Consider the following 56,730-nt stretch of genomic DNA (forward strand, 5'->3'; position numbering starts at 1 on the left):
CCTCGAACCTGCCGAAGCAGGTCGGGGTATCAACGTATCTGGCGTTGACTTTTGGCACGCTGTTGAGTTCTCAAGGAACGGACGCTTCCTTTGTAATCACCGCAGAACATTTTCTGCGGCTTTCCTCCGGGCGCTTCCCTTCGGTCTTGCGTTTCTGACTCTATCAGACTCTTTCGTGTCCGATTCCCGGTCGAAGCGGGATTGCTTTCCAGGAATTCGCTTCCGCGCTTTCCCTTTCGGCGTGTTCACTACTTTAGCCGATTCCCCCGTTGACTCATAATCGAGTCAATGGACCGGAATTCGGCATGCCGAAATCCGCACCGCTGGGGTGAGTCGTAGGTAGTGGTTGGCCGCTTCGAGTTGCCCGGCATCAGGTCCGATGGACCAATCCGTTCGCTGTACCCGTGTCAAGCGGCTCGGACTACGTTAATCGCCCCGCATGGGCGAGTCAAGTTGACCTACGGCGTGGTGCGTGCGCCCGGTACGGGCTCACGGTGGGATCGCCGTCGACCCAGAAGCGCCACGGGTGAGTGGCTCCGTCACCGCCCACTCCGGTGCGCGGACCGTTGCGTACCTGGTCGGGCGGGGGCGGGGTACCCCGCAGTACCGAGAGGACGGCGCCCGGGTGGGCGATGGCATCGCTGCCGTCGAGCGCGCGGTCGATGTCCAGCGCCGTCGCGAGCCGGGCCGGCCCTTTGGCCAGTTCTCGGTCATTGCGGGCCGAGAGCCGACGTTTGCGGGTGAACTCCGCGCCCGTAAGGATGTCGCCGGCCCGCAGCAGCACACCGCTCGCCATGCCCTCCGGGCCGCACACCAGGTTGAGGCAGTGCCACATCCCGTAGGTGAAGTAGACGTACGCGTGGCCGGGCGGCCCGTACATCACGCCGTTGCGCGCGGTCCGGCCCCGGAAGGCGTGCGAACCGGGATCGATCTCCCCCGCGTACGCCTCCACCTCGGTGAGACGCAGCTCGATGGGGCCTTCCGGTGTGCTGCGGACCAGCGTCCGGCCCAGTAGATCCGGCGCCACGTCCAGCACCGGGCGGTCGAAGAATTCCCGCGTCAGCGGCGTACGTTCCTGGCCTTCGATCATGGAGTCCGAGGCTACCGGGAACCGACTACGGTCATGGCGCGTATGTAGGGGTCAGGATCTAGGAGGAGAAAACATGGGCTTCAAGCGGCTGCTCGCGAGCATGGGTGCCGGTGGCGCCTCGGTGGAGACGGAGCTGACCGAGCTCAACGTCGTACCGGGTGGGGTCGTCCAGGGTGAGGTACGGGTCCAGGGCGGCTCCGTGGACCAGCAGATCGAGGGGCTCTCCGTCGGGCTGCAGGCCCGGGTCGAGGTCGAGGGCCAGGACCAGGAGACCAAGCAGGACATCGAGTTCACCAAGCTGCGGCTCGGCGGCGCGTTCGAGGTCAGGGCGGGGGCGGTGCACGTCGTGCCGTTCGGGCTCGAAATCCCCTGGGAGACGCCGATCACGATGTTCGCGGGCCAGCACCTGCACGGCATGAACATCGGGGTGACCACGGAGCTGGAGATCGCGCGGGCACTGGACTCCGGGGACCTGGACCCCGTCAACGTGCACCCGCTGCCGGCGCAGCAGGCCATCCTGGACGCCTTCGGGCAGCTGGGCTTCGGCTTCCGTAGCGCCGACATGGAGCGCGGCCACATCCGCGGGACGCGTCAGCGGCTGCCCTTCTACCAGGAGATCGAGTTCTTCCCGCCGTCGCAGTACCGGGGGCTGAACCAGGTCGAGCTGACGTTCGTCGCGGACGACCGTGAGATGGACGTCGTGCTGGAGATGGACAAGAAGGCGGGTCTCTTCAGTGAGGGCAGCGACTCCTACCGTGCCTTCAAGGTGGGTCTGAACGACTACCACGGGACCGACTGGGCGGCTTATCTGAACCAGTGGCTCGCCCAGGTCGGCGGTCAGCGCAACTGGCTCTAGGGTCGGTGGGGAGAGTCCTGCCGATACGGAACCGGAACCGCTACAGGAGAGGTGCTGACGTGACCCAGCCGAAGAGGGCGCCGCTGCCGCACGACTTCCATCCCGAGGTCCCCTCGTTCACCGTGGTGAGCGAGGACCTCGCACCGGGGGCCGTGCTTGCGGACGCACAGGTGCAAGCGGCGGGGAACACCTCGCCCCAGCTCCGGTGGGAGGGGTTCCCGGCGGGGACGAAGAGTTTCGCCGTGACGTGCTTCGACCCGGACGCTCCGACCGGCAGCGGGTTCTGGCACTGGGTGCTCTTCGACATCCCCGCGTCCGTCACGGAGCTGCCGGCCGGTGCGGGCGGCGGGAAGTTCGAGGGGCTGCCGCCGGGCGCCGTGCACGTCCGCAACGACTACGGCTCGAAGGACTTCGGCGGCGCGGCGCCGCCGCCCGGCGAGAACCACCGGTACGTGTTCACCGTGTACGCGGTGGACAGCGAGAAGCTCGGACCGGACAGCGACGCGTCGCCCGCTGTGGCCGGTTTCAATCTGCGCTTCCACACGCTGGGCCGCGCCCAGCTGATCGGTGAGTACGCCGCGCCTGCCTGAAGCCCGGAAAGTCGATAGATCCCCCCTGTTTGCCCTGCCCTGGTCCTGGAGAGATCAGGGCAGGGCACTTTTTATTGCGTTGTCCATTGCGGCCTGCCCGGCCAGAGTTGATCCGGGCCTGCCAGGCGGTGGGCGGCACACGGGAGGTGGGCGGGATGCGGGACACGCTGGTGCTGAATGCGAGCTTCGAGCCGCTGTCGACGGTGACGCTGAATCGTGCGGTGGTGCTGATCCTGCAGGACAAGGCCGTCGTCGAGCAGTCCCATCCCGGCCTCCGCATGCGCGGCGCCGCCGTGGATATTCCGGTGCCCAGGGTGATCAGGCTCTGCCGGTACGTGAGGGTGCCGTTCCGAAGACACGCCCCGTGGTCCAGAAGGGGTGTGCTCATCCGGGACCAGCACCGGTGCGCGTACTGCGGGCGGCGGGCGAGCACCGTCGACCACGTGGTGCCGCGCGCCCAGGGGGGTCAGGACACCTGGCTGAACACGGTGGCCTCCTGCGCCGAGGACAACCACCGCAAGGCGGCCCGTACGCCGGAGCAGGCGGGGATGCCGCTGTTGCGGCAGCCGTTCGTGCCGTCCCCGGCGGATGCGATGCTGCTGGCGCTCGGGGCCGGTGACCGGTCGGCGCTGCCGGAGTGGCTGGCGCAGTCCGCTGCGTAGTGGGTCTACGCCGGATGCGGTAGCCGGGGCCCGTCTCCGTACGGCGACGGGCTGCCGCGGTTCAGCGGAGCAGCAGTTGGACGATGGCGACCGTTCCGACCGTGACGATGAGGGCGCGCAGGATGGCGGGGCTCAGCCGGCGGCCGACCTTGGCGCCGATCTGGCCGCCGATCGCGGAGCCGATCGCGATCAGTACGACGGCGGTCCAGTCGAAGTCCGCCACGAAGAGGAAGAACAGCGCGGCGATGCTGTTGACGACGGCGGCCAGGACGTTCTTCACGGCGTTGAGGCGTTGCATGGTGTCGTCGAGCAGCATGCCCATCAGGGAGAGGTAGATGATCCCCTGGGCGGCGGTGAAGTAGCCGCCGTAGACGCTGGCGAGCATCAGGCCGACGAAGAGCAGCGGGCCGCCGTCGGGGCGGGCCGGGACGCCGGTGTGTTCGCGGCGGCGCTGGACGGCTTTGCTGATGCGTGGTTGCAGGATGACCAGGACGAGGGCCATGGCGACCAGGATCGGGACGATGGTCTCGAAGGCCGTGGACGGCAGCGCCAGCAGCAGGGTGGCGCCGGTCAGTCCGCCGACGAGGGCGCCCACGGCGAGCTTCAGGACGCGTGGGCGCTGCCCTTCGAGCTCCTTGCGGTAGCCGATCGCGCCGCTGATGGAGCCGGGGATCAGGCCGAGTGCGTTGGAGACCGTGGCGGTGACCGGGGGCAGACCGGTGGCGAGGAGCACCGGAAAGGTAATCAGCGTTCCCGAACCGACGATCGTGTTGATCGTGCCCGCGCTGATGCCCGCGGCGAAGACCGCGAGCATCTCCCAGATGGTCATCCCGAATCCCCCGTGGCTGATCGGTGCTAGGGCCTGTCGTCGAACTGCCGTCTGCCGTACGACGACAGGCCCTAGGCGCACTGATCATGCCTGAGGGGGTGTACACGTCAGTCGAGCGGGGGCTGCTCGCGGCGGTCCTTGCCGGTGTCGCCGGTGTTGAAGCCGGGCATGCCGCCGGTACCGAGGTTGCCGAAGGCGCCGCTGAGGCCCTTGAGGGCGTCGCCGATCTCGCTGGGCACGATCCAGAGCTTGTTGGCGTCGCCCTCTGCGATCTTCGGCAGCATCTGGAGGTACTGGTAGGAGAGGAGCTTCTGGTCCGGGTCACCGGCGTGGATGGACTCGAAGACCGTGCGGATCGCCTGGGCCTCGCCCTCGGCGCGCAGGGCGGCGGCCTTGGCCTCACCTTCGGCGCGCAGGATCGCGGACTGCTTCTCGCCCTCGGCGGTGAGGATCGCGGACTGCCGCGTTCCCTCGGCCTGGAGGATCGCGGCGCGCTTGTCACGGTCGGCGCGCATCTGCTTCTCCATCGAGTCCTGGATGGAGGTGGGCGGCTCGATCGCTTTCAGCTCGACGCGGTTGACGCGGATGCCCCACTTGCCGGTGGCCTCGTCGAGGACTCCGCGCAGGGCGGCGTTGATCTCCTCGCGGGAGGTGAGCGTCCGCTCCAGGTCCATGCCGCCGATGATGTTGCGGAGCGTGGTGACGGTGAGCTGCTCGATGGCCTGGATGTAGCTGGCGACTTCGTACGTCGCGGCCCTGGCATCGGTGACCTGGTAGTAGATGACCGTGTCGATGTTGACGACCAGGTTGTCCTGGGTGATCACCGGCTGCGGCGGGAAGGGGACGACCTGTTCACGGAGGTCGATCCGGTTCCGGATCGAGTCGATGAACGGGACGACGATGTTCAGGCCCGCGTTGAGGGTGCGGGTGTACCGGCCGAAACGCTCCACGATGGCGGCGCTGGCCTGTGGGATGACCTGGATCGTCTTGATCAGAGCGATGAAGACGAGCACCACCAGAATGATCAGGACGATGATGATCGGTTGCATCGTTTCCTCGTGCCCTTCGGTTGCCGACGGATCGCGATGATCGAGGTCGAGATCGTGTGAGGGGCCGTGGGTCAGGTCGGTTGTCCTGCCGGTCCGGTTCTCATGATGATCGACATCGAGTCTGGCAGAACGGGCTCTGCCGTGTGGGCTGTTCGGTCACATGACGACGGCTGTGGCCCCGTCGATGTCGACGACGTCGACCTGTTGGCCGGGTTCGTAGCTCAGTTCCGCGTCCAGGGCGCGGGCCGACCAGATCTCCCCGGCCAGTTTGATCCTCCCGCCCTCGCCGGTGACCCGTTCCAGGACGACGGCCTGACGGCCTTTCAGGGCGTCGATGCCGGTGGCGTGATGGGGCCGGTCCGAGCGGTGCCGGTTGGCGATCGGCCGGACCACCGCGATGAGTGCCACCGAGACGATGACGAAGACCAGTACCTGGGCCACGACTCCGCCGCCGAGTGCCGCGACCACCGCTGCGGCGACCGCTCCGACGGCGAACATGCCGAACTCGGGCATCGCGGTCAGGACGAGCGGGATGCCCAGTCCCACCGCGCCGATCAGCCACCACACCCATGCGTCGATGATGTCCACCCGGCCATCGTATGACCGGGAGCACCTCCGCCGACAGGGCGCAAGCGGGCGGGTACGCCCCCGTGGACCCGTCAAGTGCCGGGCGGGGGGCCCGGATCTCAGCCGAGCGGGAGGCCGCGGGCGGTGTAGCGGTCGCCCTGGTGCTCGACGACGAGCGGCAGGCCGAAGCAGAGGGAGAGGTTGCGCGAGCTGAGCTCGGTCTCCATGGGGCCGGCGGCGAGCACCTTGCCCTGGCGGATCATCAGGACATGGGTGAAGCCGGGGGCGATCTCCTCGACATGGTGGGTGACCATGATCATGGAGGGGGCGTACGGGTCGCGGGCCAGCCGGCCGAGGCGGCGGACCAGGTCCTCGCGTCCGCCGAGGTCGAGACCGGCGGCGGGCTCGTCGAGGAGCAGCAGTTCGGGGTCGGTCATCATGGCGCGGGCGATCAGGGTGCGCTTGCGCTCGCCCTCGGAGAGGGTGCCGAACTTCCGGTCCAGGTAGTCGGTCATGCCGAGCCGGTCGAGGAAGGCGCGGGCGCGGTCCTCGTCGACCTTGTCGTAGTTCTCGTTCCAGGTGGCGGTCATGCCGTAGGCGGCGGTGAGCACCGTCTGCAGGACGGTCTGGCGCTTGGGCAGCTTCTCCGCCATGGCGACGCCCGCGATCCCGATGCGGGGGCGCAGGTCGAAGACGTCGGTTCCGACGCCGCCGAGCCGTTCGCCGAGGACCGTGGCGCTGCCCTTGCTCGGGAAGAGGTAGCTGGACGCGACGTTGAGGAGGGTGGTCTTGCCGGCGCCGTTGGGGCCGAGGATGACCCAGCGCTCCCCCTCCTTGACCGACCAGGAGACGTCTTCCACCAGAGCGCGTCCGTCGCGGACCACGGATACGTCCACCAGCTCCAGTACATCGCTCATGAGCGCGTTGTCTCCCCATGCAGTTTCGTTTTCGTCGCGTGCCTGTGGGCACAGCTCCCAGGGAAAACCTACGCCACCGGGGGAGAGCTTCGGGCGCTGGGCCCGTCGTCGCACGGTTGTCGTGCGGTCCCCGGCCCGTCCCGGACCGGGTCCGGCCGGGGTGAGACAGGGGCCGGGTCCGTTCCTTAGGGTGTTGCCATGCTTTCGGAACCACGCTCAGGGCTGCTGGCCGCTTGGGGAAACGCGCTGCTGGCCGGACTCGTCTCGCCGGACGACGCGGCCCTCGCCATCGTCGGGGAGGACGCGGTGCACCGCGTCGAGGGACTGCCGGGAGAGGCGGGGCCGGTCGGCCTGACGCTGGCCCTGGGGCGGCTGCGGGGGCTCGGGGTGACCGGTTTCCGGGTCGCTCTGCCGGTCCCCGGGCATCCGCTGGGGCTCAGCGGTCCCCCGGATTTCAACGCGCGGGCGCTGGAGGCCGAGGAGGCGGTGGTGACCTACGGCGCGCCGTACGGGCTGGTGCCAGAGGTGCGCGAGTCGGGGCCCGCCGGGGATCTCCACGTCGCCGTGGCGTGGCACTGCCTGGCCGTACGGGAGGCGCCGCCGGCCGATGTGCCCTCACTGAGCGAGGCGGAGCGGGAGCTCGCGGAGGCGTTGCGGGACGCGACGGCGGCGCTGTCGCGGCTCAATGTGGCGGGGTCCGGGCCGGTGGCCGAGGCGGCGCTGGACGCGTACCGGGCGCGGGCGGAGCAGGGGCGTGAGGTGCTTGCCCCGGGATATCCGCCGCGGGCGGTGCGGGTGCTGGCGCTGGCGCAGCGGGTGGGGCTGCTGGTCGCGCTGGCGTACGAGAACGGGCCCGGCGGGGCGGTGAGTGCCTCGGAGATGGCGGCGCGGGGGGAGGCGCTGCGACCGGTGGAGCGGGTGGCCAGGCGGGCGCAGGTGGCCGCGTACAACGCGTATGTGGAGGAGCGGGCCCGGTAGTGGGGCGGGGGCTCGGGGGTGCGCTCGGTCGCCAGGTGGGCTCGGTGTGACTTGATGCATGGGCCGGGCGGGCCTTCGTGAAGGACCGCCCGGTGGTGACGCGGTGTGCGTGGCGTCAGCCGTTCAGGCCGAAGTTGCCGAAGGCCGGGTTGAGCAGGCCGACCACGTTGACCGTGTTGCCGACCACGTTCACCGGTACGTGGACCGGGACCTGCGCGAGGTTGCCGCTGGCCACGCCCGGGGAGTGGCTCGCGACGCCGTGGGCGTCCGCACCGCTGTGACCGGTGGCGGAGGCCGCGCCGGCACCGGCGGCGATGATGCCACCGGCGATCATGGTGACGGCTGCGGCCTTCTTCAGGTTCTTCACTTCAGGATCCTCCTGGCTTCGCCGCGGCCGACCGCCGCAGCACGCCCTGGAGAACGCCCCGGCGCCGGAGGAGATGCGCCGTTCGAGTGACATACACCCGACAGTATGAATCTCAGCCTGGTCGCGGACGGCCCGCTCGGGCCGCCCGGTCAGCCCGCCGCACCGTGCCGGACCGCCCAGAGCGCGGCCTGGGTGCGGTCGGAGAGGTCCAGCTTCATCAGAATGTTCGAGACGTGCGTCTTGACGGTCTTCTCCGAGAGGACCAGCGCCCGCGCGATCTCCCGGTTGGAGCGGCCGTCGGCGATGAGGCCCAGCACTTCCCGCTCCCGTTCGGTGAGGGTGCTCCCCCGGCCCGTACCGCTGCCCGGGTCGTCCTGGGCGAGCAGTGCTCCCGCCACTTCCGGCTGGAGCAGGACATGGCCCGCGTACACCGAGCGGATGGCGCCCGCCAGCGCGTCCGGGTCGACGTCCTTGTAGACGTACCCCGAGGCTCCGGCTCGCAGGGCGGGGACGACGGTGCGCTGTTCGGTGAAGCTGGTGACGATCAGCACCTTGGCCGGGTTCTCCAGCTCCCTGAGCCTGCGCAGCGCCTCTATGCCGTCGGTGCCGGGCATCTTGATGTCCATGAGCACCACGTCGGGGCGCAGCTCCTCGGTCCTGGCCACTCCCTCGGCTCCGTCGGAGGCCTCTCCGACGACCTCTATGTCGTCCTGGATCTCCAGGAACGTACGCAGACCGCGGCGGACCACCTGGTGGTCGTCGACCAGCAGCACCCTGATGATCCTGTCAGCCACCGGGTACCTCCATCTCGATCGTGGTGCCCCTGCCGGGCGCCGATTCAACGGTGAGCTTCCCGCCGACACCGCTCGCGCGGTCCCGCATCGAGACCAGTCCCAGATGCCGCCCCGCCCGACGGGTGGCCGTCGGCTCGAAGCCGCGGCCGTCGTCGGTGATCCGGAGCACCGTGCCGCCGTCGCCGCCGCGTACGAGGGTGACGCCGACGTGGCCGGCCTCCGAGTGGCGCAGGGCGTTGTGCAGGGCCTCCTGGGCGACCCTGAGCAGCGCTTCCTCCTGTGCGGCGGGCAGTGCCCGCACGCCCAGGCTCTCGAAGGTGACCCGGGCCGTGTGGGCGCGGTCCAGGACCTGGATCTGGGTGCGCAGGGTGGCGATCAGGCCGTCCTCGTCGAGAGCCGCGGGGCGCAGTTCGACGACGGCTGCCCGCAGCTCGTCCACCGCCTCCGCCGCGAGGGCGGCGACCTGCTGGAGTTCGCCCTTGGCGCGGGCCGGGTCGCGGTCGACCAGGGTGGCGGCGGCCTGGGCGGTGAGCCGGAGGGAGAACAGTTTCTGGCTGACCGCGTCGTGCAGCTCGTGGGCGAGGCGGGAGCGCTCCTCCGCGATGGTGAGCTCGCGGCTGCGCTCGTAGAGCCGTGCGTTGGTGAGGGCGATCGCCGCGTGCTGGGCGAGGATGCCGAGCAGTTCCTCGTCGTCGGCGGTGAACCCGCAGCTGCCCTCGGGCTTCGGACAGCGCTTGTTGGCGAGGAAGAGGGCGCCGATGGTCTCGTCGCCGTCCCTGATGGGCAGGCCCAGGAAGTCGGACATGTCGGGGTGGGCGGACGGCCAGCCCTCGAAGCGGGGGTCCTTGCGGACGTCGGCGAGCCGCTCCGGCTTCGCCTCGTGCAGCATCGCGGCGAGGATGCCGTGCTGCCGGGGAAGCGGGCCGATGGCCTTCCACTGTTCGTCGCTGACGCCGTCGACGACGAACTGGGCGAAGCCGCCGTGGTCGTCGGGGACCCCGAGCGCCGCGTACTCCGCGTCGAGCAGCTCGCGGGCCGAGGCGACGATCGTCTTGAGGACGTCCCGCATTTCCAGGTGCCGGCTCATGGCGAGCAGTGCGGCGCTGACTGCCGCGAGGCCGCCCGCCGGTGGGCGATGGGTCATGGGCCTCACCGTACCGGCGGGTCACAGGCCCCGTATCGGCCTGTGGGCGGCCACTGATTAGGGCGCGGGGCCTAGGACCTCACGCTCGAACTGCCGTGCCGGGCAGGGCACGACGGGGACATGGAAGGTCACACTCCGGATTGCTTGAGCAACGGTTGGTGAGATTGATACCCGGCCGATGTGAGGCCGCGCATAGGACCTGGATCACTTACGAAGTCACCTAGTGGACAAAAAAGGGCGATATGGGCGGGAGAAAGTCCGGTTTGCACGGTTCGCACCGGAGCTGGACCCACTACCCGGCTTCGTACGTCACACCTTTGCCACACCATTTTGCGGTCGCTAAGAATTGCACTCGTCCCCGACGGAGATGCGATGCCGCTTCCCGTCTTCGTCCTCCGTGAGGACTTCCGCGATTCGAAGAGGTACCTGCATGTCCGCGTCCCGCATTCCCGGCCGTCTCCGTCGTATGAACAAGACCCAGAAGCTTTCCGTCGCCGGTGTATCCGCCGTCGCCGCCGCTGCGCTCTCGTTGTCGCTGGTGCCCGGTAACGCCGATGCGGAGACCGAGCCGCAGGCCGTCTCCGGCGCCCCCGTCGTCTTCGCCTCCGCCGCCGGCGCCTCGCAGGCCAAGACGATCCAGTCCAGCGTCATCGAGCAGCACTCCACCGCCGAGCAGCTGATCAAGGCGTCCGACGCCGCGAAGGCCAAGAAGGCCAAGTCCGTCTCGAAGGAGAAGGCCAAGAAGGCCAAGGCGAAGGCTCACGCCAAGGCGAAGGCCAAGGCGAAGAAGGCCGCGTCCAAGCGCGGTAAGCAAGGGGCCAGCCGCTCCCACTCCCGTACCCCGGTCTTCTCGAACAACCTGGACGGCTGGATCAAGGAATCCCTGTCCATCATGAAGGCCAAGGGCATCCCGGGCACCTACGACGGCCTGCACCGCAACATCATCCGCGAGTCCAGCGGCAACCCGAAGGCCATCAACGACTGGGACGTCAACGCGGTCAACGGTGTCCCCTCGAAGGGTCTGCTCCAGATCATCAAGCCGACCTTCGACTTCTACCACGTCGGCGGTACCCCCCACGACCAGTACGACCCGGTCGCCAACATCACCGCGTCGGCCAACTACGCCGCCGACAAGTACGGCTCGATCGACAACGTCAACAGCGCGTACTGAGTCCACTCCGGTACGCCGTGACACACGCCGAAGGGCGGCACCCCGTGCGGGGTGCCGCCCTTCGGCACGAGCCGGGGCCCGCTACTTGCGCATCACCTCGGGCTCGTGGCGGCGCAGCAGCCGCGCGACCGCGAAGCCGCAGATCACACCGAGGAAGACCAGCACACCGATGTTGATCCCCCACTGGCTCACCGAGTGCTCCCACAGCGGGTCCAGGTCGGTGGGGTTCTTCTGGTCCCACGGCGGCATGAGGTGGGCGAGGTCGAGGGTCGAGCCCGCGGCCGCGATGGCCCAGCGGGACGGCATCAGCCAGGCGAACTGTTCCAGGCCGAGCGATCCGTAGACCTGGAAGAGGATGCCGGTGAAGACCACCTGGACGATCGCGAACATGACCAGCAGCGGCATGGTCTTCTCTGAGGTCTTCACCAGCGAGGAGATCACCAGGCCGAACATCATCGAGGTGAAGCCGAGCGCGATGATCGTCACGCAGAGCTCGACGGCCGGCGGCATGATCAGGCCCTCCGCCGGCAGATCACGGGTGGCGAAGCCGATGCCGCAGATGATGACGCCCTGCACGGCCGTGATCAGGCCGAGCACGATCACCTTGGACATCAGGTAGGCGGAGCGGGAGAGGCCGGTGGCCCGTTCCCGTTCGTAGATCACCCGTTCCTTGATCAGCTCTCGTACGGAGTTGGCCGCGCCCGAGAAGGTCATGCCGATCACCAGGATCAGCATGATCGTTCCGGCGTCGCTGTTGAACCGGGACGGCGCCTTGGGCGGGCCGAGGCCGAAGTCCGACGGAATGACCACGCTCACCACACCCAGCACCGCGGGCAGGATCACCATCAGGCCCATGAAGCCCTTGTCGGACGCGATCACCGACAGATAGCGGCGCATCAGCGTCCACAGCTGCGCGCCCCAGCCCTGCGGCTTCGGCGGGCGCATCTGCTGCGGCGGCGGCATGTGTACGGACTGCGCGGCGACGGAGTCGATGTCCGCGGCGTACATCTGGTAGTGCTGCGAACCGCGCCAGCGGCCCGCCCAGTCGTAGTCGCGGTAGTTCTCGAACGCCGAGAAGACGTCGGCCCAGGTGCCGTAGCCGAAGAAGTTGAGCGCTTCCTCCGGCGGGCCGAAGTAGGCCACGGCACCGCCGGGCGCCATCACCAGGAGCTTGTCGCAGATGGCCAGCTCGGCAACCGAGTGCGTGACGACCAGGACGGTACGGCCGTCGTCGGCCAGACCGCGCAGCAGCTGCATGACGTCGCGGTCCATGCCCGGGTCGAGGCCGGAGGTCGGCTCGTCCAGGAATATCAGCGAGGGCTTGGTGAGCAGTTCCAGGGCCACCGAGACGCGCTTGCGCTGGCCGCCGGAGAGCGAGGTGACCTTCTTGTCCTTGTGGATGTCGAGCTTGAGCTCGGCGAGGACTTCCAGGATCCGGGACTGCCGCTCGGCCTCTGTGGTGTCGGCGGGGAAGCGGAGCTTGGCCGCGTACTTGAGGGCCTTGGTGACCGTGAGTTCCTTGTGCAGGATGTCGTCCTGCGGAACCAGGCCGATGCGCTGGCGCAGCTCGGCGAACTGCTTGTAGAGGTTCCGGTTGTCGTAGAGGACTTCGCCCTGGTCGGCGGGCCGGTAGCCGGTGAGCGCCTTGAGCAGGGTGGACTTTCCGGAGCCGGACGGGCCGATGACGCCGATCAGCGACTTCTCGGGGACGCCGAACGAGACGTCCTTGAGGATCTGCTTGCCGCCGTCGACCGTCACGGTGAGGTGGCGGGCGGCGAAGGAGACCTCGCCCGTGTCGACGAATTCCTCAAGGCGGTCGCCGACCAGCCGGAACGTCGAGTGACCGACACCGACGATGTCGTTCGCGCCGATGAGCGCGGAGCCGGACTTGGAGAGCGGCTGGCCGTTGACGTACGTGCCGTTGTGGGATCCGAGGTCACGGATCTCGAAGCGGCCGTCGGGCGTCGCGTGGAACTCGGCGTGGTTGCGCGAGACCTGGAGGTCGGAGACGACCAGTTCGTTCTCCAGCGCACGGCCGATGCGCATCACCCGGCCGAGAGCCACCTGGTGGAAGGTGGTCGGGCTGCGGTCGCCGTAGACCGGTGACGCCCCCGCCGCGCCGCCGGCCCCGCCACTTCCGGGGTTGTTCGCCATGCCCTGCTGCGGACCGTGGTGCTGCTGCGGCGCCTGGGGCGCCTGTTGCCAGGCCTGCGGCTGCTGGCCCTGCCCCTGTCCCTGGCCCTGGGCCGGGATCTGCTGGCCCGGAATCTGCTGGCCCGGGATCTGCTGCTGGCCCGGGTGCTGCTGCTGGCCCGGCCAGCCGGGTCCGCCCTGCTGCGGCTGCGGCTGCTGCGGCGGGGTCTGCTGTGGCTGCTGGGCCGGGGCGTGGGCCCCGGCGGCGGCCTGCCCGCTGTACACACCTGCGCCGGCCGCGGCGCCGCTGAGGCTCAGCCGGGGCCCGTCGGTGGCATTGCCCAGGTTCACCGTGGAGCCGGGGCCGATCTCCAGCTGCTGGATTCGCCGGCCCTGGACATAGGTGCCGTTGGTGCTGCCGTGGTCCTCGATGGACCAACCCCGGCCGTTCCAGCTGATCGTGGCGTGCCGCCACGACACCCTGGCGTCATCGATCGTCATGTCGCCCTGCGGATCACGTCCGAGGGTGTACGACCTGGACGGATCGAGCGTCCAGGTCCTGCCATTCAATTCCAGTACGAGTTCCGGCACTCCGCGCCCCACTAGTTGTCCCCCGATTACCCCCGTCGCAGGGAGTCTAGGGATGCTGAACATCGTGGGGAACTATTCCAGGAGCAGTCCCCGATACGAAAGCCGGGCGGGGGTTTGACCCTGCCGAGACCTGCACTGTTATGGCTTTGACGCCAACAAAACGGTCATCTACCGACACAACTGGCCAGGAACGATTGCGGATCGTGCTGAATTATCTGGTTGGGGGTGTCGGGCCGGACTGTCCGGCACTCGGGACGGACCGTCGGGGGCGCGTCGCGGACCGATACGGTGGGTGCACCATGAGCGCATCTCAGCCACCTCAGTCCTCGCCGTCTCCTGAGTCCCCTGAGTCACGTCAGGGCATCGACGCACCGACCCTTCTCGTGAAGATCTTCGGGAAGGACCGTCCCGGTATCACCGCCGGGCTGTTCGACACCCTCGCCGCCTACTCGGTCGATGTCGTCGACATCGAGCAGGTGGTCACCCGTGGCCGCATCGTCCTGTGCGCGCTGGTCACCGCCCCGGTCGCGGGCGGCACCACGGAGGGCGACCTGCGGGCCACCGTGCACAGCTGGGCCGAGTCGCTGAAACTGCAGGCCGAGATCATCTCCGGCACGGGCGACAACCGTCCCCGTGGCGACGGCCGCTCCCATGTGACGGTGCTCGGGCACCCGCTGACCGCGGAGTCGACCGCCGCCATAGCGGCCAGCATCACCTCGACCGGCGGAAACATCGACCGGATCTTCCGGCTGGCGAAATACCCGGTCACAGCCGTCGAGTTCGCGGTGTCCGGCACCGGGACCGAGGAGCTGCGGACCGCGCTGGCCACCGAGGCCGCCGAGATCGGCGTCGACGTGGCCGTGGTCTCGGCCGGGCTGAGCCGCCGGGCGCAGCGGCTCGTCGTGATGGACGTCGACTCGACCCTCATCCAGGACGAGGTCATCGAGCTGTTCGCGGCCCACGCCGGCTGCGAGGCGGAGGTCGCCTCGGTCACCGAGCAGGCGATGCGCGGTGAACTCGACTTCGAGCAGTCGCTGCACGCACGGGTGGCGCTGCTGGCGGGCCTCGACGTGTCCGTGGTGGAGAAGGTCCGCGCCGAGGTACGGCTGACGCCGGGCGCCCGCACCCTGATCCGTACCCTGAAGCGGCTCGGCTACCAAGTAGGCGTCGTCTCAGGCGGGTTCACGCAGGTCACGGACGATCTCAAGGAGCGGCTGGGGCTCGACTTCGCCTCTGCCAACACGCTGGAGATCATCGGTGGCAAGCTCACCGGCCGGGTGACCGGGCCCATCGTCGACCGGGCCGGCAAGGCCCGGCTGCTGCGCAGCTTCGCCGCGGAGGCCGGAGTGCCGCTGGCGCAGACCGTGGCGATCGGTGACGGGGCCAACGACCTGGACATGCTCAACACCGCGGGGCTCGGCGTCGCGTTCAACGCGAAGCCGGTGGTCCGCAGGGCCGCGCACACAGCGGTGAACGTGCCGTTCCTGGACACCGTGCTCTATCTGCTCGGCATCACCCGCGAGGAGGTCGAGGCCGTCGACGGTCTCGTCGAATAGGGAGCCGGCTCCGGGGCCGGTGCGCCCCGGACAGCACGCAGGGCCCCGGTGCGCAAGCGGAAGCTCGCGCACCGGGGCCCTCTTCGTAGCCGGTGGGACGGACCGCCGTCAGCCGGCCGACGGCAGGCGTCAGCTCTCAGTCGTTCGGGGTCCAGTACTCGGTGAGTTTGCCGATGCCGTGCTCCACGCTCTTCCAGGTGCCGGAGAACTCGACCACGGCGAACGCCGCGGTCGGGAAGCCGCCGCGGGTCAGCCGGGCCAGTGCGTCGCCCTCCGAAGCGCCCGAGAGGGCATCGGCGAGCGCGTGCATGCCCGGGTTGTGCCCGATCACCAGCAGGTCGCGTACCTCATCGGGCGTCTCGTTGACCAGGGCGATCAGCTCGCCGAGCGAGGCCTCGTACAACCGCTCCTCGTACACGGTCCTGGGCCGCTCGGGCATCTCGTGCACGGCCAGCTTCCATGTCTCGCGCGTCCTGGCCGCGGTGGAACAGAGAGCCAGGTCGATGGCGATCCCGGAATCGACGAGTTTGCGGCCTGCCACGGGTGCGTCCTTGCGGCCGCGTTCCGCGAGCGGGCGCTCATGGTCGGAGTCCTGCGACCATTCCGCCTTCGCGTGCCTGAGAAGGACAATCCTGCGAGGTGTATCGACGCTCATACACCTCAGCTTCGCACGAATTGTGCCAGCTGGCGCAGGGTGTTGGAGGGCCGGCCCGAGACGGGCGGCCGGCCTCAGCGGGTCAGCAGGTCCACTATTCGCTCAAGCAACTGGCCCACCGCAGAGCCGCCCGTCGCCGCGTGAGCCTGCCCCGGCGCGACGATCAGCAGCAGCAGCGCGCCGAAGGCGACGGCAGGCAGCGCGACGGCCCACCAGGGCAGCCGGATCTCGACACCGCCCGCGTCCGGGCGGGTGGACCGGGTGTGTGTACGGGCCGGCATGTCCGCCTCCGGGGGTCATCGGGTCTGGTACCTGAGAACCTACGGATCCGGCGGCCTGCGGCCCATCCGGTGACCCACCCACTTCACCCTGACCCTGGCCCCCTAGGGGATGGTGGGGCTAGCACCACCATCGTCCCGCCGGGGCCGGGCGGGCGCGAACCGTCAGGGGGAGGCGAGGGTGGCGATGACGGCGATGACGACCGAGATCAGCACCATCGCCCCGAAGACGAGCAGGAGCTTCTTCTGACCGTTCTGGGGATTCGGGTCGAGCACAGGAGACATGGCCCCAGTCTCGCATCTCAGCATTCGTCCTCGATCGTCCGGTCCCGTCCGGCGAGTGTGCCGACCACCATCTGCGGCACCATCAGGGCCGCCATCAGGCCGATCGGCAGCCCCCAGCCGCCGCTGTGCTGGTAGAGCACGCCGACGAGCAGCGGGCCGGGGATGGAGATCAGATAGCCGCAGGACTGGGCGAACGCGGACAGCCGCACCACTCCGGCGCCGCTGCGCGAACGCATGCTGATCATCGTGAGGGCGAGCGGGAAGGCGCAGTTCGAGACGCCCAGGAGCACCGCCCAGGCCCAGGCCCCGCCGGACGGGGCGAGGAAGAGGCCCGCGTAGCCGATGAGGCCGCACGAGCCGAGGAAGACGACGATCGGGCCCTGGTTCCGCATCCGGGCCGCGACCCGGGGGATGACGAAGGCGAGCGGCACGCCCATCGCCATGGTGACGGCGAGCAGGACGCCCGCGGTACCGGCCGAGACCCCGGCGTCCCGGAAGATCTGCGGCATCCAGCCCATGGTGATGTACGCGGCGGTGGCCTGGAGGCCGAAGAAGCAGGCGAGGGCCCAGGCGGTGCGGCTGCGGGTGATCCTGAGCTCCGGTGCCCGCACCTGCTCGGCGGAGGGCTGTCCGGAGGCGGCGCGCCGGTCCCGTACCAGCGGGATCCAGGGCAGGATCGCGACGACGGCGAGCGCGGCCCAGATGCCGAGCCCGGCCTTCCAACTGCCGCCCATCGCCTCGGTCATGGGGACGGTCACGGCGGCGGCCAGCGAGGTGCCCAGGGCCAGCGCCATGGAGTAGAGGCCGGTCATGGAGCCGACCCGGTCCGGGAACCAGCGCTTGACGATCACCGGCATCAGGACGTTGCTCACGGCGATGCCCATCAGGGCGAGCGCGCTCGCGGCGAGGAAGCCCGCCGTGCCGCCGACGAGGGGCCGGATCACCAGCCCCGCGGTGATGGCGGTCATGCCCGCGCAGACGACCGCGCCGGGGCCGAAGCGGCGGGCCAGCCGCGGCGCCATGATGCCGAAGACCGCGAAGCAGAGGGGCGGCACGGAGGTGAGGACCCCCGCGACGCTCCCGCTCATGTGCAGCCCGTCGCGCACCTCTTCGAGGAGGGCGCCGAGGCTCGTGATGGCGGGGCGGAGGTTGAGCGCGGTGAGGACGAGCCCGACGGCGACCAGACGGAGCAGCCACGCCGCGGGACCGGCCTGGGTGGCGGGGGTGTCGGTTCCGGGTGCCGTCGGAGTGGCGGGACTCAGTGTCCCGGTCGGGGTCTGGGGAGGGGTTTCGTCGTCACGCATGAGGCCATCATAGAATCATGGGATGATTGATTGTCCAATCCCCGTCAATCCTCTGAGAACATGCGGACACCCCGGGAACGGCACGACCGCGAGAACAGAGTCCCGGCCCCGGAAACCCGAGCAAGGAGCACCATGGCGCTGACGTCCCCTCGGCGTTCGGCACTCGCCGACCAGGTGATTGCCCAGCTGAGGAACCAGATCACCTCGGGCGAGTGGCCCGTGGGCTCGCGCATCCCCACCGAACCCGAGCTGGTCGAGCAGCTGGGGGTGGCCCGTAACACCGTGCGCGAGGCGGTGCGCGCGCTCGCGCACAACGGCCTGCTCGACATCCGGCAGGGCTCGGGCACCTATGTGGCCGCCACCAGCGAGCTGGCCGGGGTGATGCACCGCCGGTTCGCGTCCGCCGATCCGCGCCATGTCGCCGAGCTGCGCTCGACGCTGGAGTCGTCGGCCGCGCGGCTGGCCGCCGCCCGGCGCACAGAGCGGGACCTGAAGCAGCTGGACGCGCTCATGCGGCGCCGGGAGGAGACCTGGGCCGCCGGAGACGCCGAGGCCTTCGTGGCGGCGGACGCGACCCTGCACCTGGCCGTCGTGGCCGCCGCCCACAACGACGTGCTGACCGGGCTCTACGCCGACCTGGGTGATCTCCTGCGGGAACACGTCCGGGACGACGTCGGTCATGAGCTGCGGCCGGAGAACCACATGGACCACGGGCGGCTGGTCGAGGCGATCCGCGCCGGTGACGCGGAGACGGCGGCGGAGGAGGCCGCGAGCCACGCGCTCAACTGCCTGGCGGACCGGGTCTGAGACCCCGCCCCGGCACCCGTCCACCAGCCCGTTTCACGCGCCGGTCCGCGCCCCGGGCGGGAAGTCAGCGCGGGAGACGCTTCCGTGCGCCCTCCCCTCGCCCGTCACACCCCCCTTATGATGCGGTTCGCTCGGTTCGTTTCGCCCTGTCCGGTATGTCCGCCCGCTTCGGGAGGTCCAGTGCAGCCCCGTCAGATGTACTGCTTCACCTGCGATTCCGACGAACAGCACCGCGCTCTCACCACCAACGAGAAGGTGTGGCTCAGGGCCCTCACAGGGCGCAGGGCTGTCGAGGAATTCTTCATGTGCGGCGCGCCGGGCTGCCGCAATCTGCGCACCGGCTTCAACAAACGCCCGTTCGACCCGGTGATCCGCGTCCCCCTCCCCGACTGACCGTCCGGCCCCGGACCGCCCCAGGCCGTCTCGCGACCGTCTCAGGAGTCCGGCCGGCCCGGACCGGGGCGGTCCGGCAGTGGGAACAGGTAGCCGGTGTACGGTCCCGCGTCCCGGGTCTCCGCCAGGGAGACGGGCGGGCCCGCGGGGGCGTACGCCGGCCGGGGGCCGCCGCCGGAGACGAGGACAGCAGTCGGGACCCGTCGGGCGGCCTCCCTGAGACCCGCGGGGGTGATGCTCCCGTCGTGCCCGGCGGTCTGCCGTGAGGCGCAGCCCGCGTAGTAGGCGATCGGGACGGCCTGATCGCCGCTGATCACGCAGGGCGGGCGGATTCCGTTGCGGTGGAGCGCGGCGGCCACGGCCTCGAAGTCCGCGGTGGTCGAATGGCTGCTGGCGGACACCCGGCTCGTCACCTGGAGCTGTACGACCAGGTGGGCGGCGAGGACGGCGCCGAGCGCGACGACGCGCCACTGCGCCGCGATGGTCCGCCCCGGCCGTCCTGCGGGACGGCGCGCCCACGCGTGGAGCCGTACCAGGCATTCCGCCACCGGAAGGGAGAACAGCGCGTAGGCGGGCAGCAGGAAGCGCGGTGCGGCGTAATCGATCAGGAAGAGGTACGGCACCGCAAGCGACACCGCCGTCCCCGTCGCCAGCAGGATCACCCGGCCCCGGCCCGCCCGGCGTGCGACGACCGCGCCGCCGGCGGCGAGGAACGGCAGCAGGACCCACCAGACCGTCGTCCCGGGCCGTTTCCACCCGATGGCGCAGGGGCGGCAGAGGGTGCGCCCCTCCAGCGCCTTGGCCTGGTCGTCCACCGCCAGGTTCCAGCCCAGACCGCCCTGGATCTCGCTGGCCCGGTGAATCCGGGTGAGCGGACCCCCGTAGTGCGCGAACGCCTCCACGATCCACGGTGCGGCGCCCGCGAGCAGCCCGACGGCCAGCGCGGCGAACATCCGGGGCCGCGCCACCGTGACCAGCAGCAACGGCAGGGCGAGCCACACCCCGTCGGCCGGCCTCATCAGCACGACGACCGCTGTCGCCGCCCCCGCACCGAGGAGTTCGGCCCGCCCCGCCCCCCGCAGCAGGGCGCGCGCGACCCACCCGGTGGCGGCCAGGGAACCCAGCGCGCACCACAGGTTCGGCATGGCCATGGAGCCGTAGAACAGGGCCGGCCACAGGGTGGCGAACAGGGCCGCCGCACAGACCAGGACCCGGTCGGGCACCAGGGTGCGCCAGACCCGGAAGGCGCCGACGAGCGCACCGGCCGAGAGCAGGAGGAGATAGATCCGCAGGGCGGTCGTGGACGCGGTGAGGGCGGCCACCGGAGTCACCAGGTAGGAGATGCCGCGGGCGCGGGGAGCGCTGAAGAACGCCGCCGGGGTGTCGCCCCCGGCCTGGCTGACGTACACGGTCTCGTCCCACCCGAGGCCCGATCCCGGTATGACGAAGGCCAGTTGGACGGCCACGCAGACCAGTGCGACCGCCACCAGGCAGGGCAGCAGCCGCGGCGAGGGCCGGGGCGCCGAACCCGTCAACTCGCGCACCGGGGGTGGGCTCGGGGCCCGTAACTCGTACATGACCGCTCCTCGGCAAGGCAGTTGGGGAGTGAACCCCTGACCGACGACAGCCTGCCCGATCCCGGCGTACGGGGACGGGCGGGCGCGCCGTACCCTCGCGTCGTCCTGGAACGCCGGCCTAAGCGCTGCCTGTCCTGCCGGCGTGGGTGACCCAGGCGGAGCGGACCTCTTTCCAGCAGCGGTCGTCCAGCCGTACGGTCCGGCCCGGCGGGACGGCAACCGGCCTGGAGTCCGCGTCGATGTCCCACCAGCGGGCGCAGTCGGTGTGCAGCTGCACCCGGTCGGTGGACGGGTACGGGTTGTGGCAGTAGGCGATGACCCGGGAGCCGTGGACCGACGTACGGCATTCGGCGCCGGAGGGTTCGGGGTCGGGCCTGGGAGCACCGGCCGCGCCCGCGGCCCCGACATGGCCGGCCGCGTACAGGCCGACGGGCACGAGCAGCCCGGCGACGAGGGCGGAGGCCGCCAGCAGGGACCGGGTTCGGTGACGTGTGCCGCGCACAGCGGTCTCCTCCCCTCTCGCCCTGACAAAAGTCCGGTTCCTCCACATTCTGCGGTGGATCGACCAGGTTTTCGACCTGAGCGCCGAGAGGCCGGGCGGGACACGGGAAACGGCCGCGCACCGCCTCCGGGGGGGGGTGGTGCGCGGCCGTTTCCGGAAGGCCGCCGTACGGGGCCGGGGGTCAGGCGCCGATCATGTGCACGCCACTGTCGACGTGGATGATCTCGCCCGTGGTCCTCGGGAAGAAGTCCGAGAGCAGTGCGACGATGCCGCGGCCGGCCGGCTCCGGGTCCTTCATGTCCCAGGCCAGCGGCGCACGGGTGTTCCACACCTCGGCCAGCTCACCGAAGCCCGGGATGGACTTGGCGGCCATGGAGCCGATCGGTCCGGCCGAGATCAGGTTGCAGCGGATGCCGTCCTTGCCCAGGTCGCGGGCGAGGTAGCGGGAGGTGGCCTCCAGCGCGGCCTTGGCCGGGCCCATCCAGTCGTACTGCGGCCAGGCGAACTGCGCGTCGAAGGTGAGGCCGACGATCGAACCGCCCTCGCTCATCAGCGGCTTGCAGGCCATGGCGAGCGACTTCAGCGAGAACGCCGAGACGTGCATCGCCGTGGCGACCGACTCGAAGGGGGTGTTGAGGAAGTTGCCGCCGAGCGCGTCCTGCGGCGCGAAGCCGATGGAGTGGACGACGCCGTCGAGCGAACCGAGCTCGTCGCGCACCAGACCGGCCAGCCGGTCCAGGTGCTCGGTGTTGGTCACGTCCAGCTCGATGACCTTGGCCGGCTTGGGCAGCTTCTTGGCGATGCGCTCGGTGAGCGTGGGCCGCGGGAAGGCGGTCAGGATGACCTCCGCGCCCTGTTCCTGGGCCACCTTCGCGGCATGGAACGCGATGGACGACTCCATCAGCACCCCGGTGATGAGGATGCGCTTGCCGTCGAGAATTCCGCTCATGGTGATCAGTGACCCATGCCCAATCCGCCGTCAACAGGGATGACGGCTCCAGTGATGTACGACGCGTCGTCGGAGGCGAGGAAGCGCACCGCGGCGGCGATCTCCGCGGGCTGCGCGTACCGCGCGAGCGGCACCTGGGCGACGATGCCCTTGCGCTGCTCCTCGGTGAGCGCCTGCGTCATGTCGGTGTCTACGAAGCCGGGTGCGACGACGTTGAAGGTGATGTTCCGCGAGCCCAGCTCACGGGCGAGCGACCGAGCGAAGCCGACCAGGCCGGCCTTGGACGCGGCGTAGTTCGCCTGCCCCGCCGAGCCGAGGAGGCCGACGACGGAGGAGATGAGGACGACCCGGCCCTTCCTGGCGCGCAGCATGCCCCGGTTGGCGCGCTTGACGATCCGGAAGGTACCGGTGAGGTTGGTGTCGAGCACCGACGTGAAGTCCTCCTCGGTCATCCGCATCAGCAACTGGTCCTTGGTGACACCGGCGTTGGCGACCAGCACCTCCACATGGCCGTGCTTCTCCTCGATCACCTTGTAGGCCTGCTCCACCTGCTCGGCGTCGGTGATGTCGCAACGAACCGCGAGAACACCGGCCTCGGTGAGGGCCTGGGGCGGCTCGCCGGAGCGGAAGGTGATCGCGACCTTGTCGCCGTTGTCGACGAAAGCGCGGGCGATGGCGAGGCCAATGCCCCGGTTTCCTCCGGTGACGAGAACCGAGCGGCTCAACGGATCACCCTTTCCATAGCTGTCTGGTACCTCGAAAAACCTATCGGTACCACCCGTCTCACGAGGAATCGGCCTCTGACAGCGCCTTCCCCCGGGCGCTGTCGGGTTCCTACAGTGACGTTCCGGCCCTGTCCGGCCGGGGGCCCGGGCTCAATTCGGCTGTGCCGCCCCAGCGGCCGTGCTTCACTGCCCCCGTAAAGGAACCGAGGGTATGTGACGCAGAGGAGAGGCCGCTCGTGCCCCATGAGGTAGATCAGTCGTTCCTGGCCCTGCCGCTGAGGCCGTTGGCCGACGCGGCGCTCGCCCGTGCGCGGGCGCTCGGGGCCGTGCACGCGGACTTCCGCTTCGAGCGGGTGCGCAGCGCCACCTGGCGGCTGCGGGACGCCCGCCCGGCCGGGGCGTCGGACAGCACGGAGCTCGGGTACGCGGTGCGGGTGGTGCACGGCGGGGCATGGGGGTTCGCCTCCGGGGTGGACCTGACGATGGACGCGGCGGCGAGGGTGGCCTCGCAGGCCGTCGCGATGGCGAAGCTCTCGGCGAAGGTGATCGCGGCGGCGGGCTCGGACGAGAGGGTGGAGCTCGCCGATGAGCCGGTGCACGGCGAGCGGAGCTGGGTGTCGGCGTACGACATCGACCCGTTCGACGTACCCGCGGAGGAGAAGGCGGGGCTGCTCGCCGAGTGGAGCGGCCGGCTGCTGGGGGCGGCGGGCGTCGCGCATGTGGACGCCTCCCTGATGACCGTCCACGAGAACAAGTTCTACGCGGACTCGGCGGGCACGGTCACCACGCAGCAGCGGGTCCGGCTGCATCCGCAGTTCACCGCGGTGGCGGTGGACGCGACGAGTGGTGAGTTCGACTCGATGCGCACGATCGCGCCGCCGGTCGGGCGCGGCTGGGAGTACCTGACCGGGACCGGCTGGGACTGGGACGCGGAGCTGGAGCGGATTCCGGGGCTGCTGGCCGAGAAGATGCGGGCGCCGAGCGTCGAGGCGGGGACGTACGACCTGGTCGTCGACCCCTCGAACCTGTGGCTGACCATCCACGAGTCGATCGGGCACGCCACGGAGCTGGACCGGGCGCTGGGGTACGAGGCGGCGTACGCCGGGACCTCGTTCGCCACCTTCGACAAGCTGGGGAAGCTGGCGTACGGCTCCCCGGTGATGAACGTGACGGGCGACCGCACGGCCGAGCACGGGCTCGCGACGATCGGCTACGACGACGAGGGCGTGGAGGCCCAGTCGTGGGACCTGGTGAAGGACGGCACGCTGGTCGGCTACCAGCTGGACCGCCGGATCGCGAAGCTGACGGGCCTGGGCCGGTCCAACGGGTGCGCCTACGCGGACTCGCCGGGCCATGTACCCGTGCAGCGGATGGCGAACGTGTCGCTGGCGCCCGATCCCGGCGGACTGTCCACCGAGGATCTGATCGGCGGGGTGGAGCGCGGGATCTACGTGGTCGGTGACCGGTCGTGGTCCATCGACATGCAAAGGTACAACTTTCAATTTACCGGGCAGCGTTTCTTCCGGATCGAGAACGGCAAGCTCGCCGGGCAGCTGCGGGACGTCGCGTACCAGGCGACGACGACGGACTTCTGGGGCTCGATGGAGAAGGTCGGCGGCCCGCAGACGTACGTCCTGGGCGGCGCCTTCAACTGCGGCAAGGCCCAGCCGGGCCAGGTCGCGGCCGTCTCGCACGGCTGCCCCTCCGCCCTCTTCCGAGGCGTGAACATTCTGAATACGACGCAGGAGGCCGGACGATGAGCCGCGTCAGCAAGCCGTACGAGATCGTCGAGCGCGCTCTCGAACTGTCCACCGCCGACGGCTGTGTGGTCATCGCCGACGAGGAGTCGTCGGCCAACCTGCGCTGGGCGGGCAACGCGCTCACCACGAACGGGGTGACCCGGGGCCGCACCCTGACCGTCATCGCCACGGTTGACGGGGCCGAGGGCACCGCGTCCGGGGTCGTGTCCCGGGCCGCCGTCACCCCGGCAGACCTGGAGCCGCTGGTGCGGGCCGCCGAGGCAGCCGCACGCGGCGCCGGACCGGCCGAGGACGCGCAGCCGCTGGTCACCGGGGTGCCGTCGTCCCCCGACTTCACCGACGCGCCGGCGGAGACGGGCTCCGACGTGTTCGCGGCGTTCGCCCCCGCGCTCGGGGACGCCTTCGCGCGGGCCAGGGCCGGTGGCCGGGAGCTGTACGGCTTCGCGAACCACGAGATGACCTCGACCTACCTCGGTACGTCGACCGGGCTGCGGCTGCGCCACGACCAGCCGAACGGCACGCTGGAGCTGAACGCCAAGTCGCCCGACCGCTCGCGCTCGGCCTGGGCGGGGCGTGCGACCCGCGACTTCAAGGACGTCGACCCGGCGGAGCTGGACAGCGAGCTGGCCCGGCGGCTCGGCTGGGCGGAGCGCCGTATCGAGCTGCCGGCCGGACGGTACGAGACGCTGCTGCCGCCGACCGCCGTGGCCGATCTGCTGATCTACCAGCTGTGGTCCGCGACCGCCCGGGACGCCGCAGAGGGCCGGACGGTGTTCTCCAGGCCGGGTGGCGGCACCCGGCTCGGCGACACGCTGTCCCCGCTGCCGCTGACGCTGCGCAGCGACCCGCACGCCGCGGGGATCGAGTCCGCGCCGTTCGTCATCGCGCACTCCTCCGGTGACGGCGCCTCGGTCTTCGACAACGGGCTGCCGCTGACCCGCACCGACTGGATCAGGGACGGGCGGCTGGAACAGCTCACGACGACCCGGCACACCGCGGGCCTGACGGGGCTGCCGCTCGCCCCGGCGATCGACAACCTGGTCCTGGCGGGCGGTGGTGAGCGGTCGCTGGAGGAGATGGTGGCCGCGACGACCGGCCCCGCACTGCTGCTGACCTGCATGTGGTACATCCGAGAGGTCGATCCGGCGACGCTGCTGCTGACCGGGCTGACCAGGGACGGGGTGTATCTCGTGGAGGGCGGCGAGGTGCTCGGTGAGGTGAACAACTTCCGCTTCAACGAGTCCCCGGTGGACCTGCTGTCGCGGGCCACGGAGGCGGGGCGCACCGAGAAGACGCTGCCGCGCGAGTGGGGCGACTGGTTCACCCGGGCCGCGATGCCCGCGCTGCGCATCCCGGACTTCAACATGAGCTCGGTGAGCCGGGGCGTGTGACCGGCCTAGACTGGCCGATGCCTTTCGACAGGTCTATCGGTAGACCTGTCGAAAGACCCATCGATACACGTAGCTGAGGAGACACGGAACCGTGACGGACATCGTCGACGAGCTGAAGTGGCGCGGGCTGTTCGCCCAGTCCACTGACGAGGACGCACTGCGCAAGGCTCTCGCGGACGGTCCCGTCACGTTCTATTGCGGCTACGACCCCACCGCGGCGAGTCTGCACGTCGGCCACCTGGTGCAGGTGCTCACCATGCGCCGGCTCCAGCGGGCCGGGCTGCGGCCGCTCGCCCTGGTGGGCGGGGCCACCGGCCAGATCGGTGACCCCCGGCCGACCGCGGAGCGCACGCTGAACGACCCGGAGACCATCGCCGCCTGGGTGTCGCGGCTGCGGTCCCAGATCGAGCCGTTCCTGTCCTTCGAGGGCGAGAACGCCGCGGTCATGGTGAACAACCTGGACTGGACCGCGGGCATGTCCGCGATCGAGTTCCTGCGGGACATCGGCAAGCACTTCCGGGTCAACAAGATGCTCACCAAGGAGTCCATCGCCCGCCGGCTGGAGTCCGACGAGGGCATCAGCTACACCGAGTTCAGCTACCAGCTGCTCCAGAGCATGGACTTCCTGGAGCTGTACCGGCGCCACGGCTGCACCCTCCAGCAGGGCGGCAGCGACCAGTGGGGGAACCTCACCGCAGGTCTGGACCTGATCCACCGCCTGGAGCCGGGCGCGGAGGTGCACGCGCTGGCGACGCCGCTGATGACGAAGGCGGACGGGACCAAGTTCGGCAAGTCCGAGAGCGGGGCCGTCTGGCTCGACCCGGAGATGACGACGCCGTACGCGTTCTACCAGTTCTGGCTGAACGTGGACGACCGGGACATCTCCCGCTACATGCGCATCCTCAGCTTCCTGAGCCCCGCCGAGCTGGAGGAGCTGGAGAAGGTCACGGAGGAGCGGCCGCAGGCCCGCTCCGCGCAGCGCGCGCTGGCCGAGGAGCTGACGACGCTGGTGCACGGCGCGGACCAGTGCGCCTCGGTCATCGCCGCGTCGAAGGCCCTGTTCGGCCAGGGCGAGCTGGGCGGGCTGGACGAGGCGACGCTGAGCGCCGCACTCTCCGAGGTGCCGCACGCCCGGGTCACCGAGCTGGGTCCGCTGGTGGACCTGCTGGTGGAGGTCGGTCTGGCGCCGAGCAAGTCGGGCGCGCGCCGCACGGTCAAGGAGGGTGGCGCGTACGTGAACAACGTCAAGGTCACCGACGGCGAGGTCGCACCGGCCCGCGAGGAGCTGCTGCACGGGCGCTGGCTGGTGCTGCGCAGGGGCAAGAAGAACCTCGCGGCCATCGAGGTCACGGCGGGCTGATCCGGGCCCGTACGGGACGCCATCACGGCACCGCGGCCGGACACGCGCCATGCGTGTCCGGCCGCGGTGCCGTGCGGTGGACCGGTGGCTCAGGTCTTCTGTTTCCTGCTGCCCCGGATCGAGGCCCACAGCATGTCCCCCACACCGACCACCACCACGGCGCCGATCAGCTGGAGCACATGGCGCGTCCAGTCGATGCCCTTGGTGTCGTTGACACCGATCCAGGTGGCGACGGCATTGCCGAGGATGCTGCCGATCATGCCGAAGATGACCGTCAGCCAGAGTGGGATCTCCTGCTTCCCCGGCAGGATCGCCTTCGCGATCAGGCCGAGAACCAGGCCCACGATGATTGCCCACAACCAGCCCATACCGCCTCCTCATGCAACGCGGTGTCGCGATGTGCGACCAGTCTCGGCCCCGGACGGGCGCACCGCATGCCGGAGGGGTCCGTACGTGCGGTGAGCGGGATTCGTGGCGCGCCCCGGTCTCGAACGCGGCGAGTGCCGGGCGTACCGTAGGAACGGTCCGGATCCGGGGAGCGTCCGGCATGGGAACGGGGTCTCCTCCGGTTCGTGCGCGGACGAGGCGATGACGCGGGCGCGGGGAAGTTGGGTGGAGGCGGGATGGGCAAGCAGAGCGGTTCCGAGGTCTTCCGGATCACGGGGGCCCGGCAGGGGCTCGCGGAGGATGTGCGCGGCAGGCAGCGGCGCTACGTGATCTCGATGTCCGTGCGCACGGTCTCGGTGGTCGCCGCGGCGGCCCTGTGGAACGTGGAGCGCTATGTGGCGATCGTGGGGCTGGCGCTGGGCGTTCTGCTCCCGTACATCGCCGTCGTCATCGCCAACGCGGGCCGGGAGAACTCCCCCGCGATGCCCTCGACCTTCGTCCCGGCCCCGACGCGGCTCGCGCTCGGCGCCGCACCTGTGACGAGTCACACCGAACCGGAACCGGAGGCGGACCACGTCTTCCGTTCCCCGGATCCGCAGGGTCACAGCTGACCCGGTACGCCCCGGTACCGTCTGGTTTCACGGCGGGTTCAAGCTCAAGAAAAGCTCAGATCAATCATGAAGTTCCAGTGCCCCGCACCCCTGTCTGCGTGACATACTTCAAAAGCGCTCCGCATCCCCCGTCGGAGCGACGGACCGACGCCGGGCAGCTCCCCCCGTGGCTGCCCGGCGTCGCCTTTTCTCCGACGGGGATGCTTCGGGCCGGCCCCCCTCCGCGGGAGGCCCCGCGCCTCCTGGGAGGCCCGGGAGGATCTAGGGTTGAGTCCGTGAACTCCCCTGAATCCGCTGCCGAGGCCCCTGTCTGTTCCGCCAAGGGCTGTCGTGCCGACGCCGTGTGGGTGCTCGCGTGGAACAACCCGAAGCTGCACACCCCGGACCGCCGCAAGACCTGGCTGGCCTGCGACGAGCACCGGGAGCACCTGTCCTCGTTCCTCGGCGTGCGCGGCTTCCTGAAGGACGTGGTGACGCTGGAGGAGTGGGAGTCACCCGCCTGACGGCCCCCGCCCCGGCGCGCTACCCGCCGATCGCCGACATCGGGCGGTCGGGCTGGAGGAAGGAGGGGTCGTCCAGGCCGGAGCCGGCCTTCTTGCCCCACATCGCGAGCCGCCAGATCCGGGCGATCTCGCTGTCCGGCGCGTCCGACCGCAGTGCGCCGCGCAGGTCGGTCTCCTCGCGGGCGAAGAGGCAGGTGCGCACCTGTCCGTCGGCGGTGAGCCGGGTGCGGTCGCAGGCCCGGCAGAACGGCCGGGTGACGGAGGCGATGACGCCGACCCGGTGCGGTCCGCCGTCGACCAGCCAGCGCTCGGCGGGGGCGGAGCCGCGCTCGTCCCGGCCCTCCGGGGTGAGCTCGAAGCGGGTGCGCAGCGACTGGAGGATGTCACCGGCTGTGATCATTCCGTCGCGCTTCCAGCCGTGCTGTGCGTCGAGCGGCATCTGCTCGATGAAGCGGAGCTGGTAGGCGTTGTCCACGGCCCAGGCGAGCAGGTCCGGGGCCTCGTCGTCGTTGAGTCCCGGCATCAGGACGGTGTTGACCTTGACCGGGGTGAGCCCGGCCTCCCGGGCGGCTTCGAGGCCGGCCAGGACGTCGTGGTGCCGGTCGCGGCGGGTGAGGGTCTTGAACACGTCGGGGCGCAGGGTGTCCAGCGAGACGTTGACCCGGTCCAGCCCGGCGGACTTGAGCGCCGCGGCGGTCCGCTTGAGCCCGATCCCGTTGGTGGTGATCGACATCTTCGGGCGGGGCTCCAGGGCCGCGCACTGTTCGACGATGGAGACGAGTCCGGGGCGCAGCAGCGGCTCGCCGCCGGTGAAGCGGACTTCGGTGATGCCGAGCTGCGTGACGGCGATGCGGACGAGCCGGACGATCTCGTCGTCACTCAGCAGGTCCGGCTTGGCCAGCCACTGCAGGCCCTCCTCCGGCATGCAGTACGTACAGCGCAGGTTGCACCGGTCGGTGAGTGACACGCGCAGGTCGGTGGCGACCCGGTCGTAGGTGTCGATGAGCATGGTGGGCCCCCTCCTCCGGCTGAATTCCCGGTTGCGGTTACTGGCTCTTTCGAGACTACGCGAGGCGTGTGACATCGCAGGGGCCCGTTTGACACGAGGTACGACGCGGCCGCGTCGTAGGACTCTACGACGCGGCCGCGGCAGGGGATCGGTGCGAGAGACGAACTCCTGGGTGAACTCCTGCTCTCAGTGGGCTCCGATGCCGGTGAGGGACTTGACCTCCAGTTCGGCGTACTTGCCCTTGTCCGGCTCCTCCTTCGACAGGAGGGAGCCGAGCCAGCCGAGCAGGAAGCCCAGCGGGATCGAGATCAGGCCGGGGTTCTCCAGCGGGAACCAGGCGAAGTCGACGCCCTTGAACATCGAGGTCTTCTCGTTGCCGGAGACGACCGGCGAGAACAGCACCAGGATCACCGAGCTGGCCAGACCACCGTAGATCGACCACAGCGCGCCCTGGGTGGTGAAGCGCTTCCAGAAGAGGCTGTAGAGGAGCGTGGGGAGGTTGGCCGAGGCGGCGACGGCGAAGGCGAGCGCCACCAGACCGGCGACGTTCATGTCGCGGGCGAAGGCGCCGAGCAGGATCGCGGCGGCGCCGATGAAGACGGTGGCCCAGCGGGCGGCCCGCATCTCCTCCTTCTCGGTGGCCTTCCCCTTGCGGATGACGTTGGCGTAGATGTCGTGGGCGAAGGAGGACGAGGAGGCGAGGGTGAGGCCCGCGACGACGGCGAGGATGGTGGCGAAGGCGACGGCGGAGATGACGGCGAGCATGACGGCGCCGCCGGTGGAGCCGACCCCGCCGAGGTACTCGGCGAGCTGTGGGGCCGCCGCGTTGCCCGCCGGGTTCTTCGCGATGATCTCCTTCGGTCCGATGAGGGCCGCGGCGCCGAATCCGAGGGCGATCGTCATCAGGTAGAAGGCGCCGATGATGCCGATGGCCCAGTTGACCGACTTACGGGCGGCCTTGGCGGTCGGCACCGTGTAGAAGCGGATCAGGATGTGCGGCAGGCCCGCGGTGCCCAGCACCAGGGCGATGCCGAGGGAGAGGAAGTCCAGCTTCGAGGTGCCGGTGGCGCCGTACTTGAGTCCGGGCTCCAGGAACGACGCGCCGTGGCCGCTCTTCTCCGCAGCGGTGCCCAGCAGGTCCGAGACGTTGAAGTCGAACTTCCAGAGCACCATGAAGGTCATCAGGATGGCGCCCGCGATGAGCAGCACGGCCTTGACCATCTGCACCCAGGTGGTGCCCTTCATGCCGCCGATGGTGACGTAGACGATCATCAGTACGCCGACCAGCGCAACGATGAGGATCTTTCCGGCGTCGCTGGTGATGCCGAGGAGCAGGGAGACCAGCACACCCGCGCCGGCCATCTGTGCCAGCAGGTAGAAGATCGAGACGATGATGGTGGAGACGCCCGCCGCGGTGCGCACGGGGCGCTGCCGCATCCGGTAGGCGAGGACGTCGCCCATGGTGTAGCGGCCCGAGTTGCGCAGCGGTTCCGCCACCAGCAGCAGGGCGACCAGCCAGGCGACGAGGAAGCCGATCGAGTAGAGGAAGCCGTCGTATCCGAAGAGGGCGATGGCTCCGGCGATACCGAGGAACGAGGCGGCGGACATGTAGTCGCCGGAGACCGCGAGTCCGTTCTGGAAGGCGGTGAACTGGCGTCCGCCCGCGTAGAAGTCGGAGGCGCTCTTGGTCTGCCGGCCGGCCCAGACGGTGATGCCGAGGGTCGCCGCGACGAAGACCGCGAAGAGCGTGATGATCAGCGGCCGGTGCTCGGTGGTGGAGGAGGCGGCGAGTACGGCGGTGTGGGAGTGGTACGCGGCGCTCATGCGTCGGCCTCCATACGGGACTTGATGGCCTCGGCCTTCGGGTCCAGCTTCGCGTTGGCGTGCCGCGAGTAGAACCAGGCGATGAGGAAGGTGGTGAGGAACTGGGCGAGGCCGAAGACGAAGGCCACGTTGAAGTTGCTGAACACCTTGGTGCCCATGAAGCCGCCTGCGTAGTTGGACAGCAGCACGTACAGCAGGTACCAGAGGACAAAGGCGATGGTCAGCGGGAAGGCGAACGAGCGGTACGAGCGGCGCAGTTCGCCGAATTCCGCGCTCTCCTGCTCCGCGAGGAAGGCCTCGGTCGTGGGCTGGGCCGGCCCTGTCTCCGTACTGCCCTCTGGCGGCGGTGCATCGGTAGCCACGGAATCTCCTCGCGACGCGGGTGCGGTAATGGTGGGGACGGTGGATTTCACTGGGGACCTCGGTATCGGGGGGTGATGGTGCGCCTCCCCTGACAACGGCACGCGGCCCGTGGCGAAGCGGTTCAACGCGGCTGCGCACTCTTCCGCCGGTCTCCGGGTCACCCCTTCGGACGCCGCGGTGGAGACGGGTTCTCCCGAACTCATTGATGAGCCGGGATGATCAGCGATAGCTTCACTGGTCATGTACGCGACTGGACACACCCCGTGTCCGGTCGACCGGCACGGATGATGTGGAGACCCCATGGCTCATCTGAGATCCGGACGGACGCGCGCACTGGCGCTGCCCGTCGGATTGGCCCTCACCGTCTCGCTCGGCTTCCTGCCGACGGGTTCCGCTTCCGCTTCGGCGGTGGACGGCCGGACCGCGGCGGCGGTACCGGCGGACGGACCGAAGCTGTCGTACGTGGTGAACACGCGGGGCGGTCCCGGCACCGTCAAGCAGGTGCGCAAGGCGGTGGAGCGGGCCGGCGGCACGGTGGTGATCGCCTACGACCGGATCGGCGTCCTCGTCGTCCACTCGCAGAACCCGGACTTCGCGCAGTCCGTACGCAGGGTCAGGGGCGTGGATTCGGCGGGCGCCACCCGCACCAACCCGATCGTCCCGCAGGCCACCAAGGACATCGGGGTCGAGCAGCCGCTCACCGCCGAGCAGGAGCGGACCGCCGCGGCGCGGGCGACGGCGGACCAGGACCCGATGGAGCCGTTGCAGTGGGACCTGCCGGCCATCAAGGCGGACAGGGCGCACCAGAAGTCACTGGGCAGCCGGAAGGTCACGGTCGCGGTCATCGACACGGGGGTCGACGACACCCATCCGGACCTCGCGCCCAACTTCGACCGGTCCGCCTCCGCGAACTGTGCGACCGGCGCGCCGGACACCACCCCCGGCTCCTGGCGGCCGAAGGCGGGTGAGAGCCCGCACGGCACCCATGTCGCGGGCACCATAGCCGCGGCGAAGAACGGCATCGGGGTGACGGGTGTCGCGCCGGGGGTGAGGGTCGCCGGTATCAAGGTGGCGAACCCGGACGGCTACTTCTACACCGAGTCCGTCGTCTGCGGCTTCATGTGGGCGGCGGACCACGGTGTCGACGTCACCAACAACAGCTATTACACCGACCCCTGGATGTACAACTGCAAGGACGACCCGGACCAGGGCGCGCTGGTCGAGGCGGTCGCCCGTGCCACCCGGTACGCGGAGAGCAGGGGCACGGTCAACGTCGCCGCGTCGGGCAACTCGGCCGAGGACCTGGCGGCCGACACGATCGAGGACTCGGGCAGCCCGAACGACGGCGACACCTCCACCCGGACGATCGACCCGAAGAAGTGCTTCGACATCCCGACGATGCTGCCGGGTGTCGTGACGGTCTCGGCGACGGGCGCGAAGGGCCTGAAGGCCTCGTACTCGAACTACGGGAACGGGGTCATCGACGTGGCCGCGCCGGGCGGCGACTCGACGGCCTACCAGCCGCCGGAGCTCCCCGCGACGAACGGTCTGATCCTGTCCACGCTGCCGGACGGCAAGTACGGCTACATGGCCGGTACGTCGATGGCCTCCCCGCACGTGGCGGGCGTGGTGGCCCTGATCAAGTCCAGGCACCCGTACGCCTCCGCGTTCGCGGTGAAGGCGCTGCTGACGGCGGAGGCCGACGCCACGGCGTGCGGCGCCCCGTACGACATCGACGGTGACGGCACCGTCGACGCGGTCTGCGAGGGCGGCAAGAACCGCAACGGCTTCTACGGGGCCGGTGTGGTGGACGCCCTGGACGCGGTCCGCTGGTAGCGGGTCCGGTGCGGGGGCCGGCGATCGCACCGGCCCCCGCACCGGCCTCACCGGCTCACGGCTTGATGAGGACCTTCAACGCCGTGCGCTCGTCCATCGCCTTGTAGCCGGCCGGTACGTCGTCGAGGCCGATGGCGAGGTCGAAGACGGGCGAGGGGTCGATGGCGCCGGACAGGACGTCGGGGAGCAGCTCCGGTATGTAGCCGCGCACGGGGGCGACCCCGCCGCGCAGGGCGATGTTCCGGTCGAACATGACGCCGAGGTCCAGTCCGGTGCCGCTGCCGTGCGGTACGCCGACGTAGCCGACCGAGCCGCCGTCGCGGGTGATCTCCACGGCCGTGCGCATGGACTGCTCGGTGCCGACGGCCTCGATGACCGCCTGGGCGCCCTCGCCGCCGAGCAGTTCCCGTACGGCGGCGACGGCGGCCTCGCCGCGCTCCGCGACGACGTCGGTGGCGCCGAAGGTGCGGGCGATGTCGGTGCGGGCGGTGTGGCGGCCGAGCGCGATGATCCGCTCGGCGCCAAGCCGCTTGGCGGCCATGACCCCGCACAGGCCGACGGCTCCGTCACCGACGACGGCGACCGTGGAGCCGGGCTTCACCCCGGCGCCGACCGCCGCGTGGTGGCCGGTGCCGAGGACGTCGGAGAGGGCCAGCAGCGCGGTGAGCAGGCGGTCGTCGGAGGCCGCGGCGGCCGGCAGCTTGACCAGGGTGCCGTCGGCGAACGGGACGCGTACGGCCTCGCCCTGCCCGCCGTCGGAGCCGACCGAACCCCAGAACCCGCCCTGCGGGCAGGAGGTGGTCAGTCCCTCCGCGCAGTAGGCGCAGGTGCCGTCGGACCAGACGAAGGGGGCGACGACCAGGTCGCCCACGGCGAAGCCGTTGACGCCGGAACCGGCCTCCTCGACGATCCCGAGGAACTCGTGGCCGATGCGCTGACCTGGCTTGCGGGCGGACTCACCTCGGTAGGCCCACAGGTCGCTGCCGCAGATGCAGGCCCGCAGGACCCGCAGCACCACATCGGTGGGCTGCTGGATCGCCGGGTCCGGGACCTCCTGCACGCGGATGTCGTGGGGGGCGTGGATGACGGTGGCGCGCATGCGTGGGGGTCCTTGCTGATCTCAGATGCCGGTACGCCGTCCACGGTACGCCCAGGTCCCGGCGCCCGGCCGTCGAGCACCCGGGGCCAGCGCTCCCAGGGTCAGCAGCAGCTGGGCCGCCACATAGGTGAGCATGACCCAGAAGCCGGGGGCGGGCAGCTGCGGCCGGTCCGCGATGCCGGTGGCGATCAGGGCGTCGGAGAGCAGGAAGAGCGCACCGCCAACCGCCGCACACCGGCCGAGCACGCCGGACCGGCAGGCCATGGCCGTGAGCAGCAGGCTGTAGCCGGTCAGCGGCAACCGCAGTCCGGCCGGCAGCCCGTCCCAGATCAGGGCGAGGAAGGCGGCCAGGACGACCGCGTAGACGACTGCGGGCAGCAGCGCGCCGCGGGCCCGTCCGAAGAGCCTGAGGTAGCAGAGGTGTCCGGCCGCGAAGCCGCCCATCCCGATGAGGAAGGCGGCATCGGCGTCGGCCAGCAGGAACGTGTCGCCCACCCAGCCGCAGAGCAGTGCGGCGATCAGCGGCCGGGGCCCGCGCCGGGCGGCGGCGTACCCGGCCAGCAGCGGCATCAGCAGCGGCTTGGCGATGAGGTGCGCGGGGCCGCCGCCGGCGAGGACCGCGACGAGGTCGGCGGCGCTGACGGCGAGGAAGGCGGCCAGCAGGGGGCGGACGAGCCGCTCCCGCCGGTCCGGGAACGGCGCGGCGTTCGTCAGCGGCCCGGCGGCGCTCATCCGGTGGTTTCCGGCGCGGGAACGGCCGCGGCCGCCTTGCCGCCGCGCACGGCCGCCCCGGCGGGCTGCCAGCCGGGCCCCCGGAAGACGCGTCCGGCCCGCTCACCCCAGCTGCCCGCGGCACGCACGTCGCGGGCGATGGCGGCGTACTCGTGGGTGGCGACCCGCAGCGGGTTGAACGTGTCGATGTTCTTGGTGAGCCCGAACACGGGCCGCTCCGTCTCCGCCGCGAAGGAGCCGAACCAGCGGTCCCACACGATCAGGATGCCGCCGAAGTTCCGGTCCAGGTAGCCACCCTGGGAGGCGTGGTGCACCCGGTGGTGGGAGGGGGTGTTCAGCACGTACTCGAAGGGCCTGGGCAGCTTGTCGACACGTTCGGTGTGCACCCAGAACTGGTAGACGAGGTTGGCCGAGGAGCAGAAGGCGAGCGCCGCCGGGTGGACACCGCAGGCGATGAGCGGGAGGTAGAACGGCCAGGAGGTCAGCGAGGTCCAGGGCTGGCGCAGCGCGGTGGAGAGGTTGAACTTCCGGCTGGAGTGGTGGACCACGTGACAGGCCCAGAGGATCCGGATGACGTGATGGCCCCGGTGCGACCAGTAGTAGAGGAAGTCCTGCCCGAGCAGCATCAGCGGGACGGTCCACCACAGGACGGGCACGCGCAGCGGCGTCAGCTCGTACACCGCCGTGTAGACGGCGACGATGGGCACCTTCCACAGCAGGTCGAAGACCAGGCTGCCCAGCCCCATGGTGATGCTGGTGGCGGCGTCTTTCGCCTCGTATCCGGCGGCCTCCTCGTCGGGGTGGAAGTGGTGGAGCGCCATTTCCAGGACGGTGAGCAGGACGAAGGCCGGTATGGACCAGAGCACTACATCGGGCAGGTTCGTCGGCATGTCAGCACCGTAGAGCCGCAGGTCGGCCCGCGAACAGACGCTGTTACCAACAAGTATGCGAGACATGGTGTCAGCAATCTTTGGTGACTTCTGACAGCACGGCCGTCGTACGATCCCTCCACCAGGGTCCGACAGGGGGAGGAACTGCGGTGGCGGGCATGGAAGTTGCGCTGGTCCGGCTGGCGACGACGGTGCTCGGCACGGTGGCCAAGTCACTCCTCGCGCCGAAGCCCGGCGCGGGACTGATCCCGGACCCGGTGCGCCCTATCCGCCCCTGATCCGCCGGACAGGCCTTACAGCGGCTAACCAAATGAGTTGATCTGTCGGTGGGTGATCAGGCAGCAGGCGATTTTGAGGAAGGCTTCGTGGATGTCGGCTCGGCGTTCCCAGCGGATGCGGAGGCGTTTGAAGCCGTGGAGCCAGGCGAAGCTGCGTTCGACGACCCAGCGGTAGGTGCCGTGGAGGGTGCCGCGGCGGGCGATGGCCGGCACGATCCGGCGTTGGCGGACCTGGTTGCGGTAGATGTCGTGGTCGTATCCGCGGTCGGCGAAGAGGGAGTCGGGCTTGCGCCTTGGGTGACCGACCCTGCCTCTGACCGGCGGGATGGCGTCGATCAGAGGCAGCAACTGGGTGACGTCGTTGCGGTTGCCGCCCGTGAGGATCACGGCGAGCGGAGTGCCGTGGCCGTCCGTGATCAGGTGGTGTTTCGATCCGGATCGGGCACGGTCGACCGGACTCGGTCCCGTGTGGTTCCCCCTTTTACGGCCCGCAGGTGGCTGGAATCGACGACGGCCCGCGACCAGCCGAGACGGGCCGCCACGTTCAGCTCGGCCAGCAGCACTTCGTGCAAGCGCTGCCAGACACCGGCCTCGTTCCAGTCCCGCAGCCGACGCCAGCACGTCATGCCCGACCCGAAGCCCAACTCCTTCGGCAGGAATTCCCATTGAATGCCCGTGTGGAGCACGAAGAGGATGCCGCACAGCACCTGCCGGTCCGGCAGCGGCATCCGGCCCGGGTGCCGAAACCGACGCTCCTTGCGCGGCAGCAGCGGCTCTATCCGCTCCCACAAGTCATCCGACACGATCCACGGTGAAGTCCCCATGCCCGGACACGCCCAACTCCTGACACAGACACCGCCACCAGGGCCCAGTCGCTTCATTGTGTTAGCCGTTGTTACTGAGATTGAACTCGTGAAGTCATAGGGGCTGACGGTTGGTGCCCACCCGCGGTATCACCGGAGGATGAGGTATCCACAGGGTGGCGGGTTGACTGCTGAACGGCACTGCAAGCGCGCGGAGTTACGGCTTCAGGCGGCTGAGCGGTTTGCCCGGGGCGAGGGCAGTTCAGCGATCGCCAGGGATCTGCGGGTCAGCGTCCGGTCGGTGCAGAGATGGCGTCAGGCATGGGCCGAGAGCGGGCCGCGATCCCTGAGATCGCAGGGGCCTGCATCGCTGCCGAGACTCAGCGAGAAGCAGTTCGCTCAGCTGGAATCGGAGCTGGCCAAGGGGCCGGCCGCGCACGGCTGGGAGGACCAGCGCTGGACTCTGAGCCGTGTGAAGACGGTGATCGGACGGCGCTTCCACCTCAATTACACGATCCAGGGCGTACGCAAGCTGTTGGTGCGGAACGGCTGGTCCTGCCAGGTTCCGGCCCGTCGTGCCATGGAGCGCGATGACGACGCGCTGGCTGGGTGGGTCAAGGAGGTGTGGCCCCGCGCGGAAGACTAGCGGCGGCTCGTGGAGCCTGGCTGGTCTTCGAGGACAAAGCCGGCTTCTCCATGACGCCGTCGCATGCCAAGACCTGGTCCCAGCGCGGCCGGACCCCGGTGGTGCGGGTCCGCGGCCGCTCTCGCAGACGGATATCGATCGCCGCGCTGACCTGCTACAAACCCGGCCACCGATCCCGGCTGATCTACCGTCCCCGCCGGGACGACGGCCGCGCGACGGGCGCAAGAGCTTCTCCTGGCGCGACTACCGGGACCTTCTGCTCGCAGCCCACCAACAGCTCGGCGGCCCGATCGTCCTCATCTGGGACAACCTCAACGTGCACAAAGCCGCAGGTCTACGGGAGTTCGCCGCCTCCCGGGACTGGCTGACCATCCTCTACCTGCCTGCATACGCACCCGACCTCAACCCAGTCGAAGGCACCTGGTCCCTGCTACGTCGCGGCTGGCTCTCCAACGTCGCCTTCTCCACGCCAGAGCACCTCATCCGCACCCTCCGGAGCGGCCTACGGCACATCCAGTACCGCAGCAACCTCATCGACGGCTGCCTCACCGAGACCGGCCTGACCATCAAATCCGCATGACGACACCACGAGTTAAATCTCAGCAGAACCGGGCCTCAGCCTGCAACGTAGGAACGCCACCCGGTCGCCCGGGATTCACTGGCCAGTGGACGGAGCGGATCCAGATGCAGCCAGGGCCGACCTGCAACTGTGCGCTGTCACGAGTGTTGCTCTTCCGCGAGGGAAGCACCGAGACCGCCTCCCGTCGGGCATTGGGGGAAAATGCTTCTACCTCTCACCCAGTCAAAGCTGCGCGATGTGATACAGAAGTTCTCTGATTCCCCGCTTCGGCATAGAACCGGGTGGAAGGTTCACCGAATTACGAGCCGAACGATCGAATTCCGGCTGCGCGATACGGGTACTGGCGGTCGTGAGTCACTACAGCCTCAGGGCGGGTAGTCGTGGATGTCAACGGGGGATTTCTAGAAGTGATCGCCGACATCAGCCTCTGGCCGAGGGGCGGCCCGCTGGCCTGGTTGACTGTCCAGCTGGCGTTCCTTCGATTGGTTCCGGCCGTAGCTGATGTGCTGCTTTCCGCTGCCGTCGCTGCCGTAACCGGTCCTGTCACGCCGCTGCCGCCGCCCGTCGAGATTCATCTGTCGAACGAAAAGTTCGCGGGAGAAGTGGTACGCATTGAAAAGTCCATCGATCTTTCCCCGCTGGGATCTCGCACAGGTAGTAACCGCTCTACTCTCGGGCGAGCCGGGGAAGTCGTGGATGAGACTTTGATCAAGGACGGTGACTGGACACCAGCGGTGCTCGACGCGCTCACCACGATGACCATGGACTGGGGCTACGCGTAGCCGTCGGCCTGGAAGACCGAATCCGGCCGTCCGCGACAAGGCTGGGTCAAAAATACGCTTCGTAGCAGACCGCAATGGCCTCCCGCCCTTCGGCACTTGCCAGCGTGTGAACGGCGCCGAAGTCTGCTGGTATGTCCGGCTATCAGAAGCTGCGGAATAGTGAACGAGTGAGTCGCCACGCGGGGCATACATGATCACGGCATTTCCTGCGAGACAGACGAGGGCACCGAAACGGTCGGGACGATATCCGTCAGCGATGATGACCCAGGCGATTGAGCCGGCACCGAAGGTCCCACCGTATGCGGCGAGGATGTGCCCAAAGTTGTCATCGCTTCGGAAGGGCGCGTTCTTGGACGAGTCCGAGCGGATCCCGCTGCCCGGGGTGGTGCGCGAGGAGTGGAGCAAGGCAGTGGTGGACGAGCTCGGCCAGCCGATGCGACACCATGCTGAAGTTGGCCACGGCTGGCGGCGTGGACATCGCTCGCAGGCACGGCGAGCCGTGGATCAAGGTCTCGCCGGTGAGGCACCATCGCCCTGATCGACATCCTCAGGGAGGCCGAGTTCGCGACCGGGCTCACCTGGGAGCCTGCCTCAGTCGCCACGGAGTGACGGTCCCGAATAAGTATGTCGATCACGCTGCGTTCTCGATCTCAGCATGAATCGCCTGGCGCCCCTCGAACTTCCCGGGCTGTCGCACCGGGCCGTGCGCGTCTTCGTGGCCTGGCCGAGTTCGGCCTGATCGGGTCTGTACCGGCGCCATGCCACGCGGAATGGTCATGAGGTTGCTCCGGGCTCAGTGGCGGCCGCTGCTCTGGAGGCGGTCCGGCGATGCAACGGGGCAGCATGGGTTCCCGTAGCAATCCCGGCTGTCGCGGCCGTGCCGGCCGCGGCTACACGGGCTCGGCACAATCTCCAGCGTCTACACCGTCGGAACCCTCACCTTCAGCTGACAGCCCGGCAGCAAGGTTCTCCGAGCCCTTTTGGAAGAAGGGAACCCGGCCTTGAAGGCAGGACCTTCATGCGTCCTCAGCTCCATACCTGCACCGTCGCCGTCACCTCCTTACCCTCGGCCGGACTCCTCGGCATCGCCCAGGACGCCCACGCCGCGGAACCCGCCGACCTCACCGCGACTGCCACGATCTCGGGCACCGTCCCCGACCCCACTGCCGCGAACAACACCGGCACGGCCGTGACCGCCCTGATCATCACCCACTGACCAGAGATTCCCACCGGAGGCCCACCACCGTGTCCACCCCGATTTCCCCGTTCCGCAACTACGTCGAGATCATCCTCGACGGCCTGGCCGCCGAACCCGACCAGGAAATCCTCGTGTACGGCGACCGCCGCCTCGGCGCGGACGCGTTCCGTTCCCTGGTCTACCGGCTAGCCCGCGCCCTCGCAGAGCGCGGCGTCGGCCCCGGCCGCACCGTGACGATGCTGTGCGGGAACCTGCCCGAGACGGTGGCCGTGCGCTACGCCGTCAACCTGCTTGGCGCGCACTTCAACCACCTGTACAACCGGCTCGCTGCCGACGTGCAGGCGCTGATGATGGCCGACGTCGAGACGTACGCGTTCGTCGTCGACCCGCATCTGGCCGGTCGTGCCGCCGAACTCCTGCACTCGGTCGCCCCGGTGGAGCAGGTCTTGGTCCTCGGTGAAGCCCCCGCCAGCGCCTGCACCTCGGATGGCACCAGGACAGCAGCCTTGGGCGAGGACCTGCTCGCACTCGCCGCCAAGCAGCCTGGCGATTCGCTGCCGAGCGCCGCACGCCCGGACGACCTGTGCTTCATCCGGCACTCAGGCGGAACCACCGGACATCCCAAGGGCGTACGATCCACCTTCGCCCGGATGCAGGACGGCATCGTACGCACGCAGCAGCTGTTCACCGGGACGGGAAGGCGGGATCTGGTGTGCACACCCCTGTCGCATGCCGCCGGGTTCATCGCGGACGCCACCCTGGCCTCCGGTGGCACCGTCGTGCTGCACTACGCCTTCGACCCGGCCGAGATCCTCGCGACGATCGCCCGCGAGCGCATCACCAATACGATGCTGCTGCCCCCGCTGCTCTACCAGGTTCTGGACCACCCCGACGCAGCACGCACCGACACCTCCAGCCTCCAGCAGATCACCTACGGCGGCACCCCCTCCTCACCCGCCCGGATCGCCGAAGCCGTACGCATGCTGGGCCCGGTCCTGCAACAGGGGTACGGGCAGTTCGAAGCCGGCGCGGTCAGCGTGCTGCCCGCCGCCGAACACGACCCAGACCGCCCCAACATCCTGCGCACCGCCGGGCGTTTGGTGCCGGGTGTCGAGGTCGAGATCCGCGACACCAGCGGCCTGGTACTGCCCGCCGGAGAGGTCGGGGAGATCTGCGTGCGCTCCGAGGCCGTGTTCGAGGGCTACTGGAAGAACCCCGAACTCACCGGTGAGGTCCTGCGCGACGGCTGGGTCCTCACCGGCGACCTCGGCTCGCTCGACGAGGACGGCTATCTCAGCGTCGTCGACCGGATCAAGGACATGATCGCGGTGGTCGGCGGCCACGTGTACACCGTCGAGCTGGAGGACTTCCTCAACACCCACCCCGCCGTCCGGCAGTCCGCCGTCTACGGCGTGAAGGGCCACGGCGGCCACGAACGCATCCACGCCACCGTGGTCACCGTCCCCGACGGCACCGTCACCGCAGACGAACTCCAGGCGTGGGTACGGGAGGGGCGGGGCGCGATGTACGAACCCGACCACCTCACGTTCACCGCCGCACTGCCCCTGACGGATGCAGGCAAACCCGACAAGAAGCTCCTGCGGGCTGCCGCGGCGGACGAGCGGAGCTGAACGCGGTCGCATGGCCAGCGGGCACGGCCTCGTGCGGCAGCTTTCGACCCGGGAGCCGACGCGACCGTGCCCCCGCGGCAGTCAGCATGGGGGCGCGTGTACGCCTCGTCCGTAGGTGCCGGGCTCCGCCAGGAATACGCGTGCGGTCCTGCCACGTGCCCCTCGGCTCTGTGCATGGCGTCGCGAAGGCAGCCGGTTGGAGTGATCCGGGCCAAGGACTGCAGAGCAGGCCGAGTTGCGGCACCTGAATTGGCCGCAGGGCTGCCCGATCGCGGCGTTGTCCGGCCCGTGCCCGGGGTAGAGAGAGTTGGTGGCCGCCCGGCCGCGGTGCGCACCGCTGGCCGGTGGCCGCGCATCACCTTCCGACGTGCCCCTGACGGGGCTGTGGATCCATGGAGGTAGTGATGGCAAGCAAGACGATCGAGCTCTCCGACGACACGTTCCAGGCGGCGGTGCTGAAGGCGCCGCTGCCGGTGCTGGTGCACTTCTCGGCCGAGTGGGCCGGTCCGAGCAAGATGATGGTCCCGGTCCTGGACGAGCTAGCCGCCGACTACGACGGTCGGCTCACCATCGGCGATCTCGACATCGACCGGAATCCCGCCACGCCCCCGCACTACGATCTACAGGCCGTGCCGACCCTGCTGCTGTTCAAGGACGGTGCAGTGATCGCAAAGAAGGTCGGCCCGCAGTCCAAGGGCCAGATGGTGGAGTTCCTCGACGCCCACCTGTGACACCCTCGCCGGCTCCGTCACCTCCACGTCCACCTCGAACACGGGTCAGACCAATAGCCTGTCGCTCAACTTCAACACCACCATCGCTGGAGCCGTGTATGCCTCGGTGCTCACCGGAGTCGTGGCTGGCGGCCTGTTCGCTGGCGACACCGTGATCGGCAACCAAAGCGGGCCGGCCACCGACGTACTGCGGTGCAACGCCGGGCTCGGCGGCATGTCCAGCATCTACACCGTCGGCACCCTTACCTTCTCCTGACCACGGCGCACGCTGAACTTGTCCGGCGGGGGCTGCGAGATCCGGTCAAGGATCTCGCAGCCCCCGCCAGCCGTCGGCTTCTCCTCCTTCCGACGGAGACAGCGGGTGCCCGATGATCGGCTCGCCGCCGGCTGGAGATGTCCGGGTGATGTTGGGGTGCGCGCCCCACGCCTTAAGCAGCCCTTCGCCCACCCGTCCTTCGGTCGGGTCGCGGCTCAATGCCACGCGCGCCTAACGCCCCGCTCAGTCCCCGCCACCTGCGTCCGGATCGTACGCACGGCCGATTATGGCGGCTCACGAATTGCTCTCTCACATTGCAAGAGCGCGTCCTCAGCCGCGCACTGGTCAATTCGCGCCTACCTGGCCGGAGGCTGGCACAGATGCGCTCATCACGGGCAGGCGCTGGTCTGTTCCAACGCGTCAGTGCGGCTGGCCGAGTGAATCTGAGATGCACGAGGACTGCGGTGACGCCGTGGCAAGACAGTGGACGGGACGAAGGAGAAGCGTATGAGTGTCATTGTCAGGCGCCTGGGCGATGCCATGCCGCCGGGCTTCGCCGAGTTCGCCGAGTTCTTCGGCAGCTGGGAGAGCGAGTTCTGGCCGTACCGGAAGGACGAGGTCAAAAACGACTACAACTCCATCGTCTTCGGTGGGACCTCGGCCAGCGACCAGCTGCAGATCATGCAGCAGCCGGAGTTTCGACTGCTGCACAACCTCCTCCCGGCCGGCACCTCGGCGGTGACCGCGTTCTGCCAGATCTACTCGCTGAAATACCGGCAGCAGATGCAGACGACAGGCATCTCCGGCCTCTACACGATCAAGTTCACACTGTGGCCGTACGTCTCCGCCCAGCCACTGGGATCCAACTCGGCCGACTTCGAGTACAAGGTCTACAACAGCGACAAGGGGACGGTGCCCGTCACCGTCGCGCTCCCGCCCCTCACCCTGATGCCGTACTAGACGACCCAGCCCCATTTGCCGTTCAGGCGGGCGGAACCCGCCTGAACGGCGGCTCTCTCGTCGTCCCGGTCCGGACGGCGCCGGATCGCTCAGCGTACGCGGGACGCTGGCGGCCGTGAGCTGGTTGATCCGAACCGCTAGCGGCTGTCTCGCGGCCCCCTCCGGTCCGCCGCGCGAGATACCCCTTTTTGTCTTGAAAGTGGTTATTGACACAGTTTGCGATTTTCGTGAATCTGAATCCGGTTCTCGCCGGAGGGCTTTCGTCAACGGAGACGACAGATAGGTACCGATATGACTTCTTCGTCCAAGCCCGCTCAGCCGTTCATCGTCCAGCAGCAGGCCGCGCTGCGGCAGCGTCTGCCGTTCGCGGACCGGCAAGACTTCGAGGACGCTGCGCGAGGGCTGATCGCCCGCCGCGAGCCGAACGCGGTCAGCCGCACGGACGGGCGCCCGGTCTGGGACAACGACACCTATGCCTTCCTGGAGGGTGAGGCCCCCGACACGGTCAACCCGAGCCTGTGGCGCCAGTCGCAGCTCGTCTCGCAGCAAGGTCTGTTCGAGGTCGTGGAGGGCATCTACCAAGTGCGCGGCCTGGACCTGTCGAACGTCACGTTCGTCGAGGGCACTACTGGGATCGTCGTGATCGACCCGCTGCTGTCCACGGAGACCGCCTCGGCCGCGCTCGCCCTCTACCGGGAGCACCGCGGTGAGCGCCCGGTCTCCGGGGTCGTGTACACGCACTCCCATGTCGACCACTTCGCGGGGGTGAAGGGGGTCACCACGCAGGAGGACGTCGACGCGGGCCGGGTCCCGGTGCTGGCCCCGGAGGGGTTCACCGAGCACGCGGTGGCGGAGAACGTGTACGCGGGCACCGCGATGGCCCGCCGTGCCGCCTACATGTACGGGGCGGCGCTCGCCCGCGGTCCGCAGGGGCAGGTCGGCGCCGGTCTGGGGCAGACCACCGCGACGGGCACGGTGAGCCTCATCGCGCCGACCGTGGAGATCACCACGACCGGGCAGGAGGAGACCGTCGACGGGGTCCGGATGGTCTTCCAGATGGCGCCGGACACCGAGGCCCCCTCGGAGATGCTCATCCACTTCCCCGACCTGCGGGCCCTGTGCACGGCCGAGGACGCCACCCACACCCTCCACAACCTGCTCACCCTGCGGGGCGCCGTCGTGCGGGACCCGCACAACTGGTCGCAGTACCTCACCGAGAGCATCGACCTGTTCGGGGAGACCACGGACGTCGCGTTCGCCTCGCACCACTGGCCGACCTGGGGCGCGGAGCGCGTCCGGCACTTCTTGACCGTCCAGCGCGACCTCTACGGCTACCTCCACGACCAGACCCTGCGGCTGATCAACAAGGGCTGGACAGGCCCGGAGATCGCCGAACACCTCCAGCTGCCGCCCGCGTTGGAGAAGGAGTGGTCCACCCGGGGCTACTACGGGTCGGTCAGCCACAACCTCAAGGCGATCTACCAGCGCTACATGGGCTGGTTCGACGGCAACCCCGCCCACCTGTGGCAGCACACCCCGACCGAGGCCGGGAAGCGGTACGTGGAATGCATGGGCGGCGCCGACGCCGTGGCCACCCTGGCGAGGGCCTCGTTCGAGGCCGGCGACCTGCGCTGGGCCGCCGAACTCCTCAACCACGTCGTCTTCGCCCAGCCCGACCACACGGGCGCCCGAGACCTGCTCGCCGACACCTACGAACAGCTCGGCTACGGCGCGGAGAACGGCACCTGGCGCAACTTCTACCTCTCCGGCACCACCGAACTGCGCGAGGGCCAGTTCGGCACCCCGACCGTGACCGCCTCCGCCGACATCATCGCCAACCTCAGCCCGGGTCTCCTGTTCGACGCCCTCGCCGTCCAGATCAACGGACCCGAAGCCTGGGACGAACACCTCGCCCTCGACATCGTCCTCACCGACACGCAGCAGACCTACCGGCTCACCCTCACCAACGGCGTCCTCACCCACACCACCGCTCCCCAGCAGGACCCCGCCGAACTCACCCTGACCACCACCACCCGCCAACTTCCCGCCCTCGCCCTGGGCAATCTCACCCCGGACGCCCTCGCCGAAGCCGGCATCCAGAGCGACGGCGACACCACCGCCCTCGACCGCCTCGCCGATGTCCTCGACCCCGGCGACCCGGACTTCCCCATCGTCACCCCCTGACCCCACCACCGGCCGCCCCCGTGAACCAGGGGCAGAACCGTGCCCGCAGCGGTCACCACTACCAGCCACCCCGTACCGAAAGGCATCACCGCATGAGGAACCAGCCCTTCCTGCGCCAGAAGACCCTGGCCGTGCGCGCTCTCGCCACCGCGGTCACCGTGGCTGCGGCCATGGCCACCGCGGCTCTCCCCGCAACCGCCGCGCCGACAACGAACACCGCGGTGTCAGCGGTGAGCGCGGCGAACGCCGTAGTGGCGCAGAGCGCCCACCACACGCTGGAGTTCTCAACCCTGGCGGCCAAGCCGGGCGACACCGTCACCATCACGGCGACGACGACCAACGACACCGGTGAACCGACCTTCTCCGAGTCGGGATTCTTCTACGAAGGCGCCATCCTCACCGACTCCACCGACTGCACCGGTCTCCAGGAGCCCGACCCGATCGGCTGCGAGATCTCCCAGAACAGCGGCTACCAGAGTCTCGACGTCTATTACGGCTACCCCGATCCGGACGTGGACGGCGGCGTCCCCGCCAACGGCAGCGTCAAGGCGTCGATCACCACGACCGTCGCCGCCGACGCCGAGCCCGGCACCTACACGATCGAGCCCTACGGCGCGATCAACACCTACCCCGAGGACTTCACCCCCGCCTCCTTCACCTTCACCGTCCTCGACGACAACCCCGAGGCCGACCTCGCCGTCGGCCTGCAGGCCACCGCCGGCCCCGCCGCCAGCACCTCGATCATCTACACCCAGACCGCCACCAACAACGGCCCCGACACCCTCGCCACCGCCACCGTCACAACCAAACTGCCCGCCCGCACCAGCGGCGTGACCGGACTGCCCGCCACCTGCGGCTACAACAACAGCGCCAAGACCGTCACCTGCACCTACAGCTCGCTGGCATCCGGTGCCGCGGCCACCACGACCTTCACGGCCAAGCAGAGTCTGATCTCCCTCGGCTCCCTGCCCGCCACCGCCACCCGCACCACCAGCAGTCCGACTGACCCGAACCCGGCCAACGACCAGGCGACCGTCTCCTGCACCGTCCTGACCGGGCTCATCATCACCTGCTGAAATACCCGCCCACCCCGCCCGCGTTGCGCCGGCGCTCAATGCCGCCGGCGCAACGCGGCGCCAAGCATCGGCGCCGACGGCGGCAGAACACCGCGGGCCCCGTACCGGTCAGCGGACGCATCGGAGTCCCGGCGCCTCACCCGCCTGGGTCAAGACCTCGACAATGCGGGGCGTGCCGACAGTGACGTCGAGGAGGCCGGAGCACTGGAACAGGTCTCGGATCGGCTGCGAGACCCCGCACAGCACCAAGCGGACTCATTTCCGCGCAGGCCCCGGAAGGCATGTGGTCGCTGCCGGAAAGCCCCGCTCGAAGGAACTGTGGCATGTCGAGTCAGCGGCGACTGACTTCTGCGGCGTAGTCGACGCCGAAGCCCTGACTTTCACGGGTCCAGTTCTCTCCGGTGGACTGGTGGAAGCCGAGCAGTCGGCTGATGCCGAACGCGGGCATCTCTGAGGCAATATCCATCAGCGAAGCCTGGCGTGCGAGTTGAGGCGGGACGCCGATGGCCTTCAGGCGCCGGCCGAGGGTGTGCGGGTCGATCGGCTGTCCGGGGTAGATACTGTGGAAAAGCCAGTTGGGTTCCTCGATCGGGACGGTGGCCGCGCGCCCGTTGCGCCGCTCGACGAGCTGGCGGATCAGGTCGTCCAGGGGCGCGGGAATCTCAACGGGGATGCGCCCAAGCTTCAGAGCGAGCGTGTCGCCGGGGTCGACGACGTGCTCGGTGGTGAGGCGGCTGATGCGGCCCACGGGCTGGGCGAACAACAGCAGGAGCAGGCCGGCGGCCCGGTCGGCGACGTGGAGTTGCTCGTTGTGGACGAGAAATCGGACCAGCTCCCAGCGTCGGTCCTTGCTGATGATGCGCGCGGCGAAGTAGTTGCTGATGACCGGTGCGGTCAGTGGCCGGCTGTGGCCGCGTCTGCTGGTCCAGAGCAGGAATGGGCGGACTGTGGCGCGGGTAGTGGGGCCGTCGCTGAGCCAGGCGTCGACCTGGTCCTGGGTGCAGGAAGCCAGGGTGGTGCCACCATCGTGGAGCCATTCCAACAGGCGGACCACGTTCCGGATTTTCGACTCGTACGGTCTCGGCCCGGCCGTGGGTGACCAACTGTCCGGCGGGCAGGCTGCGGAGTCGTCGCAACGGCTGCCAGTTCGTGTAGTTGCGCAGGATTCTGCGCTCCTCGGCGGACGAGACGCGGGCGATGGTCTTGGCCAACCAGCGTTCCAGTCGAGCCAGTTGCTCGTCGCGGGCGGGCAGGGCTCCTGCTGCCACCAGTGCGGCCCGCAGGTATTCGATGGTGGGGCGCGGTGGCGAAGCGGTCGAGGATCTTGTGGGTGGCCGGTCCGTGGTCCGTCGCCAGGGCCTCAAGGACGGCCCGGCGGGCGGGAACTTTGTGGATCCAGTGCAAGACGGTGCGGGGTGGCGGCCTCAGCAGCGCTTGGAGGTCCTGGCCGCCGCCCACACCGTTCTGGTCCTCGAAGGCGAGACCAGCGAAACGGCGTGGGAAGAGATCGAGGAAGCCGCTCGCACCATCACCCGCGCCGGGTGGTGGATCGACCAGCGCTCCTCCGAACCCGACGACCTCACCGAACTGCTCCAGGCAGCAACCGAGGCCGACCGGCCGACCGAGAACCCCCACTTCTGATCATTCGATGCCCCGCCTCGGTCCGCACCGGCCTTGGCGGGGTTCGTCCAGCGACAGCAGGCTGATCCGCCTCACATTTACCAGCGGCGGAAGGGCACAGTCCGGGTTGTCGTGGCCGTTGACGAGTTAGCCTCGGCGTTTCAGTTGGGGTTGCTGGGCGGCTGGGCGAGGCTGTTTGAGGCCGCGTCGGCCGGTGGGCATGGTGAAGGCCCGACTTGGGGTCGGGTTCTCCGAGGTCCTTGAGTCGAGGTGGGCGGGGGCGGTGAGTCAGCAGGCGGGGCGGGGCAGTCAGGCGGTGGAATGCGGCCGCGAGCTCATGTCGCCAGGGCCAGGTAGCCGATATCCGAGGGTGGAAGCGGCGGCCGCCCCGGGTGATCCGGGCAGCGCCGTGCAGGAGCCGGCAGCGGAGTTTCTTGGTTTCGGCAGTGGCGAGTTCGCCGTCCAGCAGGAGGACGCGGGTCCAGGCCAGGAGGTCGATCGCTGCGAGGCTGAGTTCGAGCCAGGCGGCGTTGAGGCCGAAGCGGCGGGAGGGGAGCGGCCGAATCCGGTGGTCTTGCCGCACCGGATGTGGTCCTCGACGCATGCGTGTCCGCGGTGGCGGATCTCAAGGAACTGGGCCGGGCCGGAGGCGGACGGGGCGTCGGTGAGGAATGCATGGTGCCGCATGCTCTCGTGCCGGTCGAAGAGCGAGAGCTGGGCTCCGGGGTGGGGACGTTCACGTCGGACGATGATGCGAGTGCCGGCCGGGTAGCCGGCGAGGTCGGTCATGCCGGTCAGCACGGCGACCTCGGCAGACTCGCGGAGGGTGCCGTCCTGGTCCAGAGCGGGGTGCCAGACCGGGTCGGGCAGGGCGCGGGTCGCGCGGCGGACCGGCTCGGTGACCGCGTATCCGGCCGAGAAGGAGGTGCGGATTTGCGTGTTCGCAGGTTGCGGACGTGGGTGAGGAAGGCTTTCGCGGATCCGGCGCTGTCGGTGCGGATCAGGATGTCGGTGCCGTGCCGGTGGGCGTCGGGGATCTGCGTGAGCGCGTCGTCCAGCACCGCGATGTGGTCCGAGGCCAGCCATGTTGGCTCCGGCGTTCCCGGGCCGCAGCCAGCCCGACATGCCCTCGCCGGTTTTGGCCAGGAAACACACCAGAGGATGGAAACCGAAGCCGCCTTTGTAGGTGGGTGCGGCCGCCTCCCTCTCGGAGTGGCAGGTGATCAGGGTGGCGTCGGTGTCCAGGACCAGGACCCCACCCCTCCCAGGCTGGAGCCCGCGAGACCACACCTTCATACAGGCCTTAGGGAGGGTTGCCCCGGTCAGGGGCGCCGGATACGTTTGCGCGGCTTGACCACGAACTGCGTGGTTGTGTCTGGCCCGGGGGGCAGCGAAATGCGGAAATCGGTGTGGGCTGCGGTGTACGCGGCGACCTTGCTAAGCGCTACGACGGGCTGCTCGTCCGGTTCGGGCGCGGCGTCGTCGGCAGACGAGGTCTGGCAGGACGGGACCAAGCCATCCCTGAGGGGGGGGAACTCTCGGCGGCCGGGAAACCCCGTGCGCGCTGCCGGTGTCGTTTGACCTCGCGGCGACCTGGGTGCCGAGGCCGGTGTCCAACAGCGTAGACCCCAGCGGAGGGTTCCGGCAGGGCCCGGTCACGTTGGCGTGCGAGATCGACACGAAGCCCGCGGGGCTGGTCGGCTTCCTCCGAGTGTGGAGCGGACCCAAGACCGACGGAAGCGCGCGGCAGGTGCTGGACGCGTTCCTGGCCGGCGAGAGGGACATCAGCGACCGCCACGATCGCCCGACCGTTGTCGGCGCGCTGTCCGCCGAGGAGACCACGTACCTGAGCGCTGGCCTTGAGCCGGACGAACCCCGGCGCGAGCGGGCCTTGGCTCTCACCACACCGCAAGGCACGGCGATCCTCCACCTGGGTGGCCTCGACACTGCGGAGCACGAGAGGTTGCTGCCCGCCTACGAACTCGCCAAAAACAGCCTGGTCGTGACCGCGCCGCATTCGTAGCGTGCTGGCCCCCCATAGGCGGCGCCCGGCGCACGGCAATGGGTGTTCCCTCACCGGATCTGTACCCAGCGGTTGGCGCGCCCCGTGCGCCAGGCGGCGATTCCTGGCGTCCTGACGAGCGGCGGCCCCGCCGTGCCGAGGGACTGAGGGAGACCTCTTCCCAACGCGGGACTTTCCCGTACCCCATCCTTCCGGATTCCTGCGCCCAGCTACGCGTCTGCCAGTACCTCGGATGCCCAGCGGCGATGGCTTCGGAACAGGCGGCGTCGACGCGACCTACTCGACGGCGCCGTGGAGGACAACCATCGAGAGAAAAAGGACATATGAGTAGATCACGACTAGCTAGACCGAGGATGGTCCACCGGGCCCTGAAGCGCATTCTCGTGGTGACAGCGACAGCGACCACGCTGTCACTGATTGCGTCAACGGCCGACGCGAGTGCGGTGGCGGGGCAGTTCTCGGCTGCCGCACGCTCCGGGGCGGCACAACTGGCGCCCCAGGGCGCCCCGCCCGGACTGCCGGACCTTAAGTGGGGGCCCTGGCCCGAGTGGAGCATCTGGACGAACTTCGGCAAAGCCGATGCGAACAACTGGAACACGTGGACCCCAAGCTCGACGGCTGCTGAGCAGTCGCGGGCGGATGCGTGCAGGGTAGGCCATATCCTGCACAGCGGAGGCCCGTTAGTGAAGAGCGCGGCGCTGACCGCACTCGCAGGCAAGGACGCGGACCGGCATTCGGCGGTGACGCAGAACAGTGCGGGCAAGACCCCCCTCGATATCGCCGATGACAAGGACTGGGCGACCGCCCCGCCGCCGCCCGGGTTCAACACCGAACAGCAGACGCGCTGGCTGGCGCAGATCAACGCCTTCGAACACCACTCTGACGCACCGGAGTTCGACACCGCGACGCGCACGTTCCGGCGGAACTCACACGACCGGACGAGCAAGGCGGTCTTCGCTGACTTGGTGCCGCGGGCCGGTGCCGAGGCGAAGGCGCGAGTCTCGAGCATCATCGAGGCGACGAAGGGCAGCGACGAGTACTTCACGGCGCTCGACCGGTTCCAGACCGAGCTGGCGAAGGGCGGTCGGCGGCTCCGCCGGCAAGCTGACGGATCTCTCAGTCGGCATGTCCGCCGACGACGCCCGGATGTTCCTGCAGTCCGGCGGGTTCGCCAAGGTCGCGCCCGTGCCGGATTCGATAGAGTTCCGCACCGAGGTCGAAGCCCTCAAGATCCGCTGGTCCAACTGCGATCCGGAAAACCCGGCCGACCCCTACCGGGTCATGGACAACGTCGTGGACACCGCGCGCGCCGAATGGAAGGCCGAACGTGACGGCCAGGCCGCGTTCCGCGACGCCATCGTCGCGGCGGAGTCGCAGGCGTACAACGACATGTGGAACGCCTCGTACGCGATGGTCAAGGCCGTCGGCCAGGCGTGGGTCGCTGAAGAGGTGTTGACCTGGCAGCGGAAGAAGGGCTCAACCTGGAAGCCGACCGCTGCCGAGAAGACCAAGATCGACACCGAGCTGAAGAACACCCAGACTCGAATCACCGCGCAGATCGCGCTGGCGAAGAAGTACACGGACTCCGCGAAGGCCCAGTCGGCCAAGGTCGACACTGCGCAGACCTGGGCCGCCAAGGTCGCAGCCGCGGCCGGAGCCCCGCGTGGGCGCGGCCTGCAGTACGCGCAGCAGTCGGCCCAGGTCACCAAGGCCTCTGCATCAGGAGCCGAGGCCGCGTACAAGGCGGCCGGCACCGCACTGCTCGCGTCGAAGGCCACCGTGGCCGACAGCGGCGCACTGTTCTCCCAGGCTCGGGCCGAGGCCAACGCCCTGGAAGCGCAGTACCGTCGTGCCGCCGCTCAGGAGAGCGCGGCGCAGGCCACCGCTGCCGCCAAGGCTGCGGCCACGCAGGCAACAGAGGCGGCCAAGAACGCGGCAGCGGCCAAGGCAGCCCGTACCCGCGGCGAGACCGCTGAAGCCAAGGCCAAGGCCTCGGCTGAAGTGGCACACACGAAACTACAGACGGCCAAGTCCGAAGGTGTCACGGCAGCCGCGGCAGGTCAGCGGGCCGATGCCGAACGGGCCAAGGCCGCAGCGGCTGAGACGCGGGCGAAGAGCGAACAGGCAGCAGCAGACGCTGCCTTGGAGCGAGCGCAGACCGCCGGAGCAACCGCCAGCACCAAGCTGGGCTCCGCGATGGTCGCGGAAGGCCAGGCGGCTGCCGCCAGAGATGAAGCGGTCGCAGCTGAACGCAGAAAGGACGCGGCCGCCTCCCGGGCGTCGGCGTTCGAAGCTGCTGCCGCAGCCGCGCAGGGCACCTCCGAGGACGCGGCAGCACGCACTGCCGCAACCGAGGCCCGAACGGCGGCGAACGACGCAGCCACGCTGCCACCCGCGCTCGATCGGCAGCCAACACCGCCAGCACTGCGGCGATCGCCGCCCGCAAGGCAGCCACCGAGTCCACAGCCGCGGCCAGCCGTTCCCGGGCGGCGTCCGACGGTGCCCAGGCGGCCGCAGCCACCACCCACGCACAGGCCACCTTGGCGCACGCCGCGGCGGCCGACGCCATCGAGGCCTCCCAGCTGGCGGCCCAGAACGTGCGGGCGGCTGAAGCGTTCGCACGTATCGCCGCAGCGGACGCGCTCAAGGCCAAGGCCGACGCGGCCGTGGCCGGAACGGAGGCCAAGCAGGCCCTGATCGAAAGTGCGGTGACCGCCGGATACGCGTTCGCCGCGGCCGAGGCAGCCACCGCGGCCAGCGACGCCGCCACGACGGTCATCAACCCGGCGAACGAAGCCATCTCGCTCGGCAGCCCCTACAAGAACATCGATGCTTCGGCCGGCATGGCCGTTTTGGTCGGCCAAAGCGCCAAGACCCTGTCGGAACAGCAGGCCGCCGCCGCTCAGGTGAAGGCCGACGAGGCGGAGAAGGCTTCCCAGGCTGCCAAGGCGGCTGCGGGCCGTGCCAGTGCCGATGCCAAACTCGCCGCCGAAGCCGCCGCTACGGCCGCGGCGCAGGCGGCCAAGGCAGCACAGTCAGTCAAACAGGCGCGCGTCTCCGCCGCAGCAGCTGCGGTCGACGCAGCCGCCACGGTGAAGGCCGCGAACAACGCCACTCAGTACGACATCCAGGCGAAGGCCGACGCAGCGGCCGCCAATTCCGCGGCCACCAACGCCGAAAGCCAGGCCACCGCTGCCCGCGACGCGGCGACCGATGCGGAAAAGGACGCTGCGGGAGCCCGTAGCGCGGCCAACGCAGCCGAGGCCGACGCCAGCCAGGCCGGCATCGTGGCAGCCGCGGCGGAACGGGACGCCACCGCAGCGGAGACCGCCGCCGCTAACGCCCAGCAAAGCGCCACCGAGGCGGACCAGGCCGCCACTCGTGCTGAGGAAGCCGCCAAGGAGCGGTTGGAAGAGCAGCGCAAGGCACGCGTGAACGCTGGCGCGCCTGACACCGGGGCGCCGCTGAGCAGTGACGAGGAAGCGCTGCTGCGCAAGGAGTGCGGCCAGACCTGCGTGGATCAGTGGAAGGAAGCACTGGGGCTCGCCGGCAAGGACGTCCTGGATTGGGTCAGGGCCCATGGTGGTGCCATCCTCCTCGACACGATCGGTTACACCGACGCGAGCGCCTGCTTCAGCGAAGGCGATATCGAGGCGTGTCTTTGGACGGCTGTCAACGCCTTGAGCCTCGCCGTCATCGTCGCCAAACTCCCGGCACTCAGTGTCGCCATCGCTCGGGTGACGCTGGGAATCACCGAGTTCTTCGAAGCGTCTGCGAGGGGCAAGCGTGTCCTGAAGGAATTCAGGAAGCTCCTCGAGAAGCTGAAGAAAGATCCGGAAGCGCCGTCCTGCCCGACAAAGCCTTCAGCGGCCGGAAAAGACGTCGCGAGCGCCTCGGCCAGGACAGCTCAAGCCAAGGACGGTGTCCCTTGGCCGCTGCCGTGCGACTTCACATTCCCGGAACTGGACGAACGGGCCATCGACGACCTCAGGGATTATCACTTCCCTGGCGGCGGAATAACCGACTACACCAAGGGACTCTTCCGGAATGACCTGACGAATGACCAGCTGGAACATGTATTCCAAAAAGGTCTTGAGACCCAGATGACCGGTCCCAACGCGAACAATTACTACGAGCGCGTCTTCGATAGCGGAATCGCCAACGTAGGCGTCACGTCGGCGCAGCAGGGTGCGCGAGCCACCAGCAGAGTCATGTTGGTCTGCAGTAAATGGGGCGACGTGATCACCATGTATCCTATCCCCTAGTGAAAAGAAGAGGAGTCGGCGATGGGCCTGGGAATCTACGTCAGGGACGTCAGGCGCGACCAGATCGAATTCATTGGCGATGATGCCGAAGAATCTTTCGGCAAAATGTGCCGAACAGCGCCGGAAACCAGTCTCAGGCGTGGTGTGATGCAGCACGGGGAGACGATGTTCAACTCGTATCAGCTGTATCGATTGGTCGAGGAGCTGGCTGCTCTGCCTCCGAACGAGGTCACACCGAAGATCCATCAGGTGCTTGAGGCTGCTCAGCTAGCCATTCGCAAATCGGGGTATCTGTACTTCGTCGGAGACTAGTATCAACGCCGTGTAGTCAGGTGCTGGGTTGATGTGTCAAGCCCCCTGAAGCAGAGATGGAGCTCCCACTAGAACCGTGTCGACCAAGATCACCGTTCAGTAGGAGCTCCATTAGACTCGCCGTTTCGTCTGATTACGGGAGCTGTTCGGGCGGAAACGCGAAAGTGCCTTCCTGACTTGGGACGATAAACCTTGTTGAGGGGATCTGTCGGTCCAGGCGGAGGGCACTTTCGACGTGCAGCACCGGACTGGGCACCTACCGCTGGGTCGTCGAACGCACCTTCGCCTGGCTCCACGGCTTCAAATGCCTCCGCATCCGCTGGGAACGCCGAGCCGACATCCACGAAGCCTTCCTCAAGCTCGCCTGCTGCCTGATCACCCACCGACAGATCAACTCATTTTGTTAGCCGCTGTTAGGCGCTCACACCCCCGCCGCCCCCAGCAACTCCCCCGCCACGTACGTCACCGCCATCGCCAGCGCGCCCCCGCCCATGTTCCGCAGCACCGCAGGCCCCACCGACGCCTCGCCCAGCCGGGCGCTCCACCAGCCCGTCAGGGCGAGCGCGGCGAGCACGGACAGGACCGTCACCAGCAGCCGCAGCGAGGTCGGGGGCAGCACGATGGCCAGCAGCGGCAGCAGCGCGCCCGCGGTGAACGCGAGGAAGCTGGCGCCCGCCGCGTGCCAGGGGTTCGTCAGGTCGTCCGGGTCGATGCCCAGCTCCACCTCCGCGTGGGCGCGCAGCGCGTCGCGTTCGGTGAGCTGGACAGCGGCCTCGCGGGCGACCTGGTGGCTCAGCCCCTTGCCCTCCAGCAGTCCGGTGAGCTCGGCGAGTTCCGCCTCCGGCGTCTCC

The 56,730-nt window shown here is 69.3% G+C and carries 51 protein-coding genes and 5 pseudogenes (1 of these 56 only partly in view); 27 read left to right on the plus strand and 29 right to left on the minus strand.

Annotated features, from left to right (window positions below):
- Nucleotides 1-448: 448 nt before the first annotated feature.
- Entirely contained in the window at nt 449-1,090 is a 642-nt protein-coding gene (locus tag ACZ601_RS33780) for a DNA-3-methyladenine glycosylase (RefSeq protein WP_469545061.1), read from the minus strand.
- Between the two features lie 73 nt (nt 1,091-1,163).
- Between ACZ601_RS33780 and ACZ601_RS33785 the strand changes: the two genes are divergently transcribed.
- From ACZ601_RS33785 to ACZ601_RS33795, 3 genes are all read left to right on the plus strand, one after another.
- The gene (locus tag ACZ601_RS33785; protein WP_311306499.1) at nt 1,164-1,946 is read left to right on the plus strand and encodes a sporulation protein; all 783 of its coding nucleotides are present in this window, start codon (nt 1,164-1,166) and stop codon (nt 1,944-1,946) included.
- Nucleotides 1,947-2,005: 59 nt separating this feature from the next.
- Nucleotides 2,006-2,536: a YbhB/YbcL family Raf kinase inhibitor-like protein gene (locus tag ACZ601_RS33790; RefSeq protein WP_469545063.1), complete on the plus strand. Its 531-nt coding sequence runs from the start codon at nt 2,006-2,008 to the stop codon at nt 2,534-2,536.
- 155 nt (nt 2,537-2,691) lie between these two features.
- Nucleotides 2,692-3,198, plus strand: a complete 507-nt coding sequence (locus ACZ601_RS33795; protein ID WP_024490345.1) for an HNH endonuclease — start codon at nt 2,692-2,694, stop codon at nt 3,196-3,198.
- A gap of 61 nt (nt 3,199-3,259) precedes the next feature.
- On the opposite strand, the gene ACZ601_RS33800 is transcribed toward ACZ601_RS33795, so the two are convergent.
- The 4 genes from ACZ601_RS33800 to ACZ601_RS33815 all read right to left on the minus strand — a co-directional run bounded on the left by ACZ601_RS33800 (nt 3,260) and on the right by ACZ601_RS33815 (nt 6,560).
- The gene (locus ACZ601_RS33800; protein ID WP_440578586.1) at nt 3,260-4,027 is read right to left on the minus strand and encodes a sulfite exporter TauE/SafE family protein; all 768 of its coding nucleotides are present in this window, start codon (nt 4,025-4,027) and stop codon (nt 3,260-3,262) included.
- A 107-nt stretch (nt 4,028-4,134) separates the two neighbouring features.
- Nucleotides 4,135-5,076 carry an SPFH domain-containing protein gene (locus ACZ601_RS33805; RefSeq protein ID WP_440578587.1) on the minus strand — a complete coding sequence of 314 codons (942 nt, stop codon included), beginning with the start codon at nt 5,074-5,076 and terminating at the stop codon, nt 4,135-4,137.
- Between the two features lie 156 nt (nt 5,077-5,232).
- Entirely contained in the window at nt 5,233-5,658 is a 426-nt protein-coding gene (locus tag ACZ601_RS33810) for an NfeD family protein (RefSeq protein ID WP_440578588.1), read from the minus strand.
- 104 nt (nt 5,659-5,762) lie between these two features.
- On the minus strand, nt 5,763-6,560 hold the full coding sequence (locus ACZ601_RS33815) for an ABC transporter ATP-binding protein (RefSeq protein ID WP_073739907.1): 798 nt from the start codon (nt 6,558-6,560) through the stop codon (nt 5,763-5,765).
- A gap of 198 nt (nt 6,561-6,758) precedes the next feature.
- On the opposite strand from ACZ601_RS33815, the gene ACZ601_RS33820 reads away from it, so the two are divergent.
- Complete coding sequence (locus ACZ601_RS33820; RefSeq protein WP_311306494.1) at nt 6,759-7,538, plus strand: hypothetical protein; 780 nt, start codon at nt 6,759-6,761, stop codon at nt 7,536-7,538.
- A gap of 115 nt (nt 7,539-7,653) precedes the next feature.
- Here the strand turns inward: ACZ601_RS33820 and ACZ601_RS33825 are convergent, their stop codons facing one another.
- The 3 genes from ACZ601_RS33825 to ACZ601_RS33835 all read right to left on the minus strand — a co-directional run bounded on the left by ACZ601_RS33825 (nt 7,654) and on the right by ACZ601_RS33835 (nt 9,843).
- Entirely contained in the window at nt 7,654-7,905 is a 252-nt protein-coding gene (locus tag ACZ601_RS33825) for a chaplin family protein (protein WP_440577387.1), read from the minus strand.
- Between the two features lie 149 nt (nt 7,906-8,054).
- Nucleotides 8,055-8,699 (minus strand): response regulator, encoded by a 645-nt coding sequence (locus tag ACZ601_RS33830; protein WP_123469011.1) that lies wholly within the window; start codon nt 8,697-8,699, stop codon nt 8,055-8,057.
- Nucleotides 8,692-9,843: a GAF domain-containing sensor histidine kinase gene (locus ACZ601_RS33835; protein ID WP_469545068.1), complete on the minus strand. Its 1,152-nt coding sequence runs from the start codon at nt 9,841-9,843 to the stop codon at nt 8,692-8,694. The genes ACZ601_RS33830 and ACZ601_RS33835 overlap by 8 nt, the downstream gene beginning before the upstream one ends.
- A 430-nt stretch (nt 9,844-10,273) precedes the next feature.
- On the opposite strand from ACZ601_RS33835, the gene ACZ601_RS33840 reads away from it, so the two are divergent.
- Nucleotides 10,274-11,014, plus strand: a complete 741-nt coding sequence (locus ACZ601_RS33840) for a transglycosylase SLT domain-containing protein (protein WP_469545070.1) — start codon at nt 10,274-10,276, stop codon at nt 11,012-11,014.
- An 81-nt stretch (nt 11,015-11,095) separates the two neighbouring features.
- Here ACZ601_RS33840 and ACZ601_RS33845 read toward each other — a convergent pair whose 3' ends face one another.
- A complete protein-coding gene (locus ACZ601_RS33845) occupies nt 11,096-13,750 on the minus strand; it encodes an ABC transporter ATP-binding protein/permease (protein ID WP_469545071.1) in 2,655 nt (884 codons plus the stop codon).
- 287 nt (nt 13,751-14,037) lie between these two features.
- Between ACZ601_RS33845 and serB the strand changes: the two genes are divergently transcribed.
- The gene (gene serB, locus ACZ601_RS33850; RefSeq protein ID WP_440577381.1) at nt 14,038-15,294 is read left to right on the plus strand and encodes a phosphoserine phosphatase SerB; all 1,257 of its coding nucleotides are present in this window, start codon (nt 14,038-14,040) and stop codon (nt 15,292-15,294) included.
- Nucleotides 15,295-15,430: 136 nt separating this feature from the next.
- Here the strand turns inward: serB and ACZ601_RS33855 are convergent, their stop codons facing one another.
- The 4 genes from ACZ601_RS33855 to ACZ601_RS33870 all read right to left on the minus strand — a co-directional run bounded on the left by ACZ601_RS33855 (nt 15,431) and on the right by ACZ601_RS33870 (nt 17,816).
- The gene (locus ACZ601_RS33855) at nt 15,431-15,949 is read right to left on the minus strand and encodes a SixA phosphatase family protein (protein WP_469545073.1); all 519 of its coding nucleotides are present in this window, start codon (nt 15,947-15,949) and stop codon (nt 15,431-15,433) included.
- A gap of 74 nt (nt 15,950-16,023) precedes the next feature.
- A complete protein-coding gene (locus tag ACZ601_RS33860) occupies nt 16,024-16,230 on the minus strand; it encodes a hypothetical protein (protein WP_440577383.1) in 207 nt (68 codons plus the stop codon).
- A 162-nt stretch (nt 16,231-16,392) separates the two neighbouring features.
- Nucleotides 16,393-16,503, minus strand: coding sequence for an SGM_5486 family transporter-associated protein (locus ACZ601_RS33865; protein ID WP_311307912.1), 111 nt, complete (start codon nt 16,501-16,503; stop codon nt 16,393-16,395).
- A 26-nt stretch (nt 16,504-16,529) separates the two neighbouring features.
- A complete protein-coding gene (locus ACZ601_RS33870) occupies nt 16,530-17,816 on the minus strand; it encodes a CynX/NimT family MFS transporter (protein ID WP_469545075.1) in 1,287 nt (428 codons plus the stop codon).
- A gap of 132 nt (nt 17,817-17,948) precedes the next feature.
- Here ACZ601_RS33870 and ACZ601_RS33875 point away from each other — a divergent pair, with 132 nt between their 5' ends.
- Both ACZ601_RS33875 and ACZ601_RS33880 read left to right on the plus strand, forming a co-directional pair.
- A complete protein-coding gene (locus tag ACZ601_RS33875; RefSeq protein ID WP_440577385.1) occupies nt 17,949-18,623 on the plus strand; it encodes a FadR/GntR family transcriptional regulator in 675 nt (224 codons plus the stop codon).
- Between the two features lie 180 nt (nt 18,624-18,803).
- Entirely contained in the window at nt 18,804-19,016 is a 213-nt protein-coding gene (locus tag ACZ601_RS33880) for a hypothetical protein (protein WP_469545078.1), read from the plus strand.
- Nucleotides 19,017-19,057: 41 nt separating this feature from the next.
- Here ACZ601_RS33880 and ACZ601_RS33885 read toward each other — a convergent pair whose 3' ends face one another.
- The 4 genes from ACZ601_RS33885 to fabG all read right to left on the minus strand — a co-directional run bounded on the left by ACZ601_RS33885 (nt 19,058) and on the right by fabG (nt 22,769).
- Nucleotides 19,058-20,593 (minus strand): hypothetical protein, encoded by a 1,536-nt coding sequence (locus ACZ601_RS33885; protein WP_469545079.1) that lies wholly within the window; start codon nt 20,591-20,593, stop codon nt 19,058-19,060.
- A gap of 118 nt (nt 20,594-20,711) precedes the next feature.
- Entirely contained in the window at nt 20,712-21,095 is a 384-nt protein-coding gene (locus tag ACZ601_RS33890; RefSeq protein WP_469545081.1) for a hypothetical protein, read from the minus strand.
- 181 nt (nt 21,096-21,276) lie between these two features.
- The gene (fabI, locus tag ACZ601_RS33895; RefSeq protein ID WP_469545083.1) at nt 21,277-22,044 is read right to left on the minus strand and encodes an enoyl-ACP reductase FabI; all 768 of its coding nucleotides are present in this window, start codon (nt 22,042-22,044) and stop codon (nt 21,277-21,279) included.
- A gap of 5 nt (nt 22,045-22,049) precedes the next feature.
- Nucleotides 22,050-22,769, minus strand: coding sequence for a 3-oxoacyl-[acyl-carrier-protein] reductase (fabG, locus tag ACZ601_RS33900; RefSeq protein WP_469545086.1), 720 nt, complete (start codon nt 22,767-22,769; stop codon nt 22,050-22,052).
- 236 nt (nt 22,770-23,005) lie between these two features.
- Here fabG and ACZ601_RS33905 point away from each other — a divergent pair, with 236 nt between their 5' ends.
- From ACZ601_RS33905 to tyrS, 3 genes are all read left to right on the plus strand, one after another.
- Nucleotides 23,006-24,529, plus strand: a complete 1,524-nt coding sequence (locus tag ACZ601_RS33905; RefSeq protein ID WP_469545088.1) for a TldD/PmbA family protein — start codon at nt 23,006-23,008, stop codon at nt 24,527-24,529.
- Nucleotides 24,526-25,920, plus strand: coding sequence for a metallopeptidase TldD-related protein (locus ACZ601_RS33910; RefSeq protein WP_469545090.1), 1,395 nt, complete (start codon nt 24,526-24,528; stop codon nt 25,918-25,920). Before ACZ601_RS33905 ends, ACZ601_RS33910 begins: the two co-directional genes overlap by 4 nt.
- A 91-nt stretch (nt 25,921-26,011) precedes the next feature.
- Nucleotides 26,012-27,280, plus strand: coding sequence for a tyrosine--tRNA ligase (tyrS, locus tag ACZ601_RS33915; protein WP_469545093.1), 1,269 nt, complete (start codon nt 26,012-26,014; stop codon nt 27,278-27,280).
- Nucleotides 27,281-27,369: 89 nt separating this feature from the next.
- On the opposite strand, the gene ACZ601_RS33920 is transcribed toward tyrS, so the two are convergent.
- Nucleotides 27,370-27,648, minus strand: a complete 279-nt coding sequence (locus ACZ601_RS33920; protein WP_440576525.1) for a GlsB/YeaQ/YmgE family stress response membrane protein — start codon at nt 27,646-27,648, stop codon at nt 27,370-27,372.
- A 255-nt stretch (nt 27,649-27,903) separates the two neighbouring features.
- Here ACZ601_RS33920 and ACZ601_RS33925 point away from each other — a divergent pair, with 255 nt between their 5' ends.
- Both ACZ601_RS33925 and ACZ601_RS33930 read left to right on the plus strand, forming a co-directional pair.
- Nucleotides 27,904-28,278: a DUF3099 domain-containing protein gene (locus ACZ601_RS33925; protein WP_469545095.1), complete on the plus strand. Its 375-nt coding sequence runs from the start codon at nt 27,904-27,906 to the stop codon at nt 28,276-28,278.
- Between the two features lie 275 nt (nt 28,279-28,553).
- Nucleotides 28,554-28,781: a hypothetical protein gene (locus ACZ601_RS33930; RefSeq protein WP_440576527.1), complete on the plus strand. Its 228-nt coding sequence runs from the start codon at nt 28,554-28,556 to the stop codon at nt 28,779-28,781.
- A gap of 19 nt (nt 28,782-28,800) precedes the next feature.
- Here ACZ601_RS33930 and moaA read toward each other — a convergent pair whose 3' ends face one another.
- From moaA to ACZ601_RS33945, 3 genes are all read right to left on the minus strand, one after another.
- Nucleotides 28,801-29,790 (minus strand): GTP 3',8-cyclase MoaA, encoded by a 990-nt coding sequence (gene moaA, locus ACZ601_RS33935; protein ID WP_469545097.1) that lies wholly within the window; start codon nt 29,788-29,790, stop codon nt 28,801-28,803.
- Between the two features lie 186 nt (nt 29,791-29,976).
- Complete coding sequence (locus ACZ601_RS33940) at nt 29,977-31,614, minus strand: solute symporter family protein (protein ID WP_440576529.1); 1,638 nt, start codon at nt 31,612-31,614, stop codon at nt 29,977-29,979.
- On the minus strand, nt 31,611-31,976 hold the full coding sequence (locus tag ACZ601_RS33945) for a DUF485 domain-containing protein (RefSeq protein ID WP_440576530.1): 366 nt from the start codon (nt 31,974-31,976) through the stop codon (nt 31,611-31,613). Before ACZ601_RS33945 ends, ACZ601_RS33940 begins: the two co-directional genes overlap by 4 nt.
- A gap of 301 nt (nt 31,977-32,277) precedes the next feature.
- Here ACZ601_RS33945 and ACZ601_RS33950 point away from each other — a divergent pair, with 301 nt between their 5' ends.
- Entirely contained in the window at nt 32,278-33,813 is a 1,536-nt protein-coding gene (locus ACZ601_RS33950) for a S8 family peptidase (protein ID WP_469545100.1), read from the plus strand.
- 55 nt (nt 33,814-33,868) lie between these two features.
- Here the strand turns inward: ACZ601_RS33950 and ACZ601_RS33955 are convergent, their stop codons facing one another.
- The 4 genes from ACZ601_RS33955 to ACZ601_RS33970 form a co-directional block, all read right to left on the minus strand.
- Nucleotides 33,869-34,912, minus strand: a complete 1,044-nt coding sequence (locus tag ACZ601_RS33955) for a zinc-dependent alcohol dehydrogenase family protein (RefSeq protein ID WP_469545102.1) — start codon at nt 34,910-34,912, stop codon at nt 33,869-33,871.
- A 21-nt stretch (nt 34,913-34,933) separates the two neighbouring features.
- Nucleotides 34,934-35,644 (minus strand): lysoplasmalogenase, encoded by a 711-nt coding sequence (locus ACZ601_RS33960; RefSeq protein WP_469545103.1) that lies wholly within the window; start codon nt 35,642-35,644, stop codon nt 34,934-34,936.
- Nucleotides 35,641-36,534 (minus strand): sterol desaturase family protein, encoded by an 894-nt coding sequence (locus tag ACZ601_RS33965; RefSeq protein ID WP_469545105.1) that lies wholly within the window; start codon nt 36,532-36,534, stop codon nt 35,641-35,643. The genes ACZ601_RS33960 and ACZ601_RS33965 overlap by 4 nt, the downstream gene beginning before the upstream one ends.
- Before the next feature lie 302 nt (nt 36,535-36,836).
- Nucleotides 36,837-37,636, minus strand: a protein-coding gene (locus ACZ601_RS33970) for an IS5 family transposase (protein WP_469545107.1) whose coding sequence is annotated in 2 segments (ribosomal slippage) — nt 36,837-37,310 and nt 37,313-37,636 — 798 coding nt in all. Because the reading frame shifts where the segments join, the coding sequence is not laid out codon by codon here.
- Between the two features lie 139 nt (nt 37,637-37,775).
- On the opposite strand from ACZ601_RS33970, the pseudogene ACZ601_RS33975 reads away from it, so the two are divergent.
- Nucleotides 37,776-38,841: pseudogene (locus ACZ601_RS33975) on the plus strand (IS630 family transposase).
- 407 nt (nt 38,842-39,248) lie between these two features.
- Complete coding sequence (locus ACZ601_RS33980; RefSeq protein ID WP_469545285.1) at nt 39,249-39,623, plus strand: hypothetical protein; 375 nt, start codon at nt 39,249-39,251, stop codon at nt 39,621-39,623.
- 174 nt (nt 39,624-39,797) lie between these two features.
- Here ACZ601_RS33980 and ACZ601_RS33985 read toward each other — a convergent pair.
- A pseudogene (locus tag ACZ601_RS33985) lies at nt 39,798-39,968 on the minus strand (YnfA family protein); the annotation flags it as partial.
- A gap of 673 nt (nt 39,969-40,641) precedes the next feature.
- Between ACZ601_RS33985 and ACZ601_RS33990 the strand changes: the two are divergent.
- The 6 genes from ACZ601_RS33990 to ACZ601_RS34015 all read left to right on the plus strand — a co-directional run bounded on the left by ACZ601_RS33990 (nt 40,642) and on the right by ACZ601_RS34015 (nt 47,659).
- Nucleotides 40,642-40,839: a hypothetical protein gene (locus ACZ601_RS33990; RefSeq protein WP_469545108.1), complete on the plus strand. Its 198-nt coding sequence runs from the start codon at nt 40,642-40,644 to the stop codon at nt 40,837-40,839.
- A 29-nt stretch (nt 40,840-40,868) separates the two neighbouring features.
- Nucleotides 40,869-42,452, plus strand: a complete 1,584-nt coding sequence (locus ACZ601_RS33995) for an AMP-binding protein (protein WP_469545110.1) — start codon at nt 40,869-40,871, stop codon at nt 42,450-42,452.
- A 404-nt stretch (nt 42,453-42,856) separates the two neighbouring features.
- Complete coding sequence (locus tag ACZ601_RS34000; protein WP_469545112.1) at nt 42,857-43,183, plus strand: thioredoxin family protein; 327 nt, start codon at nt 42,857-42,859, stop codon at nt 43,181-43,183.
- A 763-nt stretch (nt 43,184-43,946) separates the two neighbouring features.
- Nucleotides 43,947-44,399, plus strand: a complete 453-nt coding sequence (locus ACZ601_RS34005) for a hypothetical protein (RefSeq protein ID WP_469545114.1) — start codon at nt 43,947-43,949, stop codon at nt 44,397-44,399.
- Between the two features lie 291 nt (nt 44,400-44,690).
- Nucleotides 44,691-46,583: an alkyl/aryl-sulfatase gene (locus tag ACZ601_RS34010; protein WP_469545115.1), complete on the plus strand. Its 1,893-nt coding sequence runs from the start codon at nt 44,691-44,693 to the stop codon at nt 46,581-46,583.
- Nucleotides 46,584-46,675: 92 nt separating this feature from the next.
- A complete protein-coding gene (locus ACZ601_RS34015) occupies nt 46,676-47,659 on the plus strand; it encodes a hypothetical protein (RefSeq protein WP_469545117.1) in 984 nt (327 codons plus the stop codon).
- Between the two features lie 331 nt (nt 47,660-47,990).
- Here ACZ601_RS34015 and ACZ601_RS34020 read toward each other — a convergent pair whose 3' ends face one another.
- Entirely contained in the window at nt 47,991-48,713 is a 723-nt protein-coding gene (locus ACZ601_RS34020) for a hypothetical protein (RefSeq protein WP_469545119.1), read from the minus strand.
- A 392-nt stretch (nt 48,714-49,105) separates the two neighbouring features.
- Here ACZ601_RS34020 and ACZ601_RS34025 point away from each other — a divergent pair.
- A pseudogene (locus ACZ601_RS34025) lies at nt 49,106-49,300 on the plus strand (hypothetical protein); the annotation flags it as partial.
- 274 nt (nt 49,301-49,574) lie between these two features.
- Here ACZ601_RS34025 and ACZ601_RS34030 read toward each other — a convergent pair.
- A pseudogene (locus tag ACZ601_RS34030) lies at nt 49,575-50,530 on the minus strand (IS1380 family transposase); the annotation flags it as partial.
- A 319-nt stretch (nt 50,531-50,849) separates the two neighbouring features.
- On the opposite strand from ACZ601_RS34030, the gene ACZ601_RS34035 reads away from it, so the two are divergent.
- From ACZ601_RS34035 to ACZ601_RS34050, 4 genes and pseudogenes are all read left to right on the plus strand, one after another.
- Nucleotides 50,850-51,302, plus strand: a complete 453-nt coding sequence (locus ACZ601_RS34035; protein WP_469545121.1) for a lipoprotein — start codon at nt 50,850-50,852, stop codon at nt 51,300-51,302.
- Between the two features lie 2,540 nt (nt 51,303-53,842).
- Nucleotides 53,843-55,567 carry a hypothetical protein gene (locus tag ACZ601_RS34040; protein ID WP_469545122.1) on the plus strand — a complete coding sequence of 575 codons (1,725 nt, stop codon included), beginning with the start codon at nt 53,843-53,845 and terminating at the stop codon, nt 55,565-55,567.
- 21 nt (nt 55,568-55,588) lie between these two features.
- Nucleotides 55,589-55,879, plus strand: a complete 291-nt coding sequence (locus ACZ601_RS34045; protein WP_383210228.1) for a hypothetical protein — start codon at nt 55,589-55,591, stop codon at nt 55,877-55,879.
- Between the two features lie 242 nt (nt 55,880-56,121).
- Nucleotides 56,122-56,286: pseudogene (locus ACZ601_RS34050) on the plus strand (transposase); the annotation flags it as partial.
- Between the two features lie 14 nt (nt 56,287-56,300).
- Here the strand turns inward: ACZ601_RS34050 and ACZ601_RS34055 are convergent.
- On the minus strand, nt 56,301-56,730 hold the 3' portion of the coding sequence (locus tag ACZ601_RS34055; protein WP_469545124.1) for a VIT1/CCC1 transporter family protein. The gene runs 284 nt beyond the window's last position; only the last 430 of its 714 coding nucleotides appear in the window; its start codon lies off the right edge, out of view — the gene reads right to left on this strand; the stop codon is at nt 56,301-56,303.

Source organism: Streptomyces sp. NPDC104307 (assembly GCF_055584045.1).

Bases quoted from the DNA above. Each gene is read 5' to 3' on its own strand.
- ACZ601_RS33780 (WP_469545061.1), bottom strand. From the start codon at position 1,090: ATGATCGAAGGCCAGGAACGTACGCCGCTGACGCGGGAATTCTTCGAC.
- ACZ601_RS33785 (WP_311306499.1), top strand. From the start codon at position 1,164: ATGGGCTTCAAGCGGCTGCTCGCGAGCATGGGTGCCGGTGGCGCCTCG.
- ACZ601_RS33795 (WP_024490345.1), top strand. From the start codon at position 2,692: ATGCGGGACACGCTGGTGCTGAATGCGAGCTTCGAGCCGCTGTCGACG.
- ACZ601_RS33800 (WP_440578586.1), bottom strand. From the start codon at position 4,027: ATGACCATCTGGGAGATGCTCGCGGTCTTCGCCGCGGGCATCAGCGCG.
- ACZ601_RS33805 (WP_440578587.1), bottom strand. From the start codon at position 5,076: ATGCAACCGATCATCATCGTCCTGATCATTCTGGTGGTGCTCGTCTTC.
- ACZ601_RS33815 (WP_073739907.1), bottom strand. From the start codon at position 6,560: ATGAGCGATGTACTGGAGCTGGTGGACGTATCCGTGGTCCGCGACGGA.
- ACZ601_RS33820 (WP_311306494.1), top strand. From the start codon at position 6,759: ATGCTTTCGGAACCACGCTCAGGGCTGCTGGCCGCTTGGGGAAACGCG.
- ACZ601_RS33835 (WP_469545068.1), bottom strand. From the start codon at position 9,843: ATGACCCATCGCCCACCGGCGGGCGGCCTCGCGGCAGTCAGCGCCGCA.
- ACZ601_RS33840 (WP_469545070.1), top strand. From the start codon at position 10,274: ATGTCCGCGTCCCGCATTCCCGGCCGTCTCCGTCGTATGAACAAGACC.
- serB (WP_440577381.1), top strand. From the start codon at position 14,038: ATGAGCGCATCTCAGCCACCTCAGTCCTCGCCGTCTCCTGAGTCCCCT.
- ACZ601_RS33855 (WP_469545073.1), bottom strand. From the start codon at position 15,949: ATGAGCGTCGATACACCTCGCAGGATTGTCCTTCTCAGGCACGCGAAG.
- ACZ601_RS33860 (WP_440577383.1), bottom strand. From the start codon at position 16,230: ATGCCGGCCCGTACACACACCCGGTCCACCCGCCCGGACGCGGGCGGT.
- ACZ601_RS33870 (WP_469545075.1), bottom strand. From the start codon at position 17,816: ATGCGTGACGACGAAACCCCTCCCCAGACCCCGACCGGGACACTGAGT.
- ACZ601_RS33875 (WP_440577385.1), top strand. From the start codon at position 17,949: ATGGCGCTGACGTCCCCTCGGCGTTCGGCACTCGCCGACCAGGTGATT.
- ACZ601_RS33885 (WP_469545079.1), bottom strand. From the start codon at position 20,593: ATGTACGAGTTACGGGCCCCGAGCCCACCCCCGGTGCGCGAGTTGACG.
- fabI (WP_469545083.1), bottom strand. From the start codon at position 22,044: ATGAGCGGAATTCTCGACGGCAAGCGCATCCTCATCACCGGGGTGCTG.
- ACZ601_RS33910 (WP_469545090.1), top strand. From the start codon at position 24,526: ATGAGCCGCGTCAGCAAGCCGTACGAGATCGTCGAGCGCGCTCTCGAA.
- ACZ601_RS33920 (WP_440576525.1), bottom strand. From the start codon at position 27,648: ATGGGCTGGTTGTGGGCAATCATCGTGGGCCTGGTTCTCGGCCTGATC.
- ACZ601_RS33925 (WP_469545095.1), top strand. From the start codon at position 27,904: ATGGGCAAGCAGAGCGGTTCCGAGGTCTTCCGGATCACGGGGGCCCGG.
- moaA (WP_469545097.1), bottom strand. From the start codon at position 29,790: ATGCTCATCGACACCTACGACCGGGTCGCCACCGACCTGCGCGTGTCA.
- ACZ601_RS33940 (WP_440576529.1), bottom strand. From the start codon at position 31,614: ATGAGCGCCGCGTACCACTCCCACACCGCCGTACTCGCCGCCTCCTCC.
- ACZ601_RS33950 (WP_469545100.1), top strand. From the start codon at position 32,278: ATGGCTCATCTGAGATCCGGACGGACGCGCGCACTGGCGCTGCCCGTC.
- ACZ601_RS33955 (WP_469545102.1), bottom strand. From the start codon at position 34,912: ATGCGCGCCACCGTCATCCACGCCCCCCACGACATCCGCGTGCAGGAG.
- ACZ601_RS33960 (WP_469545103.1), bottom strand. From the start codon at position 35,644: ATGAGCGCCGCCGGGCCGCTGACGAACGCCGCGCCGTTCCCGGACCGG.
- ACZ601_RS33965 (WP_469545105.1), bottom strand. From the start codon at position 36,534: ATGCCGACGAACCTGCCCGATGTAGTGCTCTGGTCCATACCGGCCTTC.
- ACZ601_RS33990 (WP_469545108.1), top strand. From the start codon at position 40,642: ATGCGTCCTCAGCTCCATACCTGCACCGTCGCCGTCACCTCCTTACCC.
- ACZ601_RS34000 (WP_469545112.1), top strand. From the start codon at position 42,857: ATGGCAAGCAAGACGATCGAGCTCTCCGACGACACGTTCCAGGCGGCG.
- ACZ601_RS34005 (WP_469545114.1), top strand. From the start codon at position 43,947: ATGAGTGTCATTGTCAGGCGCCTGGGCGATGCCATGCCGCCGGGCTTC.
- ACZ601_RS34010 (WP_469545115.1), top strand. From the start codon at position 44,691: ATGACTTCTTCGTCCAAGCCCGCTCAGCCGTTCATCGTCCAGCAGCAG.
- ACZ601_RS34015 (WP_469545117.1), top strand. From the start codon at position 46,676: ATGAGGAACCAGCCCTTCCTGCGCCAGAAGACCCTGGCCGTGCGCGCT.
- ACZ601_RS34045 (WP_383210228.1), top strand. From the start codon at position 55,589: ATGGGCCTGGGAATCTACGTCAGGGACGTCAGGCGCGACCAGATCGAA.